Raw genomic sequence first — 56,508 nt, 5'->3', positions numbered from 1 at the left:
CGATCACAGCGCGCTCCCTCGTCGGTTGGGATCCCGCCGTGACGACGATCGTCTTCCTGGTGCTCCTCGTCGAAAGCTTCTTCCTGCTCGCCTGCCTCCTTCACCTGTAGGGTGCCGCGGGCGGAGCGGGGCGACGGACGCCATCCCCCGCCCGGCGTTCGCAGGACCATGCCCGAGGTCGGTGATCTCGCCCGAGGAGTCCGGCCGCGATGAAGCGCTTCGGGCTTCACGTTTCGTCAACCCTATCGGCAGGTCGCCGACGCCCGCGCTTTACACGGAACAAAACAGGAACGAAGTAGGGTCATCGAAACGGAGTGCCCGACATGCTCAAGCGGATGGTTCTGGTCGGCGTCGCGGAGTTCATGGCCTTCGGGCTGCTCGCGGTCGCGGTGGCGGGTTGGGCGGTAGCCTTGGCCCCGATCCGTTGAGGGATGCCTTCGGCGCGGGCGGCCGGACCACCCGTGCACAGGATAATCGGTCGCAGGCCGCGCGTCCGAAACGCCACATCGGCGGTGGATATCGGCGATCGCGGCCTGCCGGCCATCGACTCCGGCGGCCGAAGGACGGATCTCTGGGGCACCCGCACAAGGACCGTCATGGCGCGCCAGCTCAAGGAGGTCGGATTCGTCCACCTCCACGTCCACTCGTCCTATTCCCTGCTCGAGGGCGCCCTCAAGGTGGGCGACATCGTCAAGTCGGCTCTGGCCGACCACCAGCCGGCGCTGGCGCTGACCGACACCAATAATCTGTTCGGCGCGCTCGAGTTTTCCGAGAAGGCCGCCGGCAGCGGCATCCAGCCGATCGCCGGGATGCAGCTCTCGGTGGCGTTCGAGGCCGTCGACCCGATGGCACGGGTGGCGCGGCCCGCCGGCAGCCTCGTCGTGCTGGCGCAGGACGAGACCGGCTACGGCAACCTGCTGCGGCTGGCGAGCCGCGCCTACTTCGACACCGGGCTCGGCGAGGCGCCCTGCGTGAGCGCCGCGGCGCTCGCCGAATCGTCGGCGGGCCTGATCGCGCTCACCGGCGGCTTCACCGGCCCGCTCGACGCGGCGCTGCGCGCCGGCCGCCCCGACCTCGCCGAGGCGCGGCTCGCCGCCCTGCGCACCACCTTCGGCGAGAGCCGACTCTACGTCGAGCTCCAGCGCCACGGCCTTGACGACGAGGGTCGGATCGAGGCCGAGCTGCTGCGCATGGCCGACCGCGACGGCCTGTCGATCGCCGCCGCCAACGAGCCGTTCTTCGGCAAGGCGGGCGATTACGACGCCCACGACGCCCTGCTCGCGATCGCCGACGGGCGCGTCGTCTCCGACGACCGCCGCCGCAAGCTCACCGCGCGCCACGGCTTCAAGACCCGGGCCGAGATGGCCGAGCTGTTCGCCGACCTGCCGGACGCCCTGCAGGCGACGGTCGAGATCGCGATGCGCTGCGCGGTCCGCGTCCGCACCCGCAAGCCGATCCTGCCGAACTTTTCGCGGGTGGCGGCGGGCGGTGCCGCGCCGATGCAGGACGCGCTCGCCGACGCGGCGCCCTCGGTGCCGGTGGAGGTCGCGGCCGACGAGCCGACCGAGCTGCGCCGCCAGGCCGAGGCCGGCCTCGCCCTGCGCCTGAGGCAGCACGGGCCGTGCGAGGGCTTCACCGAGCAGGCCTACCGCGACCGCCTGGCCTTCGAGCTCGACGTCATCGTCGGGATGAAGTTCCCGGGCTACTTCCTGATCGTCTCCGACTTCATCAAGTGGGCCAAGGACCACGACATCCCCGTCGGCCCGGGCCGCGGCTCGGGCGCGGGCTCGCTCGTCGCCTACGCGCTGCTGATCACCGACCTCGACCCGCTGCGCTTCGGCCTGCTGTTCGAGCGCTTCCTCAACCCCGAGCGCGTCTCGATGCCGGACTTCGACATCGACTTCTGCGTCGAGGGGCGCGAGCGCGTGATCCAGTACGTGCAGGAGCGCTACGGCCACGAGCAGGTGGCGCAGATCATCACCTTCGGCACGCTGCAGGCGCGCGGGGTGCTGCGCGACGTCGGCCGCGTGCTCGAGATGCCCTACGGGCAGGTCGACAAGCTGACCAAGCTGGTGCCGCAGAACCCGGCCAATCCCGTGACCCTGGTCCAGGCGATCGAGGGCGAGCCGAAGCTGCAGCAGGCGATCGAGGAGGAGCCGATCGTGGCTCGCCTCATGGAGATCGCCAAGAAGCTCGAGGGCCTGCACCGCCACGCCTCGACCCACGCGGCCGGCGTGGTCATCGGCGACCGGCCGCTGGAGCAGCTGGTGCCGCTCTACCGCGACCCGAAGACCGGGATGCGGGTGACCCAGTTCAACATGAAGTGGGTCGAGGCCGCGGGCCTGGTGAAGTTCGACTTCCTCGGCCTCAAGACGCTGACGATGCTCAGGTGCTGCACGGACCTGCTCAAGCAGCGCGGCATCGAGATCGACCTCGCGGCGCTGCCGCTCGATCAGCCCGAGACCTACCAGCCGATGGGCCGGGGCGAGACGGTCGGCGTGTTCCAGGTGGAATCGGCCGGCATGCGCAAGGCGCTCTGCGAGATGCAGGCCGACCGCTTCGAGGACATCATCGCGCTCGTCGCCCTCTACCGGCCGGGCCCGATGGCCAACATCCCGGTCTATTGCGAGCGCAAGCTCGGTCGCGACGCCGGCAACGAGGCGGCGTGGTACCCGCATCCCAAGCTGGAGCCGGCGCTGAAGGAGACCTTCGGCATCATCGTCTACCAGGAGCAGGTGATGGAGATCGCCAAGCTCCTGGCCGGCTACTCGCTCGGCGAGGCCGACATGCTCCGGCGCGCCATGGGCAAGAAGATCCGCGCCGAGATGGACGCCCAGCGCGACCGCTTCGTGAAAGGCTGCGTCGAGCGCGGGCTGACCAAGCCGAAGGCTAACGAGATCTTCGACCTGCTGGCCAAGTTCGCCGATTACGGCTTCAACAAGAGCCACGCGGCGGCCTACGCCCTGCTGACCTACCAGACCGCCTACCTGAAGGCGAACCATCCGGTCGAGTTCCTCGCCGCCGTGATGAATCTCGACATGGACAACACCGACAAGCTCGCCGAATTCCGCCAGGACGCGCAGCGGCTCAAGATCGTCGTCGAGCCGCCCTCGATCAACACCTCCGGCGTCACCTTCGAGGTCCATGTCGACGATAATGGCGTCGGGCGCATCCGCTACGCGCTCGCCGCGATCAAGGGCGTCGGGCGCGAGGCGGTGAAGTCGATCGTCGAGGCGCGCGGCGAGCGCCCGTTCAAGGATCTCGCCTGCCTCGCCCGCCGGCTCAACCCGCGCCACGTCAACAAGCGCACGCTCGAGAGCCTGGTCGCCGCCGGCGCGATGGACGACATCGAGCCGGACCGCGCCAAGGCCTGCGCCGCGGTCGAGCCGATGATGAAGCTGGCGCAGGGCGCGGCCGAAGCCGAGAGCGCCGGCATCGCCGACATGTTCGGCGGCGTCACCTCCACCGACGTGAGCTTGCGCATCCCGGCCTACGAGGGCTGGCCGATGGCCGAGAAGCTCAAGCGCGAGTACGACGCGATCGGCTTCTTCGTCTCGGGGCACCCGCTCGACGAGTATCAGGACCTGTTGGGCAAGCTCCGGGTGCAGAGCTGGGCCGAGTTCTGCCGCTCGGTTCGCGCCGGCACCTCGAGCGTCGGCAAGGTCGCGGCCTCGGTGCTCGACCGTTCCGAGCGCCGCACCAAGACCGGCAACAAGCTCGGCATCGTCACGCTCTCGGACCAGACCGGGCATTTCGAGGCGATCATCTTCTCCGAAGGCCTCGGGCATTACCGCGAGATCCTGGAACCCGGCCAGCCGCTGGTTCTCCAGCTCCAGGCCAACCTCGAGGGCGAGGACGTGCGCGCCCGGATCCTCGCCGCCGAGCCGCTCGACGCGGCGGTGGCGCGTTACCAGAAGGGCATGCGGATCTACCTGCGCGACGAGGGCCCGATCGGCGCCGTGCAGCAGCGCCTCGCCATGCGCGGCGAGGGCGAGGTCTCGTTGATCCTGCTGCTGGACGGCGGCGAGCGCGAGGTCGAGATCAAGCTGCGCGACAAGTACCAGGCCACCCCGCAGATCGCGGGGATGCTGCGCGCCGTGCCGGGCGTGATCCAGGTGGAGGTGAATTAGGCCGCAAGGGCCGCCTTCATCCTTCGCAAACCATGTTCGCCGGTAAACGCCGTCGCAGCCGGCTCGATGTGCGCCGGCGCAACCTCCTCAAAACCGACCGATCCTACACAGCCTCGCTTAACCAAGCGGGACGGGGTCGATGCGGACGAAGGTGGTGCTGGCGCTGACGGTGGTCGTCTACCTGACGACGGGCCGGGCGCCGGGCTTGCGCGAGTTGCGCAACCCGGATGCGGAGCATGGCGGCGGCCGCGTCGTGACGGCGCTGAAGCGCGCCTGGGTCTGAGGCCGCATCGATGGAGGCGTCCGCTCTCGCCGCCGCGAGCCTATCCCGGTGCGCCGCCCGAGATTGGATGGCCGAGATCCAGGCGGGCGGCGACCAGGGCCTGCAGGTTCCAGAGGTGCCGGTCGCGGATGCCGAGTGCCTCGCAGGCCTCGACCGTGCGAAACAGGTACTCGGCGCTCGGCCCGAGATGCCCGGACGCGACCGCGATCCGGTCAGCGATCTCGGCCTCCGTCAGGCGACCGGAATAGCGGTCGCTCGCGCGGTTCACGAGAAAGGTCAGCGCCGAGACCGTTCCGGCCTCCGTCGCGACCGGCAGCCAGCGCGCGACGTAGCCGCGCCCGCGCATCTCGCGGCGCCAGACCGGCATCAGCGTCTCGCGCAGGTTGGTTCCGGCCAAGCGGAACGCGACGCCCCGGCACGAGCCGCCGCGGTCCAGCGCGAGCACGAAGCCGGGCCGCTCCGGCGTGCCGCGAAAGCGCCGTTGCAGCAGGCAGAAGCGCCGGTGGAAGCCGCGCACCGTGCCGATCCGGCTCTCGGCGAAGGCGAATTCCGGCCGCCACATCAGCGAGCCGTAGGCGAACACCCAGAGGTCGCCGGCGCCGCCGCGCTGCTCGATGATCGCGTCGAGGCCGGGCTTCAGCTCCTCGTCGGTCATCACCTGCAGCGCGCTCTCGTCGTCGGCGACGGGAACGGCGTGGGCGCGGGCGATCAGGTCGAGGGAGAGGGCGAGCGGCGTGTTTCGCATCGGTCCGGGGGAGCAAGGACGGGGCCGGAACAACCCGGATCAGCCCCCGATGGTGCCGGCCTTCGCGTTGCCCACGGTCTCCAGCTCCGGGAACGGCTCTGTGCGGTGGCCCTGGCAGACCTCGTCGTCGTCGATCGCCGTGAGCGCGTTCGCCGCCTTGTCCTCGCGGATCACGACCTTGGGTCGCTCGCCCTTGCCGAAGGTGCGACCCTTCATGTGGCTCGAGACGCAGTAGAGCGTGCGCCCGCCATCCTCGAACGGCCCGGCGATCCGGCTCGATTCGAACCGCACCGGCAGCAGCGAGACCGACCCGAACGCGACCTGCCGCAGGGCGAGGGCGGCGATGCGCTCGCGGACGGGTTTTGACGACGCCTGGGCGGCGGGGGAGGGCGCCTCGCCGCGCCCTATGCAACCGGTGAGGATCACGGTGATGGCGAGGATGGGCGCGGACCGTCGAAATGCCCGCCGAGTGGGACGCGCAGCGGGTCCCGAGATCGAATTCCGCACCAGCATCCAATCCCCGCAACCTCTCCCAATGCCCGAAGCTACCGCGGCTTTCAGTCCTAGGAAACACGCACCCTCACGCCGCACACCAAAAACGCCTATGTACGGCGGATGCAGTGGACGGATGACGCGCTCGTGCTCGGCGTGCGCAGGCAGGGCGAGACCGGCGTCGTCCTCGAGGCGATGACCCGCGCGCACGGGCGTCATCTCGGCCTCGTCCATGGCGGGCGTTCGCGCCGGTTGCAGCCGGTGCTGCAGCCCGGGAACCTGGTCCGCGCGACCTGGCGCGCGCGGCTCGACGACGGCCTCGGCGCCTTCGCGGTCGAGCCGCTCGAATCGGCCCTGTCGCGGCTGATCGGCTCCGGCCTGGCGCTCTACGGCGTCGGCCACCTCGCCGCCCTCCTGCGCCTGCTGCCCGAGCGCGATCCGCATCCCGAGATGTTCGAGGCGGCCCGGGTCCTGATCGGCCACCTGGACGACCGCACGATCGCCCCGGTGCTGATGGTGCGGTTCGAGCTGGCGATCCTGGCCGAGCTCGGCTTCGGCCTCGATCTCGGCGCCTGCGCCGCCACAGGCGGGAACGACGCCCTGATCTACGTCTCGCCGAAGAGCGGGCGCGCCGTCAGCGCCTCGGCCGGGGAGCCCTACCGCGACCGCCTGCTGGCGCTGCCGGCCTTCCTGCGCGACGGCGGGCGGTTGGAGGGCCCGGACGACGTGCGGAATGGGTTTACCTTGACCGGCTACTTCCTCACCCAGCACATCTGGGGTCCGCGGGCGCTGCCCGTCCCCGAGGAACGCTCACGATTCGTCGCGGCCGGCCTGGATGCCGCGCCGTGATGTTCGTGTTATGTTCCACATGAAACATCTGAGAACGGAGCCGTGATGGGCCAGCCCTTCGAGCCGCCGACCGGGGACGGCATCGAGAGCGTCGAGCTGAAGTCCGCGCTGGAAGAGCGCTACCTCGCCTATGCGCTTTCCACGATCATGCACCGGGCGCTGCCCGATGCCCGCGACGGGCTCAAGCCGGTGCACCGCCGCATCCTCTACGGCATGCGGCTGCTTCGGCTCGATCCGAACACCGCGCACAAGAAGTGCGCCAAGATCGTCGGCGACGTGATGGGCGACTTCCACCCGCACGGCGATCAGGCGATCTACGACGCGCTGGTTCGGCTGAGCCAGGACTTCGCGCAGCGCTATCCGCTGGTCGACGGCCAGGGCAACTTCGGCAACATCGATGGCGACGGCCCGGCCGCCTACCGCTACACCGAGGCGCGGCTCACCGAGGTCGCGCGGCTGATCCTCGACGGGTTCGACGAGGACACGGTCGATTTCCGCCCGTCCTACAACGGCGAGAAGGACGAGCCCTCCGTCCTGCCGGCGGCGTTTCCGAACCTCCTCGCCAACGGCAGCCAGGGCATCGCGGTCGGCATGGCGACCTCGATCCCGCCGCACAACGCGGCCGAGCTCTGCGACGCTGCGCTCTACCTGATCGCCAACCCGCAGGCGACCTCGGCGCAGCTCGTCAGCTTCGTGCAGGGGCCGGACTTCCCCACCGGCGGCATCCTGATCGACTCGGCCGAATCGATCGCCGAAGCCTACCGCACCGGCCGCGGCGCCTTTCGCGTGCGCGCCCGCTGGACCAAGGAGGACCTCGGCCGCGGCACCTGGAACATCGTGGTCACCGAGATCCCCTACGGCATCCCGAAGGCGCGGCTGATCGAGAAGCTCGCCGAGCTGCTGCAGGAGAGGAAGCTGCCGCTGCTCGCCGACGTGCGCGACGAATCGGCCGAGGACGTGCGCGTCGTGCTGGAGCCGCGCTCGCGCAGCGTCGACCCGGTGATCCTGATGGAATCGCTGTTCCGGCTGACCGAGCTGGAAGCCCGGATCCCGCTCAACATGAACGTGCTGGTCGGCGGCCTCGTGCCCCGCGTCATCGGGCTCGCCGAGGCTTTGCGCGAATGGCTCGACCATCGCCGCGTCGTGCTGCAGCGGCGCTCGCGCAACCGGCTCGGGCAGATCGAGCGCCGGCTCGAGATCTTGAACGGCCTGCTCATCGTCTACCTCGACCTCGACGCGGTGATCCGCATCATCCGCGAGGAGGACGAGCCGAAGCCGGCGCTGATGGCGCATTTCGGGCTGACCGAGGTCCAGGCCAACGCGATCCTCGACACGCGGCTGCGCTCCCTGCGCAAGCTCGAGGAGATGGAGCTGAAGCGCGAGCTGGAGACCCTGACGCGCGAGAAGGACGGGCTCGAGGCGCTGCTCGGCTCGGATGCCGCGCAGTGGAAGGCGATCACCCAGCAGGTCCGCCAGGTGAAGAAGGCGTTCGGGCCCGACACCAAGCTCGGCGCCCGCCGCACGACGCTGCAGAACCCGCCCGACACTGCGGGCATCGACTTCACGGCCGCGATGGTCGAGCGCGAGCCGATCACCGTCATCGTCTCGGAGAAGGGCTGGATCCGCGCGCTGAAGGGCCACGTCGCCGACCTGTCGGGCGTCGCCTTCAAGGGCGACGACCAGATCAAGATCGCCTTCCCGAGCGAGACCACCGCCAAGATCCTGGTGCTGGCCTCGAACGGCAAGGTGTTCACGCTCGACGCCTCGAAGCTGCCGGGCGGCCGCGGCTTCGGCGATCCGATCCGGCTGATGGTCGACCTCGACGACGGCACCGAGATCGTCGCGGCGCTGCCCTATCGCCCCGAGACCCGCCTGCTGATCGCCGGCTCTGACGGGCGCGGCTTCCTCGCGCCGTCCGACGGGCTGGTTGCCAACACCCGCAAGGGCAAGGGCATCCTGGGCCTCGACGGGGACGCCAAGGCGGTGCTGCTGGTGCCGGCCGAGGGCGACCACGTCGCGGTGACGAGTTCCGACAAGCTGCTGCTGGTCTTCCCGATCACCGAGCTGACCGAGCTCGTGCGCGGCAAGGGCGTGCGCCTCCAGCGCTGCCGGCAATCGACCCTCGTCGACGCCTGCGTCTTCGCCCTGGCCGAGGGCCTGCCCTGGCGCGACGGCTCCCCCCAGCCGCGCCTCGCCAACGCCGGCGTGCTGGAGAAGTGGATGGGCCACCGCACCGATGCGGGCACGCTGATGACCCGGAGCTTCCCGAAGTTCGAGCGGTTCGGTCGGTAGAGAGGGCCTGGTTCTGGATCGCCGGAAGAGGGGGAGCGGCTTCTCCGAATCCGGCGCTCCCTCTCCCGACTTGCTTCGCGGGCCACCCCTTCCCTCGAAAGGGGGAGGGATGAGTCCGAACGCGATCGCGAGGCTTATCCGCTCACCGCACCACCCCCTCGCGTGTCAGCAATGCGCGCTTGCGCTCGATGCCCCAGCGGTAGCCGGACAGGGCGCCGTCCGTCCGCACCACCCGGTGGCAGGGGATCGCGACGGCGAGGGCGTTGGCGCCGCAGGCGCGGGCGACGGCCCGCACCGCCGCCGGCCTGCCGAGGCTCCGGGCGATCTCGGCGTAGCTCGCGGTCGTCCCCGCCGGGATCCTGCGCAGGGCGTCCCAGACGCGCTGCTGGAAGGCCGTGCCGCCGATGTCGAGGGGGAGGTCCACCGGGCGCCCCGGCGCTTCGACCAGGCCGACGACCTGCGCGACCAGGGCCTCGAACGCGGCGTCGCCGCCTGCGAGCGCCGCGTTCGGAAAGCGGTCCTCCAGGTCGCGCAGCAGCGCGTCCGGATCGTCGCCGAGCAGGATCGCGCAGACGCCGCGGGCGGTAGCCGCGACGAGGATCGCGCCGAGGCTGCACGGGCCGACCGCGAAGCGGATGGTCTCGCCGGTCCCACCCTTGCGGTAGGCGGCGGGCGCCATGCCGAGCCGCTCGCCGGCCCCGGCGTAGAAGCGGCTCGCCGCCCCGTAGCCCGCCTCGTAGACCGCGTGCGTGACGCTGCTGGCCCTCGGCAGGGTCTTCGCCATCCGTTCGGCCCGGCGGGCCTCGCCGTAGGCCTTCGGCGTCACGCCGGTCGTCGCTTTGAACACCCGATGGAAGTGGAACGGGCTCATCCCGGCCGCGCGGGCGAGAACAGCGAGCGCGGGCAGCGATTCGGCCTCGTCGATCAGGCGGCAGGCGCCGGCGATCGCCGCGGCGCGCCTCGCATCAGGCGACGCCTCGTTCGGCCGGCAGCGCCTGCACGGACGGAAGCCCGCATCCTCGGCCTCGGCGCAGGTGGCGTGGAACGCGACGTTCTCGGGACGCGCCGCGCGCGACGGGCAGCTCGGTCGGCAATACACGCCGGTGCTGCGGACCGAGTAGACGAAGCGGCCATCGTACGCCGCGTCTCGCGCCGACACGGCTTCGCGCCGCATGGCATCCGCTGAGAGATCGGGACGGGTGGCCTCGGTCGTCGGCATCGCAGCCTCATCGATGATCGGGGCCGGATGCGGCCCGCGCGGTCTCCCCGTCATGCGCTGCTCGCTCACGGGCCGCATCCCGTCCCTTGCTCTCGAATCCGGCGGGCATCCTGGGCGCGCACGGCGTCCTCTTCAATCCGCCGGCCGCGCCGCATCGACCGCCCAGAGGTGCAACGCCGCGTAGGCGCGGTACGGGCGCCAGCCTTCGGCGCGCAGCAGCAGCTCCGCCGGGCTCGGGCGCCCGGCGCCGCCATCGAGGGCCCGCAGCAGGCCGACGTCCCCGGGCGGAAACGCGTCCGGCGCGCGCAACGCCCGCATCGCGATGTACTGCGCCGTCCAAGGCCCGATCCCGCGGATCGCGGTCAGGCGGGCGACGGCGGTGGCGAGGTCCTGGTCGAGCGCGAACGGATCGGGCTCGGCGAGGCTCGCCGCCGCGAGCGCCCGGATCGCGGCGCCGCGCGCACGCGGCATCGTCAGGATCTGCGCGACGTCCGCCGCGGCCACCCGCTCGGCGGTCGGGAAGACATGGGTCAGGCCGGGTTCGGCGAGGGCCGGGAGGGGCGTTCCGAGCTCGGCGACGAGCCGCCCGGCGAGCCGGGTCGCGGCCGCCACAGAGACCTGCTGCCCGAGGATCGCGCGGACGCCGAGCTCGAACCCGTCCCAGGCCCCCGGCACCCGCAAGCCGGGCCGCGCGGCGACGAGGGGCGCGAGACGAGGATCGGTCGCGAGATGCGCGCCGATCGTCGCCGGGTCGGCGTCGCAATCGAACAGGCGCCGGAGCCGGGCCGCGATGCCGGGAAGCTCGGCCTCCGCCACGCCCGTCACGATCGCGACGAGCCCATCGCCGCCGGGCGTGATCGCTATCGATCCGGTTCGCCCTGCGACGGCGATGGTGCGCGCGTAACGATCCGGGCCCACCGCCTCGATCCCGGGGATCGCCCGGCCGGCGAGGAAGTCGCGCATCGCCGGCCAGTCGTAGGGCGGGCGGCAGGGCAGGGCGATCGACGCAGGCACCGCGGCCGCGATCCGGGTCAGCCGTTCACCGCCCGCCGCACCGGCGCGGCGTCGCGGCCCGGAAGCCAGCGCGCGATGGCGGCGTAGAGGACCGCGCGGTCGAACGGCTTGCCGACGTGGTCGTCCATGCCGGCCTCGCGGAACTGGCGCACCTCGGCCGGCAGCACGTTGGCGGTCATCGCGATCACCGGCACGTTTGCCGCCGGGCCTTTCAGGCGGCGGATCATCCGCGTCGCGGTGATGCCGTCCATGCCCGGCATCTGCACATCCATCAGCACGAGGTCGAACGCGCCGTCCTCCACCGCCATCACGGCGGCGGCGCCGTCGGCGACCACGTCGACGGTGTGGCCGGCGGCCTCCAGCACCAGCCGCGCCAGCTCCTGGTTGATCTCGACGTCCTCGACCAGGAGGATGTGCCCGGTGGCGTGCGACGCGACGACGGCCGGCACGGCGTTAGGTGCGTCGACGTCGACGCCGCGCGGCAGCGTCACCGTGAACCAGAAGGTCGAGCCCTCGCCGTCGTCGGAGGCGACGCCGATCGTCCCGCCCATCAGCTCGACGAGGCGCCGGCAGATCGCGAGGCCGAGGCCGGTCCCGCCGAAATCGCGGCTCACCGAATTGTCGACCTGCGAGAAGCGCTCGAACAGCCGGTGCTGCTTGGCCTGCGGGATGCCGATGCCGGTATCGCTGACGCTGAAACGGATGGTCTCGCCGGCGGGCGTGGTGCCGGCATGGCGCACCGCGAGGGTGACGCTGCCGCGCCGGGTGAACTTCACCGCGTTGTTCAAGAGGTTGAGCAGGATCTGGCGCAGCCGAGCCTCGTCGCCGACGAGGCTGGGCGGCAGGTCCGGGTCGATCCGGCCGATCACGGTGAGACCCTTCGCGGAGGCGAGCCCGCGCACGATCGACAGGCCGTTGTCGGCCAGCGCCGCCGGCGCGAAGGCGCGCTGTTCGAGATCGATCGCCCCGGCCTCGACCTTCGAGAAGTCGAGGATGTCGTTGACCACGGTGAGCAGGGCGGAACCCGACGAGCGCGCCAGCTCGGCGTGGCGCTGCAGGTCGGGCGCCAGCCGCTCGGAGCGCGCCAGCAGGTCGGTGAAGCCGATCACCGCGTTCAGCGGCGTGCGGATCTCGTGGGACATCGCGGCGAGGAAGTCGGTCTTGGCGAGGCTCGCGCGCTCGGCTTCCAGGCGCGCGGCCTCCGCGGCGGTCTTGGCCGCCTGCAGCGCGAGCTCGGCCTGCTTGCGATCGGTCGCGTCGAGGTTCAGGCCGATCACCCGCACGGGCCGCCCGGCGGGATCGTAGTAGGCGCGGCCGATGCTCTGCAGCCAGCGCTCGACGCCGTCGCCGCCCGTGATCCTGAACTCCATCACGAAGCTGCGGCGCGAGGCGATCGCCTCGGCGGCGTCCGCCAGGGCGCGCTCCCGCTCCTCGGGCATCACCAGGGCCTTCCAAGCCTCGATCGGCATGCGCAGGGGTTCGGTGCTCGACAGCCCGTGCAGCCGCGCGCTCTCGGGCGAGAGCAGGACGGAACCGGCGACGAGGTCGAGGTCCCAGGAGCCCGCCTCGGCCGCGTCCTGGGCGAGGCGCAGCAGGTCGCTGGTCTCCTCCAGGGCCCGGCGCGCGGCGATGATGTCGTCGATGTCGAGGGCGGTGCCGAGCCAGCCGACGATGGCGCCCGCCTCGCGGATCGGCATCATCACGATCTTGTGCCAGCGATAGGTGCCGTCGTGCCGGCGCAGCCGGCCTTCGATCTCGTGCCCGCGCCCGTCGCGCACGGCCGCCGCCCGGGCCGCCTCCATGCGCCCGGCATCGTCCGGGTGGTTGGCCGCGAGCCTTTCGGCAAGGCCGGTCCCGATCGGCCCGTAATAGGCCTCGAAGCGCTGGTTGACGTAGGCCGCGAGGCCATCCTCGGCCCGCACGATCCAGACGAGCTGCGGCAGCGTGTCGGCGAGCGCCCGGTAGCGCGCCTCGCTCGACCGCAAGGCGTCCTCCGCCTGATGGCGCGCATCGACGTCGCGGACCGAGGCGACGAAGCCGGCGGGTCGGCCGGCGGCGTCCCGCACCAGGCGCCACGAGCCCTCGACCCAGATGTAGGAGCGGTCGCCCCGGCGCAGGCGATAAGTCGCCACCGCGGTCTCGGCCTCGCCTGCCGAGAGGCGGGCGATCATCGCCGAGAGCGCGCCTGCGTCGTCGGGATGGGCCTCGTCCTCCGGCCGCGTCCCGACGAGGTCCAGCGGCGCCAGGCCCAGCAGCGCGTGCGAGGCCGGCGAAGCGTAGATCCGCCGCCCGTCGAGGCCGACCTGGACGATCATGTCGCTGGCGTTGTCGGCGAGCAGGCGGTAGCGCGCCTCGCTCAGCGCGATCGCCTCCTCGGCCCGGCGCAGATGGGTGATGTCGCGCACGCTGATGAAGACGCGCGCCACGCGGCGGCCGCCGGCCTCGCGCAGGGGCACCAGGATCACCTCGAAGCGGTGGGTCCCGTCGCCGCCGACCCGCTCCTCCTGGCGCCGCGCCGGCTCGCCGGAGCGGATCACGCCCTCGATGTCGGCCCGCACGATCGCGGCCATGTCGGGCGGCATCACCTCTTCCGGGGTCTTGCCGCGGACGGCCTCCTGCGAGTGCCCGATCAGCGCCGCGGCGCTCGGGTTCAGGGTCTCGAGGGCGAAGCTGCCATCCGCCGCGACGGCGTGGACGAAGAGGTGGTCGGTGGCGTTCTCGAACACGCCGCGGAACAGCGTCTCGGCCTCGCCGAGGGCCCGGTGGGTCTCGACCAGCAGCGCCTCGCGCCGCCGCCGGCGCTCGAGCTCGCGCAGCAGCACCAGGCATCCGAGCAGGATGACCGCGCTCGCGACCGCGCCGACCGCCAGCGCGTTGCGCCGCTCCGCGACGAGCGGCGCGAGCACGACCTCCACCGACTTGCCGACCGTCACGACGAGCGGAAGGTTCTCCGTGGCGCGATATCCGAAGATGCGCGCGCGCCCGTCGAGGCCGCTCTCGACCGCGTAGGTTCCCGCCGGCGCCTCGGACAGGCGCGCGAACAGGCCCTGACCGTCGAGCCGCCGGGACAGGTCGCGCTCGTACATGCCGGGCATCGCCGGCTCGCGGATGCGGACGTAGCCGTCGCGGCCGAACAGCCCGACGACCGCGTCGGCGCCGACGTCGAGCGCCTTGAAGCGCCGGGCGAGGTAGTCCGGGTCGACGGCCACCATGAGGACGCCGCCGAAGCTGCCGTCCGGGCGCGTCAGCCGGCGCGCGAGGTTGAAGGTGAAGGTATCCATCAGCCGGCCGCGGATGGTGCGCCCGACATAGAGGCCGGCTTCGGGATTGTCGGCCAGCGACCGGAAGTAGGGCCTGTCCGCGACGTTGGTCCTGCTGAGGGCGGAGGGCACGGCGTCGCGCGTGGCGACGAGGTCGCCGTTCGCGTCGAAGATCGCGATCTGGCGCGCGCTCTCGGCCAGCATCGTGGCGCGCTTCGACCAGCGGGCGAAATCGAAGGTCTCGGGATCGTCGGCGTAGTCGGCCTCGATCAAGCGCATCACCTGGTCGACGCCCTCGATCAGGCGCGAGACCTGCTCGGCCAGCGCGATCGACAGGTTCAGCACGTCGCGCCGCGCCTGGAGCATTTCGCCCTCGCGGCGCTGCTCAAGATGGAACAGCAGGCCGAGCCAAACGAGCGCGAGGAAGACGAGGCCCCCCGTCGCCACGAGCGCCTGCGGCAGCCGGCCGGCGAGGCGATTCGGCACGAGGCCGCCCCCCCGTCGTTCCGGCATCTGCGTCGTCGCCACCATCATCCCGCTCACCCAGAACCCGCTCCGCGCGACCGTGGCATGCCGATCGTCACGAAACTGAATACGCGGCGCGGCGTCAGGACGTTTGCGCGACGTCTTCTAGCGCGCGCACGGTCTCGTCGCGCAGGGCGCGGATCTCGGCGAGCGCGGGCGCGAAGTCGGCGCCGTCCTTTGCCTCCGCTTCGAGAGCTCGGCAGGCTGTGGAGAGCCGCTCGCAGCCGAGCATGCCCGACATCGAGATCAGGGTGTGCGCCTCCCGCGCGATCTCGCCCGGCGCCCGGCTTCCGGCCGGGAACGCGGTGCGCAGGCTGTCCGTGAACCGGACGATCAGGCGCCGGAGCTTCTCGGCGCCGATCACGCCGCCGAGGTCGTCGAGGACCGGGCGGCTCAGCAGGGGCAGGGTCACGGTCGCGCTCCGAAGTCACGTCTTGCCGGCGGCGCCTTCGTGGACGACGCCTGCATCGTCCGCCCTACGTCGGCCCGGACTGCGAAGTTTCCGTTGCCGACCGGTCGGCAACGGCAGCGGACGCGGCGCTAGAGCAGCGTGCCGCGCAGGATCAGCAGCGCCACCGAGAAGTAGATCACGAGGCCGGTCACGTCGACGAGCGTCGCCACGAAGGGCGCCGAGGCGGTCGCCGGGTCGAAGCCGAGCCGTTGCAGCAGGAACGGCAGCATCGAGCCGGACAGCGACCCGAAGGTGACGATGCCAACGAGCGCGCCGCCGACGGTCGCCGCCACCAGCGGCCAGTGCTCGCCGTAATCGTACAGGCCGGTCTTCTGCCAGATCGCGATCCGCACCACGGCGATCACCCCGAGGATGCCGCCGAGCACGAGGCCGGTGGGCAGCTCGCGCAGGGCCACCCGCCACCAGTCGCGCAGGCGGATCTGGTGCAGCGCCAGCGCGCGGATCAGCAGCGAGGTCGCCTGGCTGCCGGAATTGCCGCCCGAGCTCATGATCAGCGGGATGAACAGCGTCAGGACGATCGCCTTCTCGAGCTCGCCCTCGAATCCCTGCATCGCCGAGGCGGTCAGCATCTCGGAGAGGAACAGCGCGCAGAGCCAGCCGGCGCGCTTCCGGATCATCGTCATGAAGCCGATGTCCATGTAGGGCTCGGGGAGCGCCTCCATGCCGCCGAAGCGTTGCACGTCCTGGGTCTGCTTCTCGACCATCGCGTCGATCATGTCGTCGACGGTGACGATGCCGATCAGGTGGCCGACCGCGTCGACCACCGGCAGGGCGAGCAGGTCGTATTTCGAGATCAGCCGGGCGGCCTCCTCGCGGCTCGCCGTCGGCGACACCGCGAGCGGGCGGCGGCCGGCGGCGACCGAGAGCACGTTGTCCTCAGGGTTGCCCGAGATCAGCCGGCGCAGCGGCACCGCCTTGGTCAGCGCGCGGGTGCGCGGGTCGAGCACGAAGATCGCATAGATCGTCTCGCGGGTCTTCTCGACGCGGCGGATGTGGTCGAGGGTCTGCGCCACGGTCCAGGTGCCGGGCACGGTGACGAACTCGGTGGTCATCAGCGAGCCGACGGTCTCCTCGCCGTAGGCGCTGAGGCGGTCGACGGCGCCGCGGGTCTCGGCGTCGAGGCGGGCGCGCAGGTCCGAGCGGCCTGGCTCCTCGATCTCGCGGAACACGTCGGCGACGCGGTCGGCCGACATGCCCGACAGGTAGGTGGCGACGCGGTCGCGCGGCAGCATCTCGATGATGTCGGCGGCGTCGTCGAGCTCGGGCTGGTCGAGCACCTCGATCGCGCGATCGTGCGGCAGGCCGAGCAGGATCGCGGCGGCGACCTCCGGCGCCTCGGCGTTCAGCGCCTCGACGATGTCGGGCGCACGCTCGTCGGAGAGGCGCGCAGCCAGGACGGAGGGGTCGACGCGCGGATCGATCGGCACGACCGCGTCGGGGACCGGCAGGGGGGGGACCTGTTCAACCATGGGCCTCGCCTCGCGGGCCCGGCGGCGCGCCGTACGGCACCGGCCGCGACCGGCTGCGCGGCGGAGCCCGGCGCGAGCCCTTCAGGGGCTCAGGCGGGATCGCGGCGTGCGGCCGGCCACGGCTCGGACGATCGGTCTGGCGTGTCGCTGGGCATCGGATCTTCGTGGGAATGGCGTGCGCGGATGCCGACGGCCGTCTCCGCGCGCGGCAGCCTGTGCGCCCGGCGGTGCGACGCGTCAAGCCGAAAGCGCGCCCCTCGGAGAGGGCGTGGCGGCAGGGGGCGGAATGGGGTTGGCGATTTGGCGCCACCGACACCATCTACCTGATCAGAAAGCCGAATTCGGCGTTTTGGAGATGAATGCCGGGGCGACCGAGCGCTCTCTCGGCGATCCTATGAGAAATATAAGTGTAGCGCCCGCTTGTATTGCGCCCAAGGTATCGCCTATCTTCCGGTCATCGAAGTTCACGAGGAGAAACGCCATGGCCTGGTCCGCCCCCATCGTTCAGGAAGTCTGCGTTGGCATGGAAGTGACGAGCTACGAGTCCGCCGAGATCGACACCTTCAACTGAGCCGATGACCGGCTCGCGAGCGAGCCGGCAAGACGTCCCTTTCGCCCGCATCCCATTCAGGAGAATTCACATGGCTTGGTCCGCCCCCGTCGTTTCCGAGATCTGCGTCGGCATGGAAGTCACCAGCTACGAGTCGGCCGAGATCGACACCTTTAACTGAGCTTTCGATCGGCCGCCGATGCGGCCGGTCTCGTGAGCGCCGCTCCCTCGGGGGCGGCGTTTTGCGTTGGTGCCGGGCGTGAAACAACGAAGCCGGCCGTCCCTCGCGGGCGGCCGGCTTCGTCGTGTTCGGCGTAACCGAGGTCTCAGAGACGGTAGCGGATCTGGTCGGTCCAGAACCGCTCCAGGCGGCTGAGGGCGGTGTTGAGCCGGCCGAAATCGTCGTCGGAGATGCCGCCGATCGGCTGGATGGTGCGGGCGTGCTTGTCGTAGAGGCCCTGGATGATGTCGTGGACCATCCGGCCCTTGTCGGTGAGGCTGATGCGCACCGAGCGGCGGTCGGTCTTCGAGCGGGCGTGGTGCAGGTAGCCGGCCTCGACCAGCTTCTTGACGTTGTAGGAGACGTTGGAGCCGAGGTAGTAGCCCTTGGTCCGCAGCTCGCTGGCGGTGAGTTCCTTGTCGCCGATGTTGTAGAGCAGCAGCGCCTGAACGCTGTTGACGTCCTCGCGGCCGCGGCGCTCGAACTCGTCCTTGATCACGTCAAGCAGGCGGCGGTGCAAGCGCTCGACGAGGTGCAGGGCTTCGAGATACGAGCCGGCGACGGCTCCGGTCTCGGGAGCGGTGTTGGTATCCGAGATCTTGACGGCCTGGGACTTCATCTTGTGCCTCGCCCGAATTGTTCTGCCGGAGCCTTCTGCCGTCCGGCACCGCTCATGGGGTGAAACTAGGCGGCGGAGATGAAAACCGCTCTAAGAGACAGGATGAATTCGCGATTTACTTCTGTCGGTAAATGCAAAGTGAAGTGATTCGTATGACCACTCGTTTACCGCGCTTCCTGTGCCGCGAGCCAAGAAAAAACGAAGTAGAAGATCACGATACTTGACTCGACCAAGACCAGAATCAGCGGCGTCTGCAACAGTTGCGGCGTCAGGACGGCGAGCGTCAGCATCGAGGTCACCGCCAGCAGCCAGACCACGCCGCCCCAGGCGCTGGTGAGCCACAGGCCGATCGCCGCGTTGGCGTCGATCACCGCGAAGTAGATCAGCGCCGCCTGGCGCCCGAACGGCTCCAGCGCGAACGGGCGGTGCCCCGGCACCACATCGAGGATCGTCGCGAAGGAGAGCACGCTCTTGGCGAGCCACGCCAGGGCCGTCAGCCGCATGAACCAGACCAGCACCGTGTCCCAGGTGCTCTTGGGCGCGGCCGAGCGCCGCTCGATGCGGTCGCTCGGGGCCTCGCCGACCGCGCTGCCGCGGGTGATGCGTCCGACCTTGCGCATCAGGCGAACCGAGGCTCCGGCGCCTCGGACGGCCCGAAGGCAGCGGCGACCGCGGCGTGGTCGACGGCCTCGAGCGTCGCCGGCCGCCAGTCCGGCCGGCCGTCCTTGTCGATCAGCACGGCGCGGACGCCCTCGAAGAAGTCATGCCCGCGCATCAGGCGGGTGACGAGGCGGTATTCGGTCAGCACCGCGTCGGCGAAATCGAGATCCAGCCCGCGCCGCATCTGCTCGCGGGCGATGCACAGGCTTGTCGGGCAGCGGGTGCGCATCACGGCCGCGGTCTCCGCGGCGAAGGTCGAGCCCGATGCGGCCGCGCCGTCCAGCCGTCGCAGGATGTCCGCGACGTCGTCGGCGGCGAACGCGTCGTCGATCAGGCCGCGCTCGGCGACGAGCGGCCCGGTCGGCGGGCGCGCGGCACCGGTCTCGAGCGCGGCCGCGATCGGGCCGCCCTGGGCGAGCCGGTCGAGGATCGCGGCGAAATCCCGGGCGGGCGCGTAGGCGGTGGCCAGGCCGAGGGCGAGCGCGTCGCCCGGGCCGACCCGGCTGCCGGTGAGCGCGAGATAGGTGCCGACGCGGCCGGGCAGGCGCGGCAGGGCGTAGGTCATCCCGACATCGGGAAACAGGCCGATCCCGACCTCGGGCATGGCGAAGACGTACGTCTCCGAGGCGACGCGGTGGGCCCCGTGGAGCGAGATGCCGACGCCGCCGCCCATCACCACGCCCTTGATCAGCGCGACGATCGGCTTCTCGTAGCGCTGCATCCGGGCGACGAGGCGGTACTCGGCCTGCCAGAACGCGAACACCTCGTCGAAGCGTCCCGCCTGGCCGCAGGCGTGGATGTGGCGGATGTCGCCGCCGGCGCAGAAGGCGCGCCCCCCGGCGCCGCGGATCGCCACGCGGGTGATGCCGGCATCCGACGCCCAGGCGTCGAGCTGCGCGTGCAGCGCGCCGATCATCCCGAGGGAGAGCGCGTTCAGGGCCTTCGGCCGGTCGAGGGTGACGAGGCCGAGCGCGCCCCGCCGCTCGAACCGGATCTCGTCGTTGGCCGCTTCGGCTCCGCTCACGTCTCTCGATCCTCTCGCCGCGTGTCCGCTCAGCGGGGGTTAGAGGCCGTAGCGGCCTGGGCGTCAACGCCGGGCACCGGCGTCCGGTTTAGGCCGAGGTCGAAGCCCGGGCGAGCGCGGGCGTCAGGCCGGCAACCGTTCCGCCTTCGATGCGAACGGCAGACCCATGCGCCGCCAGAGTTCGGCCTGGAGGGCGATATTGACCGCGAGGGATAGGAAACCGATTGGGCTCAACAGGATCGGCTTGAAAAACGCCGACTTCACGACGGTAGTCTGGAGCTACAGCGTCGCCAGGACGATTGCCAGGATGACGGGGACGAGCACGACGAAGACGCGAAGCCCGGCGAACGTGATATCCCAGAAGTGCCCCCCCGTCGCCGAGATGGCGTCCGACAGGGTGAGCGGCAAGGCGGCAAGGGCGAGCACCGGGCCGACCAGCGTGAGCCGCGTCCGTATCCACCAACTCGGGACGAGCAGTCCTACCAGAACGAAGGTGGGGATTCCGAGCTGGCCATGAAGGCTCCAGAGCCAGGCCCACGCCGCTCCGACGAGGAGGAGCAGGAGATCGAGGGCGACGACGTTGAGGATGGCGCGGCGCCGCGCGCCGGGTTTCGGGATCGACGGCGGCCCGACGTCCCACATGACCTCGTATAGCCGGACCTTGTAGGGCGCGATGAGGACGAAGACGGCCGCATGGAGCAGCAGCCACCATCCGGTCACGGCGGGCACGTCGTTCTCGTGGCGCATCAGGGCCTCCGCGCCGTCGCCCGCGAGCAGGATCACGAACGCGATCGCCGTCGCCGGCCCGAGCGCGCGCATCGCGCGCAAGCTCCGTCCGTACGCGGCCGGAATGATCCCCTCGAGCGTGAACGATGCCGTCATGAGCCCCCCGACCAACACCTCGACCGCCGAATCGAACGCCGGAGCGATGTGAAAGAATTCCGATCCGCTGCGGGATGTCACGTGCCGAGGCGACGGCGTCACGCAGGCGTGAACCGTTCGGCGACGCTGCCGCGCTGCGGGCGGGGCGCCCCCGGCGGCTCGTGACGTCGCGGCGCTTCGCCGGCTTCGCCCGCCCCGCCACTTATGCTACGCCGCGCCACCCGCGAACCGATCACAGCGAACGCGATCCCATGCCCTTCGAACACGCTTCCGACGACACGCCCCGGCCGCGCCCGCTCGCCGTGGAGACCGCGCGGGAGGGGACCCGCGCCGAGGGCCTGAAGATCACCCAGCGTCCGCGCCGCAACCGCAAGGCCGACTGGTCGCGGCGGCTGGTGCGCGAGAACACGCTGACGGTCGACGACCTGATCTGGCCGATGTTCGTGATCGAGGGGACGGGCCGGCGCGAGCCGATCGCCTCCATGCCCGGCGTCGAGCGCCTCAGCGTCGACGAGATCGTGCGCGACGCCGAGCGCGCCGCCCGCCTCGGCATCCCGGCGATCTCGTTCTTCCCCTATACGGAAGCGAGCTTGCGCGACCCCACAGGCTCCGAGGCCCTGAACCCGGACAACCTCGTCTGCCGGGCGGTGCGCGCGGTGAAGAAGGCGGTGCCGCAGATCGGCATCATGACCGACGTCGCCCTCGACCCCTACACCTCGCACGGCCATGACGGCCTGCTCTCGGACGGCGCGATCCTCAACGACGAGACCGTCGCGCTGCTGGTCGAGCAGAGCCTGATCCAGGCCGAGGCCGGCACCGACATCATCGCGCCCTCCGACATGATGGACGGGCGCGTCGGCGCGATCCGCGCCGGGCTCGACAAGGCCGGCTTCCTCGACGTGCAGATCATGGCCTACGCGGCGAAGTACGCCAGCGCGTTCTACGGCCCGTTCCGCGACGCGATCGGCACGCAGGCGGCGCTCGTCGGCGACAAGCGCACCTACCAGATGGACCCCGGCAACGGCCTGGAGGCGTTGCGCGAGGTCGCCCTCGACCTGGAGGAGGGCGCCGATTCGGTGATGGTGAAGCCCGGGCTGCCCTACCTCGACATCATCCGCCGGGTGAAGGACGAATTCGGCGTGCCGACCTTCGCCTACCAGGTGTCGGGCGAGTACGCGATGATCGAGGCCGCCAGCCGCAACGGCTGGCTCGACGGCGAGCGCGCCATGGTCGAGAGCCTGCTGGCCTTCAAGCGCGCCGGCGCCGACGGCGTGCTGACCTACTACGCCCCCCGCGTCGCCGAGCGGCTGCGCACCGGCGCGTGAGGCGCCGGCGGGGCAGGGGGTTCGTCGCCCTCGGGATCGTGCTCGGATTTCTCGGCGATCTCGGCGCCTGCGAGAGCGCGGTGCAGCGCCAGCGCCTGTCCATCTGCCGGAAGGCGGTGCCCGCGCTCGTGCCGGACGAGACGGCGGTGCGGATCCTGCGCGCCGGCACCGGCGCGGCCCCCGACAGCATCCGCGTCGACTACGTGCTCGGTCGCCATCCCCACTATGCGTTGTGCCGCTTCAACGCCGGGGCCGTGCTCGACGGCATCTCCACCGACCGCACGACGCTGTCGGAAGCCTCCCTCTACCTGCTCAAGCGCTACTATCTCGACACGCCGGACGCCGACGAGCCCAAGCAGAAGATACCTTGAGCGCTCTGCGCTCGAAGCGGGATACCGCCACGTTGTCTGTACGGTGACGTGTTTTGAGGCAGACGGACGGCGGCTTGCTTGCAAGAGAAGCAATTACAGCTCAAGCCAGCGAAAATTAACAGCAGCCCGTGCCTCGCGCTTTTAAGATTTGTGAAAATATTACAGTCCTAAGTCTATATCACTACGGCTTCATACAACCTTCTCCCCATAGGTACGCGTCGGCGTGCCCGCGGCGGCGCGCCCAGGAAATTCCATGGTCCCCCAGCGCATCTCCGAAGATGTCGGCCTCGCGGAACTGGTCGACCGCTCCACCGGCCAGCTGAAGACCTCGACCCGAGCCAGCATCGGCGCGATCAACACCATCACCCGCCGCATGCATCTGCTGGCGATGAACGCGATGATCGAGGCGGCGCATGCCGGCGCGCAGGGCGCGGGCTTCTCGGTGGTGGCGCAGGAGGTGCGCCAAGTCGCCGGCGAGATCGACGGCCTCGCCTCGGCGCTGGGCACGAAGCTCGGCGACGGCGTCGACACGCTGACCCGCGCCGTCGGCCAGCTCGCCGACCACGCCCGCGCCACGCGTTGCGTCGATCTCGCCCTCAACGCCGTCGAGGTGATCGACCGCAATCTCTACGAGCGCACCTGCGACGTGCGCTGGTGGGCGACGGATGCCGCGATCGTCGACGCCGCCTCCGATCCGACCGAGGCGGCCGCCGCCCATGCGAGCCGGCGCCTCGGCGTCATCCTGTCGTCCTACACGGTCTATCTCGACCTCTGGCTGTGCGACCTGCACGGGCGCGTGATCGCCGGCGGGCGCCCGGACCGCTTCGCCGTCCAGGGCCGCGACGTCCGCAACGAGGCGTGGTTCGCCAAGGCGCGCGCCCTGACCTCGGGCGACGACTTCGCGGTCGCCGACATCGCGCGCTGCGCCGGGCTCGGCGGTGCGCAGGTCGCGACCTACGTCGCCTCGATCCGCGCGGACGGCGAGGCGCACGGCAAGCCCCTGGGCTACCTCGCGATCCATTTCGATTGGGAGCCGCAGGCCCGCGCGATCGTCGAGGGTGTCCGCCTCGCGCCCGACGAGCGGGCATCGAGCCGCGTGATGCTGCTCGACGCGCGCCATCGCGTCATCGCCTGCTCGCGGGGCCGCGGCATCCTCACCGAGCGCTACCCGCTGCAGGTCGACGCCGCCGCCAGCGGGCATTACCGCGATCCCCAGGGGCGCCTGGTCGCGTACCACGCCACGCCCGGCTACGAGACCTATGCCGGCCTCGGTTGGCGCGGCGTCATCGAGCAGGCGGCCGGCTGAGCCGAGGGGGCCGGGCCTTGAGGGAGATCGGGGCGACTCCCATGTGACGGTCCAGCGATGTCACGCGAGATCACGGCCATGCTGAACCCCCGCTCCGATTACGCCCGCCCGTTCGAAGCGCCGAGCTACCTGCCCCCCGTGACGATGCCGACGGTCCGCGCCAGCCTCGGCGGCCGCACGGTCGCCTACCTGCTCGACATCCTGTTCATCCTCGGCTTCAGCGCCCTGCTCTGGGTCGCGATCGCCTTCCTCGGCGTGGTCACCTTCGGCCTCGGCTGGGCGCTGTTCGCGGTCCTGCCGGCGAGCGGCGTGATCTACAGCGCGATCACCGTCGGCGGCTCGCGCCAGAGCACGCTCGGGATGCGGATGATGGGCCTGCGCGTCGTCGCGCCGGAGACCGGGCGGCCGGTCGACCTGATCACCGCCGCGGTCCACGCGCTGCTGTTCTACGTCGCGATCTCGACCTTCCTGCTGTGGTTCGTCGATCTCGCGTTCGGCCTGGTCCGCAGCGATCGCCGCCTCGGCCACGACGTGCTCCTCGGCCTCGCCGTCGTGCGCGCCGGCTGACGTCGCGACCGCGCCGGCAAACGGTTTCGGCCGCGCACACCGGCGCGGCGAAATTGTCGCCTCGCCTTGGCCGGCAACCCATTGAGCGCGGCCACGGCCGCGTTACACTGCAGCGGCGGCCCGGCGCAGGAACCCGTGGCGAGAGGGCAGCGCGAAGCGTGACGAGCCACCCGCGCGACACACCGCAATTCTACCTGACGGCGCCGTCGAACTGCCCCTACCTGCCGGGGCAGGAGGAGCGGAAGGTGTTCACGCACCTCGTCGGCCGTCGCGCCCGCGATCTCAACGAGATCCTGACGCAGGGCGGCTTCCGCCGCTCGCAGACCATCGCCTACCGCCCGGCCTGCGAGACCTGCCGCGCCTGCATCTCGGTGCGCGTGGTGGTGTCCGACTTCGTCGCCAGCGGCAGCCAACGCCGGATCCTGTCGCGCAGCGCCGACCTCGTCGGCACGCCCGAGCCGAACCGCCCGGCCTCCGAGCAGTACGCCCTGTTCCGCCGCTACCTCGACGCCCGCCACGGCGACGGCGGCATGGTCGACATGACGGTGCTCGACTACGCGATGATGATCGAGGACAGCCACGTCGACACGCACCTCGTCACCTATCGCCGGCGCGGGCCCGACACCGCGATCCACGGCCGCGGCGTCGGCGGCTTGGTGGCGCTCTGCCTCACCGACGTGCTCTCCGACGGCCTGTCAATGGTGTACTCGTTCTACGACCCGGCGGAGGCCCACCGGTCGCTTGGGACCTACATGATCCTCGATCATATCCGGCGCGCCCACGAGATGGGCCTGCCGTACCTCTACCTCGGCTACTGGGTCGAGGGCTCGCGCAAGATGGACTACAAGGCTCGCTTCCTGCCGCAGGAGCGGTTGCAGCCGCAGGGTTGGGTGCGGGTCGAGCCGAAGGCGTAACGCCAGCGCGGTCAGCAGGGCCGGCCGGCCCTGCAGTGCGTTCACCTCCCGGCTCAGCCGTGCTAGGCGCGCGGCACGATACGCCCGCGAGATCCGAGACGCCGATGATCCCCCGCTACAGCCGCCCCGCGATGACGGCGATCTGGTCGCCCGAATCCCGCTTCCGGATCTGGTTCGAGATCGAGGCGCACGCCACCACGGCGCTCAGCGAGATCGGCGTCGTGCCGAAGGAGGCCGCGGACAAGGTCTGGGAGAAGGGCCGCGACGCGGTGTTCGACGTGGCCCGCATCGACGCGATCGAGGCGGTGACCAAGCACGACGTCATCGCCTTCCTCACGCATCTGTCGGAGATCGTCGGGCCGGAGGCGCGCTTCGTCCACCAGGGCATGACCTCGTCGGACGTGCTCGACACCTGCCTCAACGTCCAGCTCGTCCGCGCCGCCGACATCCTGATCGCCGACGTCGATGCGCTGCTCGCCGCCCTGAAGCGCCGCGCGCTCGAGCACAAGCTCACCCCGACCATCGGCCGCTCGCACGGCATCCACGCCGAGCCCGTCACCTTCGGCCTCAAGCTCGCCCAGGCCTACGCCGAGTTCGCGCGCAACCGCGCCCGGCTGGTGTTGGCGCGGGAGGAGATCGCCACCTGCGCGATCTCGGGCGCGGTCGGCACCTTCGCCAACATCGACCCGCGGGTCGAGGCCTACGTCGCCGAGAAGATGGGGCTGACGGTCGAGCCGGTCTCGACCCAGGTCATCCCGCGCGACCGGCACGCGATGTTCTTCGCGACGCTCGGCGTCGTCGCCTCGTCGCTCGAGCGGCTCGCGATCGAGGTGCGTCACCTGCAGCGCACCGAGGTGCTGGAGGCCGAGGAGTTCTTCTCGGAAGGCCAGAAGGGCTCGTCGGCGATGCCGCACAAGCGCAATCCGGTGCTGACCGAGAACGTCACCGGGCTCACCCGCATGGTGCGCGCCTACGCGCTGCCGGCGATGGAGAACGTGGCGCTCTGGCACGAGCGCGACATCTCGCACTCCTCCGTCGAGCGGATGATCGGGCCGGATGCCACCGTCACCCTCGACTTCGCGCTCGCCCGCATGACGGGGGTGATCGACAAGCTGCTGATCTACCCGGCCCAGATGCAGAAGAATCTCGACCGGCTCGGCGGCCTCGTCCACTCGCAGCGCGTGCTGCTGGCCCTGACGCAGGCGGGCGTCAGCCGCGAGGACGCGTATCGCCTCGTCCAGCGCAACGCGATGCCGGTCTGGCGCGGGGAGGGCGACTTCCTCGCCCTGCTGAAGGGCGATGCCGAGGTCACGGCGGCCCTGTCGCCCGAGCAGATCGAGGAATGCTTCGATCTCGGCTACCACTTCAAGCACGTGGACACGATCTTCTCGCGGGTCTTCGGGGACGGCTGAACCCCGCACGAATCCTGCTTGGAACGATTTCGACCGGTCATCGCAAAGGGCATCCGCCGTGGCGTCACCCCGCATCGTCTACCTCAACGGCGAATTCCTGCCCTTCGACGAGGCCCGCGTGCCGGTGATGGATCGCGGGTTCCTGTTCGCGGACGGGATCTACGAGGTCTCGGCGATCATCGACGGGCGCCTCGTCGACAACGCGGCGCATCTTGCCCGCCTCGACCGGTCGCTCGGCGAGATCGGCATCCGCAACCCGCACGACGCGGTCGCCTGGGAGCGCCTGCAGACCGAGCTCGTCGCCCGGAACGGGGTCGTCGAGGGGCTGGTCTACATGCAGGTCACGCGCGGCGTGCACGAGCGCGACTTCGCCTTCCCGCCCGCCGGCACGCCGCCGACCGTGATGATGTTCACGCAAGCCAAGACCGTGCTCGCCAACACGCTGGCCGAGATGGGCGCCAAGGTGGTCACGGTCGAGGACCTGCGCTGGAAGCGGCGCGACATCAAGTCGGTCGCCCTGCTCGCCCAGGTGCTGGCCAAGCAGGCGGCCGCGGAGGCCGGCGTCGCCGAAGCCTGGATGGTCGAGGACGGCGCGGTCACGGAGGGCTCGTCCTCCACCGCCTTCATCGCGACCAGGGACGGCCGCCTCGTCACCCGCCCGCTCTCGACCGCGCTCCTGCCCGGCATCACCCGCGCCGCGGTGATGCGGCTCGCCGCCGAGACCGGCCTGACGGTGGAGGAACGCCTGTTCTCCGTCGAGGAGGCCTACGCGGCGGCGGAGGCGTTCTACACCAGCGCCTCGGCCTTCGTGATGCCGGTCGTCGCCATCGACGACCGCACGATCGGCGAGGGCGTCCCCGGCCCCATCGCCCGCCGCCTGCGCGAGCTCTACATTGCGATGGCGCGGGGGAGCTGAGGCGACCCTTTCGCGACCCAGTCGGAGACATTCCTCGCCGCGCCTTCGCTCCCCCCTGGAGCGGGGGAGGGTGGGCCTCGCGTCAGCGAGGGTCGGGAGAGGGAAGCGACAGGTCCGGACAGCGCGCCCCCCTCTCCCGACCCGCTTCGCGGGCCACTCTCTCCCGCAGAGGGGGGAGCGAAGCGGCGCTCGATTCGAACGAGGCATCCGCGTCCCAAAAGATCGCGATAGGAACGGTTCCCCGGCCTCGGTGTTTGCTTCCCGATCGCGAACGAGAGGGAGGTCTTCGTTGTCAAAGGTCCTGACGGGGCTCGCCGCCTCGGTCTTTGCGCTGGTCGCCACGGCCGCGCTCGCCCAAAATCCCGATGCGCCGCTGAAGGGTCGCGACAGCGATCCGGTGCTGCCGCCCCAGAACCAGACGCCGCCCGATCGCGTGCGCCCGAATGCCGACGCGCCGCCGGCCGATTCCACGCTCAGCGACAAGCTGCGGCAGAGCGACGGCGTCATCAAGCCGCCGGGCAACGCGGCCCCCGGCATGGTGGTCGAGCCGCCGAACCCGAACGCCGGCTCGATGCCGGTGATCAAGCCGGGCGAGCTGCCGGGGCAGAAGCCCGGAACCGAAGCCAAATAGGCTCCGCGCCGAAGCTCGTCCCCTGCCGGTTCGACACGGCGGGGGCGGTTTGCTTGATTTCCCGGACCGGATCGCGGAAACACCCTCACGGCAACGGGTTTTCTCTCGCGCGGCGCAACGCCGGGCGCCCGCGAACGGGCCACGGGTCTGAAGGCACGCATGGCGAACGTCGTCGTCGTAGGCGCCCAATGGGGCGATGAGGGCAAGGGCAAGATCGTCGACTGGCTCTCCGAGCAGGCCGACATCGTGGTCCGCTTCCAGGGCGGCCATAATGCCGGGCATACGCTCGTCATCGACGGCGTGACCTACAAGCTGGCGCTGCTGCCCTCGGGCGTGGTGCGCGGCGGCAAGCTCTCGGTGATCGGCAACGGCGTCGTCGTCGACCCGTGGCACCTCGTCGACGAGATCGCCCGCATCCAGGCGCAGGGCGTCGAGGTCTCGCCGCGATCCCTCCGCATCGCCGACAACGCGACGCTGATCCTGCCGCTGCACCGCGAGCTCGACCATTTCCGCGAGACCGCCAACGCCGGGCTGAAGATCGGCACGACGAAGCGCGGCATCGGCCCGGCCTACGAGGACAAGGTCGGCCGCCGCGCGATCCGCGTGGTCGATCTCGCCGATGCCGACACCCTGCCGGCCAAGATCGAGCGGGTGCTGACCCATCACAACGCCCTGCGCCGCGGCCTCGGCATCGCCGAGGTGGACGCGGGCGCCCTGCTGTCCGAATTGAAGGCAATCGCGCCGACGATCCTGCCCTATGCCTGCCCGGTCTGGGCGCTGCTCGACGAGGAACGCCGCGCCGGCAAGCGCATCCTGTTCGAGGGCGCGCAGGGCGCGCTGCTAGACGTCGACCACGGCACCTATCCCTTCGTCACCTCGTCGAACATCGTCGCGGCGCAGGCGGCGACCGGCTCGGGCCTCGGCCCGGGCGCGATCGGCTATGTGCTCGGCATCGCCAAGGCCTACACCACCCGCGTCGGCGAAGGCCCGTTCCCGACCGAGCTGTTCGACGAGATCGGCGAGACCATCGGCCGGAAGGGCCGCGAGTTCGGCGTCAACACCGGGCGCAAGCGGCGCTGCGGCTGGTTCGATGCGGTGCTGGTGCGCCAGACCGTGCGCACCTCGGGCATCGACGGCATCGCCCTGACCAAGCTCGACATCCTCGACGGGTTCGAGACGATCGAGGTCTGCACCGGCTACCGCCTCGACGGCGCGGTCATCGACCACCTGCCGGCGAGCCAGGCGGCGCAGGCCCGGGTCGAGCCGATCTACGAGACGATCCCCGGATGGTCGGAGACGACCGCCGGCGCCCGCTCCTGGGCCGAGCTGCCGGCGCAGGCGATCAAGTACGTCCGGCGCATCGAGGAGCTGATCGGCTGCCCGGTGGCGCTCCTCTCGACGTCGCCGGAGCGCGACGACACCATCCTGATGCACAATCCCTTCGAGGATTGATCGTCCGGTCCGCGCGACGCGCGGACCGCGAACCCGCGGATCCCTGAGGACATGGCCGATTACTACCCGTTGCTGGCGCGGGCGCTCGACGCCCTGCCCGACCGGACGCCGGCCATGCGCAAGGCGGTCTACGAGCGCGCGCGCAACGCCCTGATCGGCCAGCTCCGCTCCCTCGACCCGCCGCTGCCCGAGGCGGACATCGATCTCGAGCGGCAGGCGCTCGACAACGCCATCGCGCGGCTGGAGGTCGATTACGGCGCACCCGCGCCCGCACCGGAGGTCGCCCCGCCGCCCGCGCCGGCGATCGTGCCGCCGCAACCGCCGATCCCCGAGCCGACCCCGGCGCCGCTGCCGCCCCCCGTGCTCGAGCCCGAGCCGCAGCCCGAAGCCACGCCGTTCCTCCCGCCGGCTCCGCCCCCGTCCTTCCTGCCGAAGCCGCCGGAGGAGCCGCGCGAGGCCGCCGTGCCGATTACCGCGCGCAAGCCCAAGGGCGCGGATCCGATCACCGAGCCGGAGCCTGCCGCGGTCCAGCCGGCCGAGGCCGTCGACGATCCGATCGCCGCCAACGATGCTGCGAACGGGCGGCAGCGCCCGCGCATCGACGTGGTGGCGCCGCGCGGCGGGCGCTCGCGGATGCTGCGCAACGCCTTCGTCGGCATCGTCCTGACGGTGGTGATCGGGCTGATCGCGGTCGCGGCGTTCCTGCTGCGCGACAAGCCGGCCAACCTGCCCTCCGGCGGTGCCGAGACGGCGGAAACCCAGCCGGAGGGCGCCGAGACGAAGTTCTCGGACCGGATCGGCGGCGACCCCGCCCCGAAGGCATCGCCGCCGGCCGTCGCGACGGACCAGGCCGGGTCGCGCAATCCCGCGAGCCCGCCGAGCCAACCCGGGATCGCGGTTGCGCAGCGCGCCGTCCTGATCGAGGAGAACACCGCGGGCCAGAACGCGGCGCCGACCTCGACGACCGGCCGCGTGGTCTGGCGCCTCGATTCCGTTCCCGGCGAGCAGGGCCAGCCCCTGGAGACGGCGATCGTCGCCACGGTGACGGTGCCGGAGGCCGGCCTGACGCTGGTGATGACGATCCAGCGCAACCTCGACCAGACCCTGCCGGCCTCGCACACCATCAATCTCGTCTTCACCGGCACCGGCGCGGACGGCGAGAAGCGCTCGGTGCAGGATATCGGCCTGCTTCAGGCCAAGGACGACGAGGCCGCCCGCGGTTCGCCGGTCTCGGGCCTACCGGTCCGCGTGCGGGAGAACCTGTTCCTGATCGGGCTGTCGTCGCTGCGCGGCGACGTCGACCGCAACACCGACCTGCTGCTGCTTAAGCCCTGGTTCGACATCGCGATCCGCTACGCCAGCGGGCAGCGCGCCGTGCTCAATTTCGAGAAGGGCAGCGCCGGCACGCAGGTGGTGCAGGAGGCGTTCGACCAGTGGAAGTGAGCTGACCGCTCCGACGGAAGGCCGTGCCGCCCTCCCCGTATGGGGGGAGGGGACATGCCCGGATGTCGCCGCCGACGCTGGTCTCGGCGTCACGCACCCATGCGCGCCAATTCCCGCGTCGCGAGGTTGCGCTTGACCGCTTCCTGAACCTTCTCGAACGCCCGCACCTCGATCTGGCGGACCCGCTCACGCGAGACGCCGAACTCGCCCGAGAGGTCCTCCAGGGTGATCGGATCGTCGGCGAGGCGCCGCGCCTCGAAGATGCGACGCTCGCGGGCGTTGAGCACCGAAAGCGCGTCGCGCAGCGCCGAAAGCCGGTTCTGGCCTTCCTGCTCGCCTGCCAGCACCGTCTCCTGGCTCGGCGCGTTGTCGACGAGCCAATCCTGCCACTCGCCCTCGCCCTCCTCGCGCAGGGGCGCGTTGAGGGAGGTGTCGCCGGACAGGCGGCGGTTCATGTCGATCACGTCCTGCTCCGGCACGCCGAGCCGGGTCGCGATCTGCGCCACCTGATCCGGCTTGAGGTCGCCCTCCTCGAGCGCCGAGATCTTGCCCTTGGCCTTGCGCAGGTTGAAGAACAGCTTCTTCTGGTTGGCGGTGGTGCCCATCTTCACGAGCGACCACGAGCGCAAGATGTATTCCTGAATCGCCGCCTTGATCCACCACATCGCGTAGGTCGCGAGGCGGAAGCCCTTGTCGGGATCGAAGCGCTTGACCGCCTGCATCAGGCCGACATTGCCCTCGGACACGACCTCGCCGATCGGCAGGCCGTAGCCGCGATAGCCCATGGCGATCTTGGCGACGAGGCGCAGGTGCGAGGTGACGAGGCGGTGCGCCGCCTCGCGGTCACCGCCGTCGCGCCAGTTCTTGGCCAGCGTGAACTCTTCCGTCGGCTCCAGCATCGGGAACTTGCGGATCTCGTCGAGGTAGCGCGACAGGCCACCTTCGTTGGCGAGCACGGGCAATGCGCCGGCCATGGCATTCTCCTTGACGATGGTCCCCCTGGCGGGCGGACACTCTGGTGCGGAGCACCGCTTCTCAAGCCGGCTCTCCGAATCCCCATGGTAGAGGGGAAAACTCCGAGCCGGTAGCGGGTCCGCGACGCGAACATAGACCTCAACGCATCACGCCTCCGGAAGGTCGAACCTGTCACGATCGGTCGCGGGCCTCGGTGCGGTTTCACACGCTGGTCCTTGACCGTCGCCCGGCGGCCACGCGGCTCAGCGCTCCGCCAGCGCCGCAACCAGCCGCGTCATCTCCGGCGGGAGCGGGCTCTCGAAGCGGAGGTGCTCGCCGGTGCGCGGATGGGCGAAGCCGAGCAGCGCCGCGTGCAGCGCCTGCCGCCCGAGGGCCTTCAGCGCGGCCTGCGCGGTCTCCGACAGCCGCGCCGCCTTGGTGATGAAGGCGCCGCCGTAGACCGCGTCCCCCAGGAGCGGATGCCCGCGATGGGTCATGTGCACGCGGATCTGGTGCGTGCGCCCGGTCTCGAGCCGGCAGCGGACCAGGGCGGCCTCGGGGTAGGCCGCCTCGACCGCGTAGTGCGTCACCGCGTGCCGGCCCTCCTCGGGGCGCACCACCGCGATCTTCTCGCGGTTCTTGCGGCTGCGGTCGAGGTTGGCGTCGATGGTGCCGACCCGCGGCTCGGGCAGGCCCCAGACCAGGGCGAGATAAGCCCGCTCCAGCGGCCCGTTGCGGCCGTGGTCGGCGAACTGCGCGGTGAGGCCCTTGTGGGCGGCGTCGTTCTTGGCGACGACGATCAGCCCGCTCGTGTCCTTGTCGAGCCGGTGGACGATGCCGGGCCGGCGCACGCCGCCGATCCCCGACAGGCTCGCCCCGCAATGGCCGATCAGCGCGTTGACGAGGGTGCCGGCCGCGTGCCCGGGCGCCGGATGGACCACCAATCCCGCCGGCTTGTCGATCACGATGAGGTCGGCGTCCTCGTAGGCGATGACGAAATCGACCGCCTCCGCCTGCGGCTCGGCCGACACCGCCTCGGGCAGCACCACCGCGAGCACCGTGCCCGGCCCGACCTTCACCGCCGAATCCAGGATCGTCACCCCGTCGCGGCGGACGTGGCCCGCCTTGACCAGATCCTGCAACCGCGCACGCGACACGTCGGGAAAGGCGATCGCCAACGCCCTGTCGAGGCGCACCCGCTCCGCCTCCGGCCCGATCACCGCCTGCCGCTCGCCTTCGATCTCGAAACCCTGCAACACGCCACTCCTCACGACCCGGCGAAAAAGGCTCCGCCCGGGTCTTGCTCCATCGCCGTACCGTCGCTATACGAACGCCTCGCCGGCCGATAGCTTCATCAGCCGCAGCGACCGCGCCCATCGTCTAGCGGTTAGGACAGGTCCCTCTCACGGATCAGACCGGGGTTCGATTCCCCGTGGGCGCGCCAACTTACTTCTAATAAACGAAAATTTGTCGTTCGGCAGCGAGAACGACCTCGCCGGATCGCCCGGCTTCGTCGCCGAAGAGGGCGTGCATCCGTCTCGCTCGTCCTGCGCTGGCTTTCGTGCCACCGCTCATCTCGCTCCTCATTCGCGCCGCTTCTTCGCGCTGCGGTGGTGAAGCCTAAGAGAGCGCCTCAACGCCGGCTCTCCGGTCAACTGCGCGAAGGTCTCGAGGTCGCCGCGAGGCGTTCCGTCGGGCACCGCACGTCGGTCGGTCCGTCGGCCCTTCGCAGCCGACGATGAATCAGAGATCCGCGCGGGGCGCACAGCATCACCGTCGGTGGGTATTCCTATCCGTGATGCAATCTGAGGGTATCAAGGACTCTGATCCCCGACGACTCGTTCCGCGTCCACTGGCCGGCAGCTTCGTGGGTCCGTTCGAGCGGCACTGGCTCGGCGGCGGCGACGGGCCAAGGAAGGTTCGGGAAGCGGTCACCATCGACACGTTGTCCAGCGCTACATCGTTGTCATAAAATGATCTTTTTGACGGCGAGAGCGCTGTCGGCAGCGTGTGATCGTCCGGGCCGCGGCAGCTCAGCGTCGGTGCATTCAACGTCCACACACCGCCAACGCCGACCTCGGCCGCGTTACAAATGCGGGGGCGTGTTGATATATTTCCTAGGTCGATCATTGCCCGGGCCGCATATGGCTAATAGTTCTTAACACGCATGAAAAAAAGCAGCTCCAAAAGCTGCCCTCGATGCAGCGTGACCATGTCCCCCTGCGTCGGGTTCGTCTGGGAGGCGGGCCGATCGATGTCGAGACCAATGAAAGACATCCTGTGCAACCAGGAGATGTTGCCCCTGGCCGAGACTGTCGACCGGGCGACGCGTCGCGTTGCCGGTGGTGCACGCCTCTCGTGGAACGCGCCGCCGCATCCGGCCCGCTGCGATCGGCCATCCGTGCGATCGAGGATCATCCTCCTCTCACGCCACCTAGCCTGATCTCATTCGCGAAAAAATCGTCCGCGCCGATGCATCGCGCGTCGTTCGAAGGCTGAAGCGGTCAGCGCGGCGCGCGTTGCTGGCGCGCCTCGCTGCAAGCGTCGCCGCGTTCGCGGCGGATGCCCGTACGGCACCTGCCTCGAGACAATCAACAACGACGATCAGACTGGGGAGAGAGCATCATGGCCGTCTATGGCAGCCTCAAGGGGCACACGTTCTTCGACACGAACGGCAACGGCACGCAGGAATACGGTGAGGGCAACCTGTTCGGCGGGTTCCCGGTCGGCCTGTACGGCGCGAACGGCAGGACCCTGATCGCGACGACCTTGACCGACGCCGACGGCAACTACGATTTCGGCCAGCGCCCCGACGGCACCTACGCGATCCGCTTCGGCAGCGGCGGCGGCTTCCGCGGCGACCAGGCCACGATGACCGCGGACGGCGCCAGCTGGATCACCAACGTCACCGTCGGCCGCGGCGCCACCACCACGGTCGACCAGGGCTTCTACGTCGGCGCCGGCGGCACGATCGGCGGCACGGTCGGGACCGACCTCGATGGCGACGGGCAGGTGACGGCAGGCGAGGGCCAGGGCGCCGTCATCGTCCGCGCCTTCGACGGCGTCGGGAACCTCGTCGGAAGCACGAGCACCGACGCCGACGGCCATTACGGCTTCTCGGGGCTCGCCGGCGCCTACACCGTGCAGGTGGTCAACCCGCTGAGTCAGACCGTTGTCGGAAGCGCCTACAAGGCGGTCGCGACCTCGGTCGCCTCGGGGTCCGACGGCAACAGCTTCGTCCTGGCGGCCGCGTCGACGCTCGCGCCGTCCGCCGGCAGCGGCAGCGTCGGCGGCCACACCTTCTTCGACACGGATGCCGACGGCAGCCAGCGAGCCGGCGAGTACAGCCTCGGCGCCGGCTTCCCGATCGACCTCTATGATGCGGCCGGAACGGTCCTCTACGGCAGCACCGCCACCGACGCGAACGGCAACTTCGTCTTCGCGAACCTCGCCGACGGAACCTACGCGCTGCGGTACCACACCAGTGGCGGCTTTCACGGAGACCAGGGCATCACCACCGCCGACGGGTTCAACTGGCAGGCGGTTGCCGTCGATCACGGCGCGCCGTCCCTCGTGAGCCAGGGATTCAACTTGGCCCCCGCAGGCAGCATCAACGGCATCGTCTACGCGGATTCCAACGGCAACGGACGGATCGACACCAGCGACTGCGGCCAGACCGGCGCCGTCGTCACGCTGTACGACGCGAGCGGGCACGCGATCCAGACCACGACGACAGGCCCGAACGGTGCCTGGACCTTTCTCGGCCTGGGCGGCGGGCAATACACGGTCGCGTTCGATCCCGGTCTCGGGAACGCCGTCGTCGACGCGCCCGCGAGCGTCTCGCGGACGGTCGTGAACGGCACCGCCGTCAATTACGAGCACACCCTCGTCACCGGAGCTGCGAAGGTCGCGGCCGGCCTATCGGGCACCGTGTTCGCTGACGCCAACGGCAACGGGCGCTTCGATGCCGGCGAGGCCGGCGTCGCCGGCGCGCACGTCGCGGTGATGGACGGCGGCGGCTACGTCGTCGCGACCCTGACCGCCGATCCGAACGGCCACTACACCCTGCCAAACCCCTATACCGGGCAGAACTACCGCGTCGTCGTCAGCCCGCCCGCCGGCTTCGCCAGCGAGGACGCCCACGGCGTCTCGGGCCTGGCGCTCGTCCCGGGCCAGGCCCTGGACCATGTCGACCTCGCCGTCGTCGCGGCCACCGCGCCGGCCACCGTGGTTCCGCCCACGGTCAGCAAGGTCATCAACGTCGTCGTGCGCGGCCAATCCAACACCTACTACCCCACGGTCGAGGGGCAGATCGAGGTGATGCGCCAGGAGATCCAGAAGCTGCTCGGCTTCGACGGCATCAACCAGCGCGTGAACGTCGTCGCGACGAGCAACGATCCGAACAAAGCCGACACCGAGATCGGCGGAACCTCGCTGACGGCCGACTGGCTCCATCCCAACGGAACCGACTGGTCCTCGACCTATCTAGAGCGCGGCTATCTCAGCGCGATCAACCAGCTGCCGGCCACCGACCGCGGCGCGCCGACCGCGATCGTGATGCTCCACAACGAGTGGGACAGCAACTTCACCACCGGGCTTACGGCCGACCGCTGGATGAGCGCCATGCGCTACGAGGCCGGCCTCGCCCGCGCCGTCCTCGGGCTGAGCGCCAACGACGCGCCCTACCTGTTCGTCTCGCCGATCCCCTTCGCCGCCGGCGCGCCGCAGCAGCCCCTGCAGAATCAGGCGATCGCGGTCGGGCAGGCCGAGCTCAGCGCCGACGCGGCGTTCAACGCGAAGGTGGTCACGCTGCAGAGCAGCGACGTGACCATGGATCACGACGGCGCCAACGGCGGGTTCCACCTCAATACGCAGGACCAGCAGGCGCTCTACGGCCGCGCCGCCCTCGGCCTGGCCCAGCAGTTCGCGGCATCGGCGATGCCGGGCTCGCCGATCAGCCTGGCCAACGGCAACATCGACAATCTCGGGCCGCAGGTCACCCAGGTCTCGGCGGTGGCCGGGCACGCCAACCAGCTCCTCGTCACCCTGGCCTTCGATCAGGCCGCGAGCCTGCAGGGGCTCGACGGCGTGGCCGCCTCGGGCACCGGTTGGTCCGTTCGCGCGGGCTACGACGACGCGACCGCGGAGGCCAACGGCACCGCCGCCCAGATCGTCGACGCCAACCACCTGCTGCTGACCTTCGACACCGCGGTGCCGGCCGGCGAGCGGCTGTTCTACAGCTGGGGCAGCTTGCGCCTGCAGCAGAACAACGGCCCGGGCAACGGCAACGCGATCTACGACAACAACGGGCTGCCGCTCTCCGTCGCTCCGCACGGCCTGCCGATCGGCTACGTCGCCGCCGGGGGCCCGGCGATCACCGGCACGGTCGCCAACCAGACCACCGCGCAGGCCGCGATGAGCCCGTTCGCGACGACGACCCTCGCCGACCCGAATCTCGGCGCGACCGACACCCTGCGGATCACCGTCACGGGGGCCGGCGGCACGATGTCCGGCGCCGGGCTCGTCGCCACCAACGACGGCGCCTACATCCTGTCCGGCTCGGCCGCGACCATCACCGCGGCCCTGCACGCGCTCAAGTTCGCGCCCACGATCGGCCAGCCCGGCACGACGACCTTCACCCTGCAGGCGATCTCGAACGCCTACCCGACCGCCGCCACCGACAGCACAACCTCGGTGGTGATCAAGGCCCCCGGGATCACCACGGCGCTGGCACAGGACACCGGCACGTCGGCGATCGACGGCATCACGGCGAACGCCACGGTCAGCGGCGTCACCAATGCGGGCGCGACGGTGACGCTGGTCGACGAAGCCGGCCGCACGGTCGGCCGCGCGACCGCCGATGCGACCGGGCAATACACCATCGCCCCGGCCGGGCTCGTCGACGGCGTCCACACGTTGACGGCGACGGAAACCTATCTCGGCGTCGCCGCGGGCTCCGCACGTGTCGGCCTCGTCCTGGACCGTGCCGCGCCGGGCACGCCCGGGCTCGCGCTCGCCCACGACACCGGCGCATCGGCGAGCGACCGGATCACCTCGGACGCATCGCTCACCGTGAAGGCGGCGGAGACCGGCGGCAAGCTGGGCTACGTCGTCGACGGCAGCGCGGTCGGGGCCTACGACCCGAGCACGCTGAAGGACGGCGCCCATACGGTCTCGGTGACCCAGTCGGACGCCGCCGGAAACGTCTCCGCCGCCCGCACGGTCAGCTTCACCCTCGACCACACCGCGCCGGTTGCGCCGACGATCGCGCTCGCCCACGATACCGGCTTCTCCTCGACCGATCGGATCACCGCCGACGCGACCCTCAAGGTCACGCCGGCCGAGGCCGGCGGCAAGCTGAGCTACGTCGTCGACGGCAGCGCGGTCGCCGCCTACAACCCGAGCACGCTCAAGGACGGCGCCCACACCGTCTCCGTCGTGCAGACCGATGCCGCCGGCAACGCTTCCGTCGCCGGGTCCCTCGGCTTCGTGCTGGATCACGTCGCTCCGACCCTGAAGGTCGACACCGCCTCCGGCACCGGCTTCGCGGCGGCGCTCGCCGGCAACGTGCTGGCCAACGACACTGGTGCCGCCGGGCTCCACCTGGTGGCGGTGCAGTTCGGCAACGGGCCGTCCCACGTCGTCCCCGCCTCGGGCACGGTCCAGGCCTTCGACCCGAGCGGCACGCTCACCGTCTCGGCCGACGGCAGCTACAGCTACCAGCCGACGAAGGTCGGCCACGCGGTGTACACCGAGACGGTGGCGGATGCGGCCGGCAACACCAGCCAGACCACGCTGACGCTGAACGTCGCCAAGGCGGCGATCCCGTCGTCGCTGAGCTTCGGCTTCGCGCTGACCGAGGCGCATTTCGACTTCCGCGACGGTCACGCCCTGATGACGGCGCCGAACGGCACCGTCACCGACCTGACCGGCGTCGCCACCATCGCCTTCACCGACGGGACCGTGCGGGAGAAGGACGGGTCGCCCCTGGTCGACGACCTGTACTACGACGCGCACAACCTCGACGTCTGGCGCGCCCACATCGATCCGGACACGCATTACGCGCAGTACGGATGGCACGAGGGCCGCGACCCGAACGCCTCCTTCTCGACCAACGCCTACCTCGCGGCCAATCCGAAGCTCGGTCCCGCTGGCGTGAACCCGCTGACGCACTACGACGTGCGCGGATGGCTGGACGGTCGCAGCCCCGGCGCGGACTTCTCGGCCGAGGCCTACCTAGCCGCGAACCCGGACGTGGCCGCCGCGAAGATCGATCCGCTCAAGCACTACCTCGCGACCGGCCAGTCGGAGGGCCGCGCCGCGTTCCCCGGGCTGACCATCGCCAACGGCACGGGCGACCATCTCTACGGCGACTTCGACGCGACCTACTATCTCGCCCACAACCTCGACGTGGCGGCCGCCGCACGGTCGCAGAGCGGGTCGGCGGATTCGTTCGCCTTCACGCACTACCTCACCACCGGCGCGCATGAGGGCCGCGACCCGAACGCCTACTTCTCGACCGACGGCTACCTCGCCGCCAACCCCGACGTCGCCGCCTCCGGGACCAATCCGCTGCTGCACTACGAGCAGACCGGCTGGTTCGCGGGACGCGACCCGAGCACGGCCTTCCACACCGACGCCTACCTCGCCGCGAACTCGGACGTGGCGGCTCTCGGCATGGATCCGCTCCACCACTACCTGCAGTTCGGCATGGCGGAAGGGCGCCATCTCGCCTGAAGCGCGCCGCGCCGGTGCGCCGCCTCGACGGGACGCACCGGCGCTCTCCGGCCGGCGAAGAAACCGGCTCGGCGCGAAAGCGTGCACCGGGGCCAGGGTGCTCTCCGTCAGCCGCAATGTGCGAATCGGGGCAGGCTTGCGCGGCGACCCCGACGGCGGGTCAGGCGAACAGCCCGACGAGCGCGTAGCACCCCGCCGCGATCAGCGCGGCGGCGGGCATCGTCAGCACCCAGGCGATGACGATGTTGCCGGCCACGCCCCAGCGCACCGCCGAGGTGCGGCGGGCGGCACCGACGCCGACGATGGCTCCGGTGATGGTGTGGGTGGTCGAGACCGGCACGCCGAGCCAGGTCGCGGCAAACAGCGTGATCGCCCCGCCGGTCTCGGCGCAGAACCCCTGCATCGGGTTCAGGCGGGTGATGCGCGAGCCCATGGTATGGACGATGCGCCAGCCGCCGAGCAGCGTCCCGAGCGCCATCGCGCCCTGGCAGGCGAGCACGACCCAGAGCGGGATGTAGAACTCGGATCCGAGCAGCCCCTGCGAGTAGAGCAGCACCGCGATGATGCCCATGGTCTTCTGGGCGTCGTTGCCGCCGTGCCCGAGGGAGTAGAGCGAGGCGGAGAGGAACTGCATCACCCGGAATGTGCGGTCGACCGCGAACGGCGTCGCGCGCACGAAGCTCCAGGAGACGGCGAGCACCAGCAGCAGCGCCAGCAGGAAGCCGAGCAGCGGCGACAGCACGATCGCGGCGATGGTCTTGCCGAGGCCGGCCCACACGATCACCGGCGGCCCGGCCTTGGCGAGGCCCGCGCCGACGAGCCCGCCGACGAGGGCGTGCGAGGAGCTCGACGGGATGCCGAGCACCCAGGTGGCGACGTTCCAGGCGATCGCGCCGATCAGCGCGGCGAAGATCACCGGCGCGTCGACGATGCTGGCGTCGACGATGCCGGTCCCGAGCGTCTGCGCCACGTGGAGGCCGAAGAACAGGAAAGCGATGAAGTTGAAGAACGCCGCCCAGATCACGGCGTAGCGCGGCCGCAGCACCCGCGTCGAGACGATGGTGGCGATCGAGTTGGCCGCATCGTGCAGGCCGTTGAGGAAGTCGAAGACCAGCGCGACCGCGATCAGTCCGACGAGCCAGGGCAGCGCGAGCGCGGTGATCGTCATCCTCAGACGTTCTCGATGACGATGCCGCTGATCTCGTTGGCGACATCTTCGAACCGGTCGACCACGCTCTCGAGGCTGCCGTAGATCTCGCGTCCGATCAGGTAGCGCATCGGGTCGGTGTGGCCGTGGGCCTGGTACAGCGCCTTGAGGCCCTGGTCGTGCAGCTCGTCGGAGCGGCCCTCGACGCGAGTGATCTCCTCGGTGAGGGCGGAGAGCCGCGTGGCGTGGGTGCCGATCGCGCTCAGCAGCGGGACGGCCTCGGCGGTGAGGCGGGCCGCCTGCACCACCGTGTCGCCCATCTCGCGCATCAGCGGCTCGAAGGTGCGGATCTCGTAGAGCTCGATGGTCTTCACGGTCTTCTGCATCTGATCGATGGCGTCGTCCATCGACTGGATCAGGTCCTTGATGTCGCCGCGGTCGAACGGGGTGATGAAGCTGCGGCGCACCGCGAGCAGCACCTCGCCGGTGATCGCGTCGGCCTCCGCCTCGCGCGTCACGATCGTGCGGCCGAACTCCGGCACGGCATCGCCGCCCTGGAGCAGGCCGTGAAGGGCGTCGGCTCCGGCGACCAACGTCTCGGCGTGGCGCGCGAACAGATCGAAGAACCGATCCTCGCGCGGCATCAGCGCCCGGAACCATCCCAGCATCGCGGCGATACCCCTCGGCGCCCGACCGTCGACGCGCCGCTTCCGGTCCCTCGTGGCACGCTTTGCGGCTCGGCGCGAGGGCGGGCGCGTGAAAGGCTCGACCGATCATGCCGAAGCGTATCGGACGGCGCTACACCACCTTTCTCGTCGCGGTGACCGCGGACGCGGCCACAAGCACGGTGCCGGCTTCGGTCTACGCCGTGATGGCGCGACGCCCGGACGAGGCGTTGGAGATCGTGCGCGCGCAGGCCGACGGGAGCGACGAGGTCGTCGTGGTCGGGTCGCTGTCGAGCCGCATGGCGAAGGCGATCCGGCTGTCGGCGGGCGAGATGCGCGCGATCTGAACGGCGAGCCCGCGCATCGCCGCGACGGCGCCCGGCCGGGATCGTCGGATCCCGGAGACGGCATCGGATCGGGCCCGCACGGCGGTCGCCGCGGCAGCCCGATCCGGTTCGGCCCATCCATGCGCCCTCGGCGCCGACGTCGGACGCGAGGGCGGTCGAGGTTCAGCGGATCACTCCGCCGCCTGCTGCAGCCGCAGGCGCTGGTTCTGGCCGATGGTCCGGGAGATCACCGAGCGGCGGGCGCTGTAGCTCGCCGAGACGAGGGGGTAGTCGATCGGGAGGCCCCACTTGCTGCGGTAGGCCTCCGGCGACAGGCCGCGCAGCGTCAGGTGCCGACGCAACGCCTTGTAGGGCTTGCCGTCCTCGAAGCTGATGATCGAATCCTGGCGGATCGAGGCGCGGATCTGGGCGTCGGTCGGCCGGGCGAGCACCGGCTTCGGCGGCGTCTGCAGGCCGGTGATCGAGCCGTGCACCGTCCGGATGAGGTCCGGCAGACCGGCGGCCGGCACCGAGTTTCGGGCGACGTAGGCGGCGAGGATCTTCGCGGCGAGATCGATGGGGTCTGAGGTGGTCTGCACGGTCGTGTCCTTCCGAATTCAATCTGGTGGGTGCGCCGGGGCGCGAAGTCGTCGAAACCAGGATGCTTCAGCGGTCGATCGCTCTAGAGGGACGCGGCGGGAGGAGCCGCTGCCGAACGATTATGCGCCTGCGCGCTCAAAACACAACTTATGCGCGATCCATTCAGTGCGTTAAATCTACTTAGAATTGATTAACGCGCTCAAGCGGGTTGCAAATGCACGCACGTAGCGCGCTCCGGTCGACCATTTCGCTCACGGAGACAATCCCTTAGGCGAACCCTAAATCGTCCGCCGATCGCGCGAATCGCTATGCACTTTCTAGTTGTATGCCTCGCGCTTCCGCCCGGTGGGACGCCCTCGACGAGGCACCGGGCCTTTACCGGTCCGGCGACCTCGCCGAGAACGGGCGGCGGAGGATCGCATCATGGAAGTCCTGGTCGTCGGTGCGGGCGTCGTCGGCCTCGCGACAGCGCGCGCCCTGGCGCTGCGGGGGCACGAGGTCGTCGTCGCGGAGGCGGCGGAGGCGGTCGGCACCGGCGTGTCCGCGCGCAACTCCGAGGTGATCCACGGCGGGATGTACTATCCGGCGGGCTCCCTGCGGGCGAAGCACTGCGTTGACGGCGCGCGCCGGCTTTACGCGCTCTGCGAAAGCCACGGCATCGCCCACCGCGCCTGCGGCAAGCTCATCGTCGCCACGACGGAGGCCGAGGCGGAGACGATCGCCGCGATCCGGGATCGCGGCGTCGCCAACGGCGTCGAAGGACTCGATCTGCTCGACGCCGCCCAGGCCCGACGCCTGGAGCCGAACCTCGCCTGCACCGCAGCGCTTCTGTCGCCGCGGACGGGAATCGTCGACAGCCACGGCCTGATGCTGGCGCTGCAGGGCGATCTCGAGGATCGCGGCGGCGCGATCGCCCTGCACACCCCCGTCACCGGCCTGGCGCGCCGCGACGGACGCTGGGCGGCGGCGTTCGGCGGTGCGAGCCCCGGCGACTATCCGTGCGACGCGGTGGTCAACGCGGCGAGCCTCGACGCACAGGCCCTGGCCGCGCAGACCGAGGGCTACCCGGCCGAGCGGGTGCCGCGCCGCGTGCTGGCCCGCGGCAACTACTTCGGCTTCACGGGAAAGCCCGCGTTCTCCCGGCTGATCTATCCGGCACCGGTCGAGGGCGGCCTCGGCACCCATCTCACCCTCGATCTCGCCGGGCGGATGCGCTTCGGCCCCGACGTCGAGTGGATCGAGGCGGTCGACTACCGGGTCGATCCGGCGCGCGGCGACGCCTTCTACGCGGCGATCCGGCGCTACTGGCCCGGCCTGCCCGACGGCGCGCTGGTCCCCGATTACGCCGGCATCCGCCCGAAGCTCACCGGCCCGGGCGAGCCGGCCGCCGACTTCGTGATCGACGGGCCGGCCGAGCACGGCCTGCCGGGCCTCGTTCACCTGTTCGGAATCGAGAGCCCGGGCCTGACCGCCAGCCTGTCCCTGGCCGAGGCGGTAGCCGACCGCCTCGGCGCGTGACGGCGCGCTCTCAGGACAGGATCCGCAGCGCCAGCGGCACGAAGATCGCGGTGAGGAAGGCGTTCAACCCCATGGCGATGCCGGCGAAGGTGCCGGCGACCTCGCTCACCTGGAACGCCCGCGCGGTGCCGACGCCGTGGGCGGCGAGCCCAACCGCGAAACCGCGGGCGCGCATGTCGCGGATGCCCAAGGCCTGCATCAGCGGCGTCACCAGGATCGCCCCGGTGATGCCGGTCAGCATCACCAGCACCGCCGTCAGCGTCGGGTCGCCGCCGAGCGCTTCCGAGATGCCCATCGCCACCCCCGACGTGACCGATTTCGGGCTGAGCGAGACGATGACGGGCTCCGGGATGCCGAGGAGGCGCGCCAGCACGATCGCGCTGCCGAGCGCCACCGTGCAGCCGGCGACGAGGGCGGCGAGCATGGGCAGGAGCGCCCGCATCACCGTGGCGCGGTGCTCGTACAGTGGCATCGCCAGCACCACCGTCGCCGGCCCGAGCAGGAAGTGGACGAACTGCGCGCCGTCGAAGTAGGTGGCGTAGGGCGTGCCGGTCAGGGTCAGCACCGTGCCGGTGATCGCGATGGCGATGAGCACCGGGTTCGCCACCGGGTGGCGCCCGCTCGCGGCCGAGATCCGGTCCGCCACGAGGTAGGCGGCCAGCGTCACCGTCAGCCACAACAGCGGCGTGCGCGCGAGGTAGACCCAGACCGCGAACTCGCCGCTCACCGGTCGCCCCCGATCTGCGCCGTCAGCCGCGCGACCCAGAGGAACACCAGAACCGTGGCGACGAGCGCCGCCGCGGTCGAGACCACGACCACGATCGCGAGGCGAAGCCCCTGCGCCTGCACCACGTCGAGGCGCCCGACGATTCCGGCGCCGGCCGGAACGAACATCAGCGACAGGTTCGCGAGCAGCCCGCGGGCCGTGTTCTCCAGCGTCCCGTCGGTCAGCGGCTTCGGCAGGACCCGCGCCAGGTGCAGCGCGCGCCGGTCGCGCAGCACCAGGAAGCCCAGCATCAGGGCCATGCCGAGGACCGGGCCGGGGAGGGGCAGCCCGGCGCTGCGGGCAAGCACCTCGCCGAGGAGCTGCGCCAGCAGGATCAGGGTCAGGCTCGCGATCATCGATCGCCGCCGCTCAGGCCGGATCGGCGGCGATGCCGGGGATGCTCTCGCCGCGCGCCCGCGCGATCCCGCCCTCGTCGAAGCCGAGGAGCTTGCCGAGCCGCCAGACCAGCGCCTCCTCGAACTCGTCGACGTGGCCGTCGGCGGCGGCGACCGACCACGCCATCGCCAGGATGCGCCCGCGCTCGCCGGCATCGGCCTCGTGCGGCAGCATCTCGACGAGGCTCGCCACGTCGCGGGTCTCGGAATCGAAGGCGGCGGCCCGGGCGATCAGGGCGTCGGCGGCCTCGGCGCTCTCGGCGTAGCGCCCGCGCACCAGCCGCGCGAGGCGCTCCGATTCCGCCGGCGCGAGGATGCCGTCGGCCCGGGCCACGTGGACGAGGAGCGCGGTGGCGGCCAGGTGGGTGTCGTCGCCCGGCGTCTCGTGCGCGGCGACCCCGAGGGCCTCGGCGGCATAGGCCCGCAGGCGTGCGATCAGCGACATGGCGATGTTCCCGCGACCGGCGCGCCCGGTGCGGTGGGACCCTTCCCGCCGCATCCGCCCCCGTCAAGGACGCGAAGCCCAGCCCCGACGCTTCCCCGCGCCGCCGTGTCCCGCCTGCATCGCCGCCGACCTCGCGAACGGTGCCGCCTTGCCAACGGCAGACCGGACGGCTATGCACCGTGGCCTCGGCGATCGCACCCTGCGACCGCGGACGGATGCCGCTTTAGCTCAGCTGGTAGAGCACCTCATTCGTAATGAGGGGGTCGGGGGTTCGAATCCCTCAAGCGGCACCAACACTTAGCCCTCTGCTTGCTTACCGAAAATGACGACCGGTAAGCACATGGTAAGCAGACCGGGAAATTGGCTATTTCTGAACTCCACTTCGATCCGCATGTGGCGCCGGCATTCTGCCCCCGCTACGATCGCGCCATGGCAGACCCCACGACCGGCGACCTCATCAAGGCTAAGACGATCGCCTCCGACGAATTGAACGCCGCGGTCGACGCATTCATGGAGGATCCGACGGTGCGCCTATTTCGGTTCGCTAGCGGGTACACCGTGGATCTTGCTGCCGCGGTGAAGGCCAGCCGCCATGCTAGAGCGACCTTGTCCGAACCCACCGCGAAGGATGGCGCCAGGCGATCCGCCGTTCGGACGGCGATCCTGCTAGCGTGGCCTTTGATGGAGTAGGATCGTGGCCAAGCGGATCGAAAGCGCGCGCGATGATGAAGACGGGATCGCGCGATACCGGCTCAATGATAGACGAATAGTCGTCTTCGATACGCACGTTCTGCGCGAGATCGGTCTGACTGAAGCCCTGCGAAGGGTGGGGATCGAACCTGCCAGCCAGGGGCAGCGCATGCCAGTGCTTCAAGACGGGCAGATGATTGGCACCGTGCCTTCCGACTTCGAACCCGAACTGATCCGAAGCCGCAGCGCTCACTACGAGACCCAGCCCGGAGATTTTCGCCGCGAGGGCAATGCCTGGATCGCATCGCAGAGGCTCGGTCAGGGTGATTTCGAAGCCATCCCCGGTTTTAAGCCGGCGTGACCGACGCCCCCCTCCACGAAGCCGTCGAAGCCCTTCGCGCGATCGGCCGGTATGTCGAGCCGTTCGGGGACGACCTCAGTCTGTGGTTGGTGGACGGCGAGGAGATGAGCGACGCAGGCCTGATGAAGCTCGCCGCACTCCTGGGCCTTAGCCAGGGCTCGGCGACGATCCAATGACCGGCGTCCCGAGGCACCTGCGCAACCCGCGCCGCTGGTACGACTCGAACGGCATCGAGCAGCCGCCGGCCACGATCGCGAACAGCAAGGCGAACGGCGCCCGTGGGCTGCTGGTGTTCTGCGAGTGCGGGCTCAGCGGCGCCATGTCTTTCGACGGCCTGCCCGACGACTTCCCCGTGCCAGATGTCGCGCTGCGGCTGGTGTGCTCGGCCTGCGGACGGAAAGACCGGATCAGCACCCGGCCCGACTTCTCGGGCGCGCACACGGGACCGGGGCCGCGGCTTCGCTCGGTGGAGTAGCGCGACAGGCGGCCGACAGCCGCGTTGCGCCGCCCCGCCCGCGCCCCTATCCCCGCCGCCCGCATCCGGCGAGACCAGCTGTTAAACTTCGCAAATGATGATAATGGCGAAGCATTCGGGGCTACCAAGGTTTTTTCTTATCAAATGTATAGCCGGCGACCGCGCAAATAAGGCGATTTAGAAAGCAAAACGAATATCAATTGGAACGGTTTACCGCGTGTCGGTCTTTCTTGTGAAACCGCCCATTGTTTTTTCTGGGTGATCACAGGAAAAACCATGCGCGTCATGAAAGATTTTTGCCTATCATGCGGCATAGAAATAATAATCTATGTTGGTACGGACTGTATGATCACACAGGCCGCCCATAAGGATCGGAAACAGCATTGCAACTGCAAGTCGGATGAGAGGTGTCCGATGGTCACCTTGTCAATGGTAGCCCATGGGTGCGAACCGATGCCGCTGAAAGGCGCACACTTCAAAACCTCGCATAGAGTTCAGCCTCGAGTTGATGGCAACGGACCGGGGCAGCGCTACGCTGTGGGATCCGCGTCGACTACCGCAAGGCGCTGATGATCAAAGCGCGCCGCGTCGAGGCGATCGGCGACACCTCGATCCGGTACGGGAACCAGACTTTCCGGCGGGACCGGCCGGGGCGGCCTGTCGGCGTGCCGGTGTGGGAGGCCGCGCGGTAAACGGCGCCTCGAAGCCAAGACCTGATTTCGACACGACGCGCCTCGGCGTGATAGCACCGGCTGAATGCCGCGGCGTCAATGTTTCTTTGTCGAATTGCAGCCAACCTGAAGTCGACCTACCTTCCGCGCCGGGAGCGATTCGCCGCCTCGTCGAGAAGGCCTGAAGGATCAAACCGATGACGGACCACGATCAGGTCACTCGGCCGACAGACCCGTCTCTCTCCAAACAGATCGAACGATCGGAAGAGATTGCAGATGCCGTCAGGAAAAACGTCGAGCGCGCCGGAGACATCCGACGAGACGCAGACGAGCGAAGAAAGAGATTACGAGGAGCACTCCGGGGACCAACCAAACAATTCCGTATATGATTTCTTATACCAAGACGTTCGACGTGTCGGCTCCTTCCTTGCACAATTTGAGGAGTATGGCGTCCGCCAGGCTGTGAAAGCTACCGAAAGCGTAGGACAAACGCAGGCCCTGAAGGGCGCAGCATCTGGAACTATTGGATTGCCGTCTGTTATGGGCGGGTCCGCATCAATGGATACGACGACAACAGATGAAACAAAAGATATAGCCGAGCATACATTTGATCCACTGTGGGCAAACGCACGCAGATTGTTAGATTTTATCGAATCTGGCGACCATATTCAGCATAATTTATGGGAAGGTCGGGTTGGAAGTTTTGTGCAAATTAATGGCTCTATTGCTATAGTTGATCTAAATTATATTCAGACGGTTCTAAAAAATCAGAAACTCAGTAAAAGTCTTTTGGAGGGTTTTGCCAAGGCAAAAGGAGTTAAGTTTAATTCCACGCAGGCCCAAGATTTTCATAGAAATATGGAAATGGTTGTTGGCCTGCCTCACGGCATTCAGCTCACCGTTTTTGGGGATGGTGAAGAAAACAATGTTGCGGCATGGTCCTCTATCTCTCATGAGTCTTTAACAACAACCGCAGCTGATATAATGCTCAAGCACGGCATTATGATACGTGGCTTTTGGAAGGTTATCGGTATCCTTGATGCCTTTCCGGACGTGCCAATCCCCACTGAGGCAGAACCAAACCCTCAGACATTAGACCAACTCGCAATTGAAATGATCCCTAAGGAGTTTACGAAGATTGCCGCAAATCTAGCTGCTGCAGCAAGAGAGCTAATAGGCCGCCCTAGAACCATGTTTGGCGTAACACCCATATTGATATTTAGGGAAGTAAAAAAGTCGATATGAACTGCGAGAAGATGTTGGGGCGCTAAACAACCATTCCGCATAGACGGCGCAAAAACCCGCCGCGGCCGAAGCGGGGCGGGCTGAAAGGTCTCGCGGGGTGCTGTCCACGAAGGGGGGCTGGTGTAGCGCGTACGGCAGCATGCGCCAGGAACGAAGAAGCCCCGCGCGGCGGATGCCGGCGGGGCTGAGGTCATCACGGGAGATGAGAGGCTGTCGCGTCAGGTGGGCTGCGTCATCCCTCGGATGGAGGATCGCGCGAAGCGGCCAGGTCGCGGATCACGCCGACGACGACCAGGATCACCATCGCGCCGCACAGCGCTGCCATCCAGAGGTGGCCGGACGTGAAGGAGCCTTCGGGGCAGGATCTCACTGAGCCGGCCCGCAGGCGATCTCGAAGGGCGTGAGCGCTGGCCGCTGCGTCTGCCGCCACAGGTGGGCCTGGAGCCAGTTGCAGGCGGCCGAGGGCGACGTACGGAGCTGCGCCGAGCCGCACGGGAAATCCCGCGGGATGGCGATGTTAAGCGTCTGCGCCCGGTTGTTGAATCGCCATGGCGTCGAGGTGTGCTCCTCCGGCAGGATGGTCGGCGCCTCGGACGGCTGAGATACGCTCTCGATCTGCCGTGCGAAGCTGAGGTCGCAGTTGTCGAGATAGGTCCGCACGGCCAGCACCTGCAGCGTGCCGCCGCGCGGGACCGGATCGGGCGCAAGGTCGATCGATTGGACGATGTAGGGCCAGTGCCAGTCGCCGGCCTGGAACGCCGCCACCGGGCAAAGCAGCAGGAGCAAGGTCGCCCCCACGATGTGGAAGGCCATCCGCATGTTGCGGCCGAATCGCTGGATCGTCATCCGGTGGTTCCCTTCACGGCAGCGATGATCTGCTTCAGGAACGGGATCTGCTCCCATCCCCATTTGGCCGCGGCGTAGGTCGGCAGGGCAAGGCCAAGCCCGACCTTCCACGCCCCACCCCAGACCCTGCCGAAGACGGTTCGATCGGCCTCACGCCGGGCGATGCGGAGCAGCGCATCCATCTCCTCTGCCTTGAGGCTCGCGAGCGTGAGAAGCGTCTTAGTCTCCGGCCTGCCGAGGGCCGCGAACAGCTCGATCAGGTGCCGCGGGAAGCGGACGACACGGTCAGGGCCATGCAGGCTCTCGCCGATGTCCTCCTCCCGCAGGAAGTGGTCGAGAGTTCGGCGCGCCTCAACCCCGTCCTTGAAGCTCTCGTCCGGGGTCTCCTGGTAGTGCTGGCGAATGAGCGGCGCCGCGCCGTCCGCCGTAGCGCGCCGAGCGGCGCGCAGATCTTCCGGCGGCAACGTCCGCTTTCCCTGCGACATGATTTTCCCGGATGAGCATGGGTCAGCGGCGCCGGATGGCTTGGATCGCGGTCTGAGCGACCTGTCCCGCCGTCGGGGTGTTGCTGTTCAGCGCGAACTGCCGCACGGCATCCGCGTTGCGCTTGCTGCTCTCGCTGGAGCCGAGCCAGTACTGATAGACGGAACTCGCCGCGCCGAGCGCGAAGCCGACGATGATGCCATCCTCACGCAGCCAGCCCATGCCGACTGCGAGGACGATACCGGCGAGCAGCAGGTAGTTCATCACCGAGACAACGACCGGGCCCCAGGCGATCGGCGAGTGCGCCTGGACGAGCTGCACCTCCATGGCGCGGGCATTGGCGAGGTCGGCGAGGTAGGCGTCCTGCCGCTTCGTTTCGGCTTCGATCTCGGCGAGCTTTACGGCGGCGCCGTTCGGGTCGGCCTGGACGGCCGCGGACACAGCCTCCGGGGTCGCCGCGACGCCAAGCGCGGCCGCGACACCCTTGCCTACTACGGCGCCGACGGTGCCGCCGAGCGGCCCTCCGAACAGTGTGCCGAGCGCAGGTAGTCCGATCTGAGCGAGTTGCCCGGCGAGTGAGGTCCAATCCATTACGCTGCTTCCTTTCCGAGGAGTCTGCGAACCCATGCGCCGAAGCCGCTTGCTTGGGCGGTGACGGGCTTCTGAGCGGGCGTGGCCGACGATGCGGCCGGGCGGCTCGGTACGGTTGGCGGCGCGAGCGGCTTGCTTTCGACGACGATCGTGGGCACCGACGCGGCGACCGCACCCGGGCGGTGGCCGGCGGCGATCAGCGCGGCACGGAAGCCCTGCGCGTGCTGGCCAATCTCGGCGGCGCGGTCCTGGCCGTTGATGATGCGGCGGGCCCCGGTCCAGTCGGCGCGGCCGGCGGCGAAGTAGTCCGCCAGCTTCTTGCCGGTGAACCAACCCTCGCGCATCCCGACGAACAGGATGGCGGAGGCGATGTCCGGATCCATCGCAAAGTCGGGCGTCTGCTCGAGGTCGGTGAGGGCCGGCACCATCCCGAGGTCGCGCAGGCGCGACGTGGCGCGGCGATAGTTCGACCGGCCGGTAAGCTGCAGCAGGCCGCGGCCGCAGAACAGCGCGCCGTCGCCGGGCTTGATGTTGCCGAGTTCCTTGGCCTTCGCCGGCCGGTCCCCGGCGATGTCGTACATCCGGGTGTAGTAAGCGGCCCCGCCCTTCTCCTTCACCGGTTGCATCGTCCACCCGGTCTCGATCGGGCAAGTGCCGAGAGCGTATGCGAGGTGATCGGTCGGCGTGTCCGGCGGGCAGGCGTCGAGGATCGCCTCCATGCCTGAGACCTGCCCAGCGGTCAGGCTGCCGGGGAACGGGCGCAGGCGGACAGCCTGAAAGAACGCAGCTCTGTTGAGCTCTGCGGCCATGGTCGGTTCTCACGATGTCAGAGAGCGGAGGGTGGTGGCGCGGGTTGTGCTATTCAGACGGCGGAGGCGCACATGCTCGGAAAGCTCAGATCACTCTTGGTCAGAACGTCGAGGGAGCCGCAGGCCCGCGTCGATGAGCGACCGCCGATGTCCGTTGAGGAGCTGATGAGCAGCTTCCCACCCATGAAGCCCGTTCGACCGCCGCAGGCGATCAACGATGACCTGATGGCGCCGGCATACGAAGCGGTCGAGGAAGAGCTTCACCGAGCCGGGCTGCTCGCTCAGCGGCAGGCGTAGGGTCAGCGACGCCAGGCCGGCGGGCAGATGCGAGCCGGAATGCCCTCGACATCGACGGCGACGCAGACCGGGCGATGCCGCCCGGCCATGGCTGGAGAGGCCAGCGCGCAGAGGAGCGCGAGGGCTGCTAGGATGCGGGGCATGGGAGACATGAACGTAAGAGGAGCGGTGGGCTTGGCTACTCGGCTGCCTTGGCTGGCGCCGAAGAGGTGCCGAGCGCCTTCACGTCCGCGGGCTGGTCCGTCGCCTTCTCTGCGGCCTTCAGCTTCGCCTCGGCCTCGTCGGCGCGCTTCGTCTCGGCGTCGCGCTGCGCGGTGACCTCGGCCAGCTTCACCCGCAAGGTGTAGGCCTGGACCAGAGCGCTCGCCTCCCGCCCCTGTGCCTCGGCCAGCATCTGCCCAAGGGCCTGCTGCGTCGGGTCCGGCTGGGGCTGCGGCTGTGCCCTTGCGAGGACGGGCGCGGCGACGAGGGCCAGGACGGCTAGGGTGACGACGATGCGCATGGTCGGCCTCAGTTCAGGGCGGCGGTCCGCAGCGTCCCCGAGACGTTGCAGACGAACTTGTAGGAGGGGGTCGCGGTGTTGATCCAGCCTGCGCACTGCCCCGTAGGGATGTCCGTGGTCGTCGGATCGGCGGTGCGGATGAAGGCCCCCGTGAGCACGCCCGACGTGCCCTTACCCTTCACCGTCTGGGCGATGTTGGCGTCGGTTCCCGCCGCGGCGATCGTCGGGCTGGCACCGGAGGCCGCGCCGGCGATCTGCGTGAACAAAGCGTTGTTGTAGCCCGCCGACAGGGTGGACTGGACGTAGACGCTGCCCGAGCCGGCGCCCTTCACGAACAGGTTGGCGCTGGTGTCGCCGTAGACGTCGATGACCGCGTTACCGCCGGTCACCGCCGGAGTGACGCGGACCGTGTTCACGGCCGAGGCGACGTTGCCCAGGGTCAGCGCACCGCCGCCGGGCCCGCCGATCTGCGCGTTGGCGGGCAGCGTCACGTTGCCGGCCGACGAGACGCCCAGGACCGTAACGCCGGAGACGTTGTAGACCAGCGAGCCGCTGGTGATGCCAACCTGACGCGCGTCCCCGTCCCATGTGATCTTGCCGTTCGTCGGCATGCGGAAGGCCGAGGCCAGCCGGGTGCTATCGACCGCCGACATGTCGATGCCGACGGCGAGGCCGGCCGAGGTGCGATCCAAGCTGTTCGGCAGGAAGCACAGGCCGCAGGCCCAACCGCTGTACTCGCCCGCGCTGCTGCGTGCCTGCGCGCTGATCTGGAATGCCCGGCTGTTGAGGTTGTAGCCGTTGGCGCCGAGCCCCTTCAGGGGTGAGGTCGCGCCGTCCTTGCGGTTCTTGAACACCGCGTCTGCGCCGACCAGAGCCTGGTCGTTGGCATCGTGCTGAGCGATCACCGCGTGCTCACCGGAGATCAGTGGCGCGGTCGCGCTCGGCGCCGTCGTCGCGTCGCCGGTCCAGGCCTCGGTGGCGATGCCCCAGACCGGCCGGATACCGGTCCCGGTGCTGTAGGCGTTGATCTGCGCGCCGACGGCGAGATCGGTCCCGGCGCCGGCGCCCTTCACGTTGGCGGTGTAGCCGTAGAGGATCGAGCCGGTGGCGGCGCTGGTGTAGGCCGTGCGGAAGGCTCGCGTCGTGGACACCGGACCCGAGAAGGTCGGGTTTGCCAGCGGGGCCAGCAGGCCTTCGGCCGCCTGCGCGCGAGCGATCTCGGTGGCGATGTTGCTCGCGTTGGTGGCGATCGCCGTCACGTTGGCGCTCTCGGCCGCCTTGGCGCGGGCGACCTCGGCCAGCAGCGCCGTGACGTTGGACCCGATTGCGTTCGAGTTCGCGGCAAGCCCGGTGTCGACGTAGCTCTTCGACGGGACGTCCTGCGTTGCACGAACCTGCGCGGACACCGGCCCGGCGGCCGGCAGGAGGATCGCGAGGGCGAGCGCGAGCGGGGCGAGAAGGCGGATCATCGGATGCCCTCGGTCAGGAGGCTGGTGCGAACGTGAGAAGGTCGATCATCGTGCCCCCGTCGTTGACCCATACGCTGATGCGGCCGGTGCCGGTGTTCTTGACGACCCGGGCCGTCGCCGCCGGCACGTCGCCCGCACCAGGATCGCCGGGCAGTACGAGCACACGACGGTCGAGGCCATTCAAGGTCGCGAGAGCCGCCGCCTTATCGCCGACGTCGGACAGGTTGCTCGCCGCGACCAGCCGCGCCGCGACCGCGGTCTGAAGCCCGGCGATGGCGGCATTCGTCAGAGATGCCGCGCTTTCGTCGGTGATGAACCGGTTGTAGGCCTCCAGGAAGGTGTTCAGCTCGGCCGGGCTGCCGGCGGTGAGCTGACCGATGGCGGCGGCGATGTCGGCCGGCGTCGCCTTGCTCGCGATCTGAGCGGCAAGCCCGTCGAGGACTGCGGCCAAACCGTCCACGTCCTCGATCGCCGCCTCCAGCCGCGTGCGCAGCACGGGGATGATGACCTCGACCACGGCGCGCGACCGGAAGGCGCGGGCCACCGGCCGCAGGTTCAGCCCAGCCTCCGAGACGAGTTCGAGCGGGCCTACCATGATCGCTCCCGTGAAGTCGTAGAAGCCTGCCAGCAGGGTCGTCAGCTCGCCCGAGGCGGTCTGTGCCTGGACGGTGTAGGGCGAGCGCGGGCCGGGCCGCAGCGCCTGCGTCTGCGCCGCGCTGAGGGCGTTGGTCACTGCCCCGGACTTCGGGTCGACGGTGAGGCCCCCGCCCGGCAAGGTGGTGCGCACGAGGTCGCCGCCGACGCCGGCCGAGGTCCAGATCACGGCGTCGACCTCGAGGTCGAGCGCTGCGATCTGCTGGGTCAGCATGTTCTGCGAGCGCAGGACCACGCCGAGCGTCGCGGTATCGCCGCGGCGCACCGCGAAGTCGTAGCTGGCCGGTTCCATGAAGCCTCGCGCGTCGCCGGAGGATCAGGCCTTGTTGCCCGGAGGCTTGCCGGCGGGCGGCTTCGGCTCGGTCACGGCCGCTTCGATCAGCGCCTTCTTCAGATCGGCGACGATCTCAGCCATCGAACCGGGGATGCGTGCGCCGTTGACCATCTCCAGCAGCAGGTCCCGGTGGTCTTCCTTGTCGAGAACCATGGTTCGATCCTTCGGTTAGTGGCCAATGAGGCCGTGGGTGGAGAGGGCAGCCTGGAGCGCGGCCACGCGGGCGCCGAGCTGCGCCAGGGTTATGGTCGCGGAATTGAAGGCCGTGGTTTTGTCCTGGGCGCCTTCAAGGATGGCCCAGCCGGTATCGGTCGGGCCGATCACGCGCCGGTTGCCGACGCGATACTCGGTGAGCACGTTGAAGATGCCGTCCGAGGTGCAGAACATCATGTCCGCGCCGTCGAACTGGTAGCGCAGCGCCCCGGCGATCACGCCGAGCCGACGGCGGTCGCCGTTCCAGTTCAACGTGCTCTCGTCGGCCATGCGCACGCCGGCAGTAAGCTGGCCACTGGGGATGGCCGAGAGGTCGAGGCCGATCTTGATGGACGGGTCTGAGCCAAGGGCACGGAACGCCCCGTGCGCCGAGACCACGCCGAGGCTGTTGCAGTCGAACTGCGACACACCGTTGAGCTGGTAGACGAACGCCCCGTCGATCACGCCGACCGCGCGCGCACCGCTATCCCAGGTCAGCTTGCCGGCCGTCGGCATGCGGATGGCGGCGAGCAGACGTGCGGCCGGGATCGCCGACATGTCGATGCCGATGCCGAGCCCGTCGACTGTCTGGTCGATCGCGTCGGCCGTGAACTGGAGGCCGATGCGCCAGCCGCAGTATGCGCCGGACGTCCCGCGCGCCTGCGAGCTGATCTGGATGGCGCGGCTGTTGCGGTTGTAGGCGTTCGCCCCGAGCCCCTGGAACGGGTCGGCCGCTCCGTCCCGGCGGTTCTTGAACGGCACGTCCATGCCGACGAGCGCGCTGTTCTGATCGTGCCGCTGCGAGATGATCGACGGCTCGAACCCGATCAGCGTCGCGCCCGCGTCGGGCGCGGTATCGTGGTCGCCGGTCCAGGCTTCGGTCGCACCGCCGAACACCGAGCGGACGCCGGTGCCGCTCTTCGAGTAGGAGTTGATCTGGAAGCCGACGACGGCCCCAGTGCTGGTGCCGGATGCCTTCACGTTGGCGGCGTAGCCGTAGCAGATGTCGGCCGGGCTGATCGCTTCGTACTCGACGAGGGTGCGGTTGCCGAGGTCGAGCCCGAGCCCGAGCACCCGTTCCCAGATCGCGCCGTCGGCCGACTTGAAGCTCTCGGCCGTGCCGGCGACCGACAGAGCCGAGAAAGCTGCCACCGCCGACCGCGACCGGCTCGCCGATGAGGTGGCGCGGCTGCGCGGGGCTCTTGAGAGATCCGCCGATACGTTGAACGCCTGCGAGGGCGTCATGCGAAACGCGGGCGATATTGCCGCCGCGATGGAGGCATCCGTCGAAGAA

Annotated in this window: 54 protein-coding genes and 2 tRNA genes; 27 read left to right on the top strand and 29 right to left on the bottom strand. The window is 69.8% G+C overall.

All coding sequences use genetic code 11. The features are described 5' to 3' along the window. Positions 1-596 precede the first annotated feature (596 nt). Complete coding sequence (gene dnaE / locus MKK60_RS19620) at positions 597-4,130, top strand: DNA polymerase III subunit alpha (protein WP_243988263.1); 3,534 nt, start codon at positions 597-599, stop codon at positions 4,128-4,130. Between the two features lie 139 nt (positions 4,131-4,269). Further along, entirely contained in the window at positions 4,270-4,413 is a 144-nt protein-coding gene (locus MKK60_RS19615) for a hypothetical protein (RefSeq protein ID WP_187274632.1), read from the top strand. Positions 4,414-4,453: 40 nt separating this feature from the next. On the opposite strand, the gene MKK60_RS19610 is transcribed toward MKK60_RS19615, so the two are convergent. Further along, positions 4,454-5,158 (bottom strand): gamma-glutamylcyclotransferase, encoded by a 705-nt coding sequence (locus MKK60_RS19610; protein ID WP_147727506.1) that lies wholly within the window; start codon positions 5,156-5,158, stop codon positions 4,454-4,456. 39 nt (positions 5,159-5,197) lie between these two features. After that, positions 5,198-5,671, bottom strand: a complete 474-nt coding sequence (locus MKK60_RS19605; protein WP_147727507.1) for a hypothetical protein — start codon at positions 5,669-5,671, stop codon at positions 5,198-5,200. Between the two features lie 102 nt (positions 5,672-5,773). On the opposite strand from MKK60_RS19605, the gene recO reads away from it, so the two are divergent. Both recO and parC read left to right on the top strand, forming a co-directional pair. Continuing rightward, positions 5,774-6,499 (top strand): DNA repair protein RecO, encoded by a 726-nt coding sequence (gene recO / locus MKK60_RS19600; RefSeq protein WP_147727508.1) that lies wholly within the window; start codon positions 5,774-5,776, stop codon positions 6,497-6,499. A 45-nt stretch (positions 6,500-6,544) separates the two neighbouring features. After that, on the top strand, positions 6,545-8,791 hold the full coding sequence (gene parC / locus MKK60_RS19595) for a DNA topoisomerase IV subunit A (protein WP_147727509.1): 2,247 nt from the start codon (positions 6,545-6,547) through the stop codon (positions 8,789-8,791). Positions 8,792-8,933: 142 nt separating this feature from the next. Here the strand turns inward: parC and ada are convergent, their stop codons facing one another. The 5 genes from ada to mgtE all read right to left on the bottom strand — a co-directional run bounded on the left by ada (position 8,934) and on the right by mgtE (position 16,750). Further along, positions 8,934-10,010 carry a bifunctional DNA-binding transcriptional regulator/O6-methylguanine-DNA methyltransferase Ada gene (gene ada, locus MKK60_RS19590; RefSeq protein ID WP_243988262.1) on the bottom strand — a complete coding sequence of 359 codons (1,077 nt, stop codon included), beginning with the start codon at positions 10,008-10,010 and terminating at the stop codon, positions 8,934-8,936. 132 nt (positions 10,011-10,142) lie between these two features. Further along, complete coding sequence (locus MKK60_RS19585; RefSeq protein WP_313901136.1) at positions 10,143-11,024, bottom strand: AlkA N-terminal domain-containing protein; 882 nt, start codon at positions 11,022-11,024, stop codon at positions 10,143-10,145. Between the two features lie 17 nt (positions 11,025-11,041). Next, the gene (locus MKK60_RS19580; RefSeq protein ID WP_243988285.1) at positions 11,042-14,818 is read right to left on the bottom strand and encodes a PAS domain S-box protein; all 3,777 of its coding nucleotides are present in this window, start codon (positions 14,816-14,818) and stop codon (positions 11,042-11,044) included. 73 nt (positions 14,819-14,891) lie between these two features. Further along, positions 14,892-15,221 (bottom strand): Hpt domain-containing protein, encoded by a 330-nt coding sequence (locus MKK60_RS19575; RefSeq protein ID WP_243988261.1) that lies wholly within the window; start codon positions 15,219-15,221, stop codon positions 14,892-14,894. A 128-nt stretch (positions 15,222-15,349) separates the two neighbouring features. Beyond that, positions 15,350-16,750, bottom strand: a complete 1,401-nt coding sequence (gene mgtE / locus MKK60_RS19570; protein ID WP_243988260.1) for a magnesium transporter — start codon at positions 16,748-16,750, stop codon at positions 15,350-15,352. 481 nt (positions 16,751-17,231) lie between these two features. Here mgtE and pqqA (MKK60_RS19565) point away from each other — a divergent pair, with 481 nt between their 5' ends. Continuing rightward, positions 17,232-17,321 (top strand): pyrroloquinoline quinone precursor peptide PqqA, encoded by a 90-nt coding sequence (pqqA, locus tag MKK60_RS19565; RefSeq protein ID WP_147727216.1) that lies wholly within the window; start codon positions 17,232-17,234, stop codon positions 17,319-17,321. A gap of 70 nt (positions 17,322-17,391) precedes the next feature. Next, a complete protein-coding gene (gene pqqA / locus MKK60_RS19560) occupies positions 17,392-17,481 on the top strand; it encodes a pyrroloquinoline quinone precursor peptide PqqA (protein WP_007559225.1) in 90 nt (29 codons plus the stop codon). Between the two features lie 145 nt (positions 17,482-17,626). Here pqqA (MKK60_RS19560) and ldtR read toward each other — a convergent pair whose 3' ends face one another. The 5 genes from ldtR to MKK60_RS19535 form a co-directional block, all read right to left on the bottom strand. Beyond that, positions 17,627-18,139: a transcriptional regulator LdtR gene (gene ldtR / locus MKK60_RS19555; protein WP_147727217.1), complete on the bottom strand. Its 513-nt coding sequence runs from the start codon at positions 18,137-18,139 to the stop codon at positions 17,627-17,629. 164 nt (positions 18,140-18,303) lie between these two features. Then, the gene (locus MKK60_RS19550) at positions 18,304-18,759 is read right to left on the bottom strand and encodes a DUF6163 family protein (protein WP_147727218.1); all 456 of its coding nucleotides are present in this window, start codon (positions 18,757-18,759) and stop codon (positions 18,304-18,306) included. Then, positions 18,759-19,823, bottom strand: a complete 1,065-nt coding sequence (locus tag MKK60_RS19545) for an enoyl-CoA hydratase/isomerase family protein (RefSeq protein WP_243988259.1) — start codon at positions 19,821-19,823, stop codon at positions 18,759-18,761. Before MKK60_RS19545 ends, MKK60_RS19550 begins: the two co-directional genes overlap by 1 nt. Positions 19,824-19,946: 123 nt before the next feature. Further along, on the bottom strand, positions 19,947-20,087 hold the full coding sequence (locus MKK60_RS19540) for a hypothetical protein (RefSeq protein WP_243988258.1): 141 nt from the start codon (positions 20,085-20,087) through the stop codon (positions 19,947-19,949). Positions 20,088-20,102: 15 nt separating this feature from the next. Beyond that, positions 20,103-20,651, bottom strand: coding sequence for a hypothetical protein (locus MKK60_RS19535; RefSeq protein ID WP_243988257.1), 549 nt, complete (start codon positions 20,649-20,651; stop codon positions 20,103-20,105). Between the two features lie 305 nt (positions 20,652-20,956). Here MKK60_RS19535 and hemB point away from each other — a divergent pair, with 305 nt between their 5' ends. The 10 genes from hemB to MKK60_RS19485 all read left to right on the top strand — a co-directional run bounded on the left by hemB (position 20,957) and on the right by MKK60_RS19485 (position 31,042). After that, complete coding sequence (gene hemB, locus MKK60_RS19530; RefSeq protein ID WP_147843353.1) at positions 20,957-22,030, top strand: porphobilinogen synthase; 1,074 nt, start codon at positions 20,957-20,959, stop codon at positions 22,028-22,030. 38 nt (positions 22,031-22,068) lie between these two features. Further along, positions 22,069-22,401, top strand: a complete 333-nt coding sequence (locus tag MKK60_RS19525; RefSeq protein WP_243988256.1) for a hypothetical protein — start codon at positions 22,069-22,071, stop codon at positions 22,399-22,401. Between the two features lie 253 nt (positions 22,402-22,654). Beyond that, positions 22,655-23,707 carry a methyl-accepting chemotaxis protein gene (locus MKK60_RS19520; protein WP_243988255.1) on the top strand — a complete coding sequence of 351 codons (1,053 nt, stop codon included), beginning with the start codon at positions 22,655-22,657 and terminating at the stop codon, positions 23,705-23,707. Between the two features lie 78 nt (positions 23,708-23,785). Then, the gene (locus MKK60_RS19515; RefSeq protein WP_243988254.1) at positions 23,786-24,274 is read left to right on the top strand and encodes an RDD family protein; all 489 of its coding nucleotides are present in this window, start codon (positions 23,786-23,788) and stop codon (positions 24,272-24,274) included. Positions 24,275-24,432: 158 nt separating this feature from the next. Then, entirely contained in the window at positions 24,433-25,188 is a 756-nt protein-coding gene (locus MKK60_RS19510) for an arginyltransferase (protein WP_243988253.1), read from the top strand. Between the two features lie 104 nt (positions 25,189-25,292). Next, the gene (purB, locus tag MKK60_RS19505; protein ID WP_147843351.1) at positions 25,293-26,600 is read left to right on the top strand and encodes an adenylosuccinate lyase; all 1,308 of its coding nucleotides are present in this window, start codon (positions 25,293-25,295) and stop codon (positions 26,598-26,600) included. A gap of 58 nt (positions 26,601-26,658) precedes the next feature. Continuing rightward, positions 26,659-27,516 (top strand): D-amino-acid transaminase, encoded by an 858-nt coding sequence (locus MKK60_RS19500; protein ID WP_243988252.1) that lies wholly within the window; start codon positions 26,659-26,661, stop codon positions 27,514-27,516. A 289-nt stretch (positions 27,517-27,805) separates the two neighbouring features. Further along, a complete protein-coding gene (locus tag MKK60_RS19495; RefSeq protein WP_243938096.1) occupies positions 27,806-28,147 on the top strand; it encodes a hypothetical protein in 342 nt (113 codons plus the stop codon). A gap of 159 nt (positions 28,148-28,306) precedes the next feature. After that, positions 28,307-29,599 (top strand): adenylosuccinate synthase, encoded by a 1,293-nt coding sequence (locus MKK60_RS19490; protein WP_147727418.1) that lies wholly within the window; start codon positions 28,307-28,309, stop codon positions 29,597-29,599. Positions 29,600-29,650: 51 nt separating this feature from the next. Further along, complete coding sequence (locus MKK60_RS19485; RefSeq protein ID WP_243988251.1) at positions 29,651-31,042, top strand: histidine kinase; 1,392 nt, start codon at positions 29,651-29,653, stop codon at positions 31,040-31,042. Positions 31,043-31,131: 89 nt separating this feature from the next. Here the strand turns inward: MKK60_RS19485 and rpoH are convergent, their stop codons facing one another. Together rpoH and MKK60_RS19475 are read right to left on the bottom strand one after the other, a co-directional pair. Continuing rightward, a complete protein-coding gene (rpoH, locus tag MKK60_RS19480) occupies positions 31,132-32,016 on the bottom strand; it encodes an RNA polymerase sigma factor RpoH (protein ID WP_243988250.1) in 885 nt (294 codons plus the stop codon). A 243-nt stretch (positions 32,017-32,259) separates the two neighbouring features. Next, the gene (locus MKK60_RS19475) at positions 32,260-33,237 is read right to left on the bottom strand and encodes an RluA family pseudouridine synthase (RefSeq protein ID WP_243988284.1); all 978 of its coding nucleotides are present in this window, start codon (positions 33,235-33,237) and stop codon (positions 32,260-32,262) included. A 128-nt stretch (positions 33,238-33,365) separates the two neighbouring features. On the opposite strand from MKK60_RS19475, the gene MKK60_RS19470 reads away from it, so the two are divergent. Next, positions 33,366-33,440, top strand: a tRNA-Glu gene (locus tag MKK60_RS19470). 1,181 nt (positions 33,441-34,621) lie between these two features. Beyond that, positions 34,622-39,733: an SdrD B-like domain-containing protein gene (locus MKK60_RS19465; RefSeq protein ID WP_243988249.1), complete on the top strand. Its 5,112-nt coding sequence runs from the start codon at positions 34,622-34,624 to the stop codon at positions 39,731-39,733. A gap of 160 nt (positions 39,734-39,893) precedes the next feature. On the opposite strand, the gene MKK60_RS19460 is transcribed toward MKK60_RS19465, so the two are convergent. Together MKK60_RS19460 and MKK60_RS19455 are read right to left on the bottom strand one after the other, a co-directional pair. After that, positions 39,894-40,901, bottom strand: coding sequence for an inorganic phosphate transporter (locus MKK60_RS19460; protein ID WP_147725666.1), 1,008 nt, complete (start codon positions 40,899-40,901; stop codon positions 39,894-39,896). 2 nt (positions 40,902-40,903) lie between these two features. Next, positions 40,904-41,548, bottom strand: coding sequence for a DUF47 domain-containing protein (locus MKK60_RS19455; protein WP_243988248.1), 645 nt, complete (start codon positions 41,546-41,548; stop codon positions 40,904-40,906). Positions 41,549-41,655: 107 nt separating this feature from the next. Between MKK60_RS19455 and MKK60_RS19450 the strand changes: the two genes are divergently transcribed. Next, complete coding sequence (locus tag MKK60_RS19450) at positions 41,656-41,892, top strand: hypothetical protein (RefSeq protein ID WP_147725668.1); 237 nt, start codon at positions 41,656-41,658, stop codon at positions 41,890-41,892. Positions 41,893-42,062: 170 nt separating this feature from the next. Here the strand turns inward: MKK60_RS19450 and MKK60_RS19445 are convergent, their stop codons facing one another. After that, entirely contained in the window at positions 42,063-42,470 is a 408-nt protein-coding gene (locus MKK60_RS19445) for a MucR family transcriptional regulator (protein WP_147725669.1), read from the bottom strand. A gap of 424 nt (positions 42,471-42,894) precedes the next feature. Here MKK60_RS19445 and MKK60_RS19440 point away from each other — a divergent pair, with 424 nt between their 5' ends. Then, positions 42,895-43,989, top strand: coding sequence for an NAD(P)/FAD-dependent oxidoreductase (locus MKK60_RS19440; protein ID WP_243988247.1), 1,095 nt, complete (start codon positions 42,895-42,897; stop codon positions 43,987-43,989). Positions 43,990-43,999: 10 nt separating this feature from the next. Here MKK60_RS19440 and MKK60_RS19435 read toward each other — a convergent pair whose 3' ends face one another. The 3 genes from MKK60_RS19435 to MKK60_RS19425 are packed head-to-tail and all read right to left on the bottom strand — an operon-like array spanning position 44,000 to position 45,595. Next, positions 44,000-44,716, bottom strand: a complete 717-nt coding sequence (locus tag MKK60_RS19435) for an LrgB family protein (RefSeq protein WP_147725671.1) — start codon at positions 44,714-44,716, stop codon at positions 44,000-44,002. Beyond that, complete coding sequence (locus tag MKK60_RS19430) at positions 44,713-45,111, bottom strand: CidA/LrgA family protein (RefSeq protein ID WP_243988246.1); 399 nt, start codon at positions 45,109-45,111, stop codon at positions 44,713-44,715. Before MKK60_RS19430 ends, MKK60_RS19435 begins: the two co-directional genes overlap by 4 nt. Before the next feature lie 13 nt (positions 45,112-45,124). Continuing rightward, the gene (locus MKK60_RS19425) at positions 45,125-45,595 is read right to left on the bottom strand and encodes a TerB family tellurite resistance protein (RefSeq protein WP_243988245.1); all 471 of its coding nucleotides are present in this window, start codon (positions 45,593-45,595) and stop codon (positions 45,125-45,127) included. 217 nt (positions 45,596-45,812) lie between these two features. On the opposite strand from MKK60_RS19425, the gene MKK60_RS19420 reads away from it, so the two are divergent. The 6 genes from MKK60_RS19420 (at position 45,813) to MKK60_RS19395 (ending at position 49,037) form a co-directional block, all read left to right on the top strand. Then, positions 45,813-45,888 (top strand) — tRNA-Thr (locus MKK60_RS19420). Positions 45,889-46,024: 136 nt separating this feature from the next. Further along, on the top strand, positions 46,025-46,285 hold the full coding sequence (locus MKK60_RS19415; protein ID WP_243988244.1) for a hypothetical protein: 261 nt from the start codon (positions 46,025-46,027) through the stop codon (positions 46,283-46,285). 4 nt (positions 46,286-46,289) lie between these two features. Then, positions 46,290-46,646 (top strand): hypothetical protein, encoded by a 357-nt coding sequence (locus tag MKK60_RS19410; RefSeq protein WP_243988243.1) that lies wholly within the window; start codon positions 46,290-46,292, stop codon positions 46,644-46,646. Next, positions 46,643-46,822: a hypothetical protein gene (locus MKK60_RS19405; protein WP_243988242.1), complete on the top strand. Its 180-nt coding sequence runs from the start codon at positions 46,643-46,645 to the stop codon at positions 46,820-46,822. Before MKK60_RS19410 ends, MKK60_RS19405 begins: the two co-directional genes overlap by 4 nt. Beyond that, positions 46,819-47,121: a hypothetical protein gene (locus MKK60_RS19400; protein ID WP_243988241.1), complete on the top strand. Its 303-nt coding sequence runs from the start codon at positions 46,819-46,821 to the stop codon at positions 47,119-47,121. The genes MKK60_RS19405 and MKK60_RS19400 overlap by 4 nt, the downstream gene beginning before the upstream one ends. A 947-nt stretch (positions 47,122-48,068) precedes the next feature. Then, a complete protein-coding gene (locus MKK60_RS19395) occupies positions 48,069-49,037 on the top strand; it encodes a hypothetical protein (protein ID WP_243988240.1) in 969 nt (322 codons plus the stop codon). Positions 49,038-49,403: 366 nt separating this feature from the next. Here MKK60_RS19395 and MKK60_RS19390 read toward each other — a convergent pair whose 3' ends face one another. Genes MKK60_RS19390 through MKK60_RS19375 form a run of 4 tightly spaced genes read right to left on the bottom strand, consistent with a single transcriptional unit; the run spans position 49,404 to position 51,766 of the window. Next, positions 49,404-49,883: a hypothetical protein gene (locus MKK60_RS19390; RefSeq protein WP_243988239.1), complete on the bottom strand. Its 480-nt coding sequence runs from the start codon at positions 49,881-49,883 to the stop codon at positions 49,404-49,406. Beyond that, the gene (locus MKK60_RS19385) at positions 49,880-50,368 is read right to left on the bottom strand and encodes a hypothetical protein (RefSeq protein ID WP_243988238.1); all 489 of its coding nucleotides are present in this window, start codon (positions 50,366-50,368) and stop codon (positions 49,880-49,882) included. Before MKK60_RS19385 ends, MKK60_RS19390 begins: the two co-directional genes overlap by 4 nt. Before the next feature lie 22 nt (positions 50,369-50,390). Next, positions 50,391-50,957, bottom strand: coding sequence for a hypothetical protein (locus MKK60_RS19380; protein WP_243988237.1), 567 nt, complete (start codon positions 50,955-50,957; stop codon positions 50,391-50,393). Next, positions 50,957-51,766: a hypothetical protein gene (locus tag MKK60_RS19375; RefSeq protein ID WP_243988236.1), complete on the bottom strand. Its 810-nt coding sequence runs from the start codon at positions 51,764-51,766 to the stop codon at positions 50,957-50,959. The genes MKK60_RS19380 and MKK60_RS19375 overlap by 1 nt, the downstream gene beginning before the upstream one ends. Before the next feature lie 72 nt (positions 51,767-51,838). Between MKK60_RS19375 and MKK60_RS19370 the strand changes: the two genes are divergently transcribed. Next, positions 51,839-52,063 (top strand): hypothetical protein, encoded by a 225-nt coding sequence (locus MKK60_RS19370; RefSeq protein WP_243988235.1) that lies wholly within the window; start codon positions 51,839-51,841, stop codon positions 52,061-52,063. A 178-nt stretch (positions 52,064-52,241) separates the two neighbouring features. Here MKK60_RS19370 and MKK60_RS19365 read toward each other — a convergent pair whose 3' ends face one another. From MKK60_RS19365 to MKK60_RS19345, 5 genes are read right to left on the bottom strand one after another with little or no spacing between them, the layout of a single operon-like run. Beyond that, a complete protein-coding gene (locus tag MKK60_RS19365; protein ID WP_243988234.1) occupies positions 52,242-52,565 on the bottom strand; it encodes a hypothetical protein in 324 nt (107 codons plus the stop codon). A gap of 8 nt (positions 52,566-52,573) precedes the next feature. Further along, positions 52,574-54,034 (bottom strand): hypothetical protein, encoded by a 1,461-nt coding sequence (locus tag MKK60_RS19360; protein ID WP_243988233.1) that lies wholly within the window; start codon positions 54,032-54,034, stop codon positions 52,574-52,576. 13 nt (positions 54,035-54,047) lie between these two features. Then, positions 54,048-54,980, bottom strand: coding sequence for a hypothetical protein (locus MKK60_RS19355; RefSeq protein ID WP_243988232.1), 933 nt, complete (start codon positions 54,978-54,980; stop codon positions 54,048-54,050). A 24-nt stretch (positions 54,981-55,004) separates the two neighbouring features. Next, a complete protein-coding gene (locus MKK60_RS19350) occupies positions 55,005-55,175 on the bottom strand; it encodes a hypothetical protein (RefSeq protein ID WP_243988231.1) in 171 nt (56 codons plus the stop codon). A 15-nt stretch (positions 55,176-55,190) separates the two neighbouring features. After that, positions 55,191-56,366 carry a hypothetical protein gene (locus MKK60_RS19345; RefSeq protein WP_243988230.1) on the bottom strand — a complete coding sequence of 392 codons (1,176 nt, stop codon included), beginning with the start codon at positions 56,364-56,366 and terminating at the stop codon, positions 55,191-55,193. Between the last annotated feature and the right edge of the window lie 142 nt (positions 56,367-56,508).

The sequence above is a fragment of the Methylobacterium sp. J-092 genome (assembly GCF_022829325.1).
Taxonomy (GTDB): Bacteria; Pseudomonadota; Alphaproteobacteria; order Rhizobiales; family Beijerinckiaceae; genus Methylobacterium.
Note: the sequence above shows the minus strand (reverse complement) of the source record. Positions and strands in the feature narration are given on the sequence as shown.

Bases quoted from the DNA above. Each gene is read 5' to 3' on its own strand.
- dnaE (WP_243988263.1), top strand. From the start codon at position 597: ATGGCGCGCCAGCTCAAGGAGGTCGGATTCGTCCACCTCCACGTCCAC.
- MKK60_RS19615 (WP_187274632.1), top strand. From the start codon at position 4,270: ATGCGGACGAAGGTGGTGCTGGCGCTGACGGTGGTCGTCTACCTGACG.
- MKK60_RS19610 (WP_147727506.1), bottom strand. From the start codon at position 5,158: ATGCGAAACACGCCGCTCGCCCTCTCCCTCGACCTGATCGCCCGCGCC.
- MKK60_RS19605 (WP_147727507.1), bottom strand. From the start codon at position 5,671: ATGCTGGTGCGGAATTCGATCTCGGGACCCGCTGCGCGTCCCACTCGG.
- recO (WP_147727508.1), top strand. From the start codon at position 5,774: ATGCAGTGGACGGATGACGCGCTCGTGCTCGGCGTGCGCAGGCAGGGC.
- parC (WP_147727509.1), top strand. From the start codon at position 6,545: ATGGGCCAGCCCTTCGAGCCGCCGACCGGGGACGGCATCGAGAGCGTC.
- ada (WP_243988262.1), bottom strand. From the start codon at position 10,010: ATGCCGACGACCGAGGCCACCCGTCCCGATCTCTCAGCGGATGCCATG.
- MKK60_RS19580 (WP_243988285.1), bottom strand. From the start codon at position 14,818: ATGATGGTGGCGACGACGCAGATGCCGGAACGACGGGGGGGCGGCCTC.
- mgtE (WP_243988260.1), bottom strand. From the start codon at position 16,750: ATGGTTGAACAGGTCCCCCCCCTGCCGGTCCCCGACGCGGTCGTGCCG.
- pqqA (WP_147727216.1), top strand. From the start codon at position 17,232: ATGGCCTGGTCCGCCCCCATCGTTCAGGAAGTCTGCGTTGGCATGGAA.
- pqqA (WP_007559225.1), top strand. From the start codon at position 17,392: ATGGCTTGGTCCGCCCCCGTCGTTTCCGAGATCTGCGTCGGCATGGAA.
- ldtR (WP_147727217.1), bottom strand. From the start codon at position 18,139: ATGAAGTCCCAGGCCGTCAAGATCTCGGATACCAACACCGCTCCCGAG.
- MKK60_RS19550 (WP_147727218.1), bottom strand. From the start codon at position 18,759: ATGCGCAAGGTCGGACGCATCACCCGCGGCAGCGCGGTCGGCGAGGCC.
- hemB (WP_147843353.1), top strand. From the start codon at position 20,957: ATGCCCTTCGAACACGCTTCCGACGACACGCCCCGGCCGCGCCCGCTC.
- MKK60_RS19520 (WP_243988255.1), top strand. From the start codon at position 22,655: ATGGTCCCCCAGCGCATCTCCGAAGATGTCGGCCTCGCGGAACTGGTC.
- MKK60_RS19515 (WP_243988254.1), top strand. From the start codon at position 23,786: ATGCTGAACCCCCGCTCCGATTACGCCCGCCCGTTCGAAGCGCCGAGC.
- purB (WP_147843351.1), top strand. From the start codon at position 25,293: ATGATCCCCCGCTACAGCCGCCCCGCGATGACGGCGATCTGGTCGCCC.
- MKK60_RS19490 (WP_147727418.1), top strand. From the start codon at position 28,307: ATGGCGAACGTCGTCGTCGTAGGCGCCCAATGGGGCGATGAGGGCAAG.
- MKK60_RS19485 (WP_243988251.1), top strand. From the start codon at position 29,651: ATGGCCGATTACTACCCGTTGCTGGCGCGGGCGCTCGACGCCCTGCCC.
- rpoH (WP_243988250.1), bottom strand. From the start codon at position 32,016: ATGGCCGGCGCATTGCCCGTGCTCGCCAACGAAGGTGGCCTGTCGCGC.
- MKK60_RS19465 (WP_243988249.1), top strand. From the start codon at position 34,622: ATGGCCGTCTATGGCAGCCTCAAGGGGCACACGTTCTTCGACACGAAC.
- MKK60_RS19460 (WP_147725666.1), bottom strand. From the start codon at position 40,901: ATGACGATCACCGCGCTCGCGCTGCCCTGGCTCGTCGGACTGATCGCG.
- MKK60_RS19455 (WP_243988248.1), bottom strand. From the start codon at position 41,548: ATGCTGGGATGGTTCCGGGCGCTGATGCCGCGCGAGGATCGGTTCTTC.
- MKK60_RS19450 (WP_147725668.1), top strand. From the start codon at position 41,656: ATGCCGAAGCGTATCGGACGGCGCTACACCACCTTTCTCGTCGCGGTG.
- MKK60_RS19440 (WP_243988247.1), top strand. From the start codon at position 42,895: ATGGAAGTCCTGGTCGTCGGTGCGGGCGTCGTCGGCCTCGCGACAGCG.
- MKK60_RS19430 (WP_243988246.1), bottom strand. From the start codon at position 45,111: ATGATCGCGAGCCTGACCCTGATCCTGCTGGCGCAGCTCCTCGGCGAG.
- MKK60_RS19425 (WP_243988245.1), bottom strand. From the start codon at position 45,595: ATGTCGCTGATCGCACGCCTGCGGGCCTATGCCGCCGAGGCCCTCGGG.
- MKK60_RS19415 (WP_243988244.1), top strand. From the start codon at position 46,025: ATGGCAGACCCCACGACCGGCGACCTCATCAAGGCTAAGACGATCGCC.
- MKK60_RS19400 (WP_243988241.1), top strand. From the start codon at position 46,819: ATGACCGGCGTCCCGAGGCACCTGCGCAACCCGCGCCGCTGGTACGAC.
- MKK60_RS19395 (WP_243988240.1), top strand. From the start codon at position 48,069: ATGCCGTCAGGAAAAACGTCGAGCGCGCCGGAGACATCCGACGAGACG.
- MKK60_RS19390 (WP_243988239.1), bottom strand. From the start codon at position 49,883: ATGACGATCCAGCGATTCGGCCGCAACATGCGGATGGCCTTCCACATC.
- MKK60_RS19385 (WP_243988238.1), bottom strand. From the start codon at position 50,368: ATGTCGCAGGGAAAGCGGACGTTGCCGCCGGAAGATCTGCGCGCCGCT.
- MKK60_RS19380 (WP_243988237.1), bottom strand. From the start codon at position 50,957: ATGGATTGGACCTCACTCGCCGGGCAACTCGCTCAGATCGGACTACCT.
- MKK60_RS19375 (WP_243988236.1), bottom strand. From the start codon at position 51,766: ATGGCCGCAGAGCTCAACAGAGCTGCGTTCTTTCAGGCTGTCCGCCTG.
- MKK60_RS19370 (WP_243988235.1), top strand. From the start codon at position 51,839: ATGCTCGGAAAGCTCAGATCACTCTTGGTCAGAACGTCGAGGGAGCCG.
- MKK60_RS19365 (WP_243988234.1), bottom strand. From the start codon at position 52,565: ATGCGCATCGTCGTCACCCTAGCCGTCCTGGCCCTCGTCGCCGCGCCC.
- MKK60_RS19360 (WP_243988233.1), bottom strand. From the start codon at position 54,034: ATGATCCGCCTTCTCGCCCCGCTCGCGCTCGCCCTCGCGATCCTCCTG.
- MKK60_RS19355 (WP_243988232.1), bottom strand. From the start codon at position 54,980: ATGGAACCGGCCAGCTACGACTTCGCGGTGCGCCGCGGCGATACCGCG.
- MKK60_RS19350 (WP_243988231.1), bottom strand. From the start codon at position 55,175: ATGGTTCTCGACAAGGAAGACCACCGGGACCTGCTGCTGGAGATGGTC.